General features: G+C 71.1%; 53 protein-coding genes (2 of these 53 running past the window's edge). 36 read left to right on the plus strand and 17 right to left on the minus strand.

Annotation, left to right across the window (positions count from 1 at the left end; genetic code table 11):
* Together ABD333_RS02120 and ABD333_RS02125 are read left to right on the plus strand one after the other, a co-directional pair.
* Window positions 1-208: the 3' portion of an ATP-binding cassette domain-containing protein gene (locus ABD333_RS02120; protein ID WP_344537137.1), read on the plus strand. It extends 551 nt beyond the left edge of the window; 208 of the gene's 759 nt are visible here — the last part of the coding sequence; the start codon falls outside the window, past its left edge; its stop codon occupies window positions 206-208.
* Window positions 208-1,437, plus strand: a complete 1,230-nt coding sequence (locus ABD333_RS02125) for an ROK family transcriptional regulator (RefSeq protein WP_344538803.1) — start codon at window positions 208-210, stop codon at window positions 1,435-1,437. Before ABD333_RS02120 ends, ABD333_RS02125 begins: the two co-directional genes overlap by 1 nt.
* A 204-nt stretch (window positions 1,438-1,641) precedes the next feature.
* Here ABD333_RS02125 and ABD333_RS02130 read toward each other — a convergent pair whose 3' ends face one another.
* Window positions 1,642-2,163 (minus strand): flavin reductase family protein, encoded by a 522-nt coding sequence (locus tag ABD333_RS02130; protein WP_344537139.1) that lies wholly within the window; start codon window positions 2,161-2,163, stop codon window positions 1,642-1,644.
* Between the two features lie 322 nt (window positions 2,164-2,485).
* Here ABD333_RS02130 and ABD333_RS02135 point away from each other — a divergent pair, with 322 nt between their 5' ends.
* Both ABD333_RS02135 and ABD333_RS02140 read left to right on the plus strand, forming a co-directional pair.
* Entirely contained in the window at window positions 2,486-3,658 is a 1,173-nt protein-coding gene (locus tag ABD333_RS02135; RefSeq protein ID WP_344537141.1) for a thiolase C-terminal domain-containing protein, read from the plus strand.
* Complete coding sequence (locus tag ABD333_RS02140; protein WP_344537143.1) at window positions 3,655-4,068, plus strand: Zn-ribbon domain-containing OB-fold protein; 414 nt, start codon at window positions 3,655-3,657, stop codon at window positions 4,066-4,068. Before ABD333_RS02135 ends, ABD333_RS02140 begins: the two co-directional genes overlap by 4 nt.
* Here ABD333_RS02140 and ABD333_RS02145 read toward each other — a convergent pair.
* From ABD333_RS02145 to ABD333_RS02170, 6 genes are all read right to left on the minus strand, one after another.
* On the minus strand, window positions 4,065-5,654 hold the full coding sequence (locus tag ABD333_RS02145; protein WP_344537144.1) for an AMP-binding protein: 1,590 nt from the start codon (window positions 5,652-5,654) through the stop codon (window positions 4,065-4,067). The genes ABD333_RS02140 and ABD333_RS02145 overlap by 4 nt on opposite strands.
* A gap of 18 nt (window positions 5,655-5,672) precedes the next feature.
* Entirely contained in the window at window positions 5,673-6,752 is a 1,080-nt protein-coding gene (locus tag ABD333_RS02150; protein WP_344537145.1) for a phenylacetate--CoA ligase family protein, read from the minus strand.
* The gene (locus tag ABD333_RS02155; protein WP_344537146.1) at window positions 6,749-7,816 is read right to left on the minus strand and encodes an LLM class flavin-dependent oxidoreductase; all 1,068 of its coding nucleotides are present in this window, start codon (window positions 7,814-7,816) and stop codon (window positions 6,749-6,751) included. The genes ABD333_RS02150 and ABD333_RS02155 overlap by 4 nt, the downstream gene beginning before the upstream one ends.
* A gap of 161 nt (window positions 7,817-7,977) precedes the next feature.
* Window positions 7,978-9,120, minus strand: coding sequence for a lysylphosphatidylglycerol synthase transmembrane domain-containing protein (locus ABD333_RS02160; RefSeq protein WP_344537147.1), 1,143 nt, complete (start codon window positions 9,118-9,120; stop codon window positions 7,978-7,980).
* Between the two features lie 96 nt (window positions 9,121-9,216).
* Window positions 9,217-9,477 carry a hypothetical protein gene (locus tag ABD333_RS02165; protein WP_344537149.1) on the minus strand — a complete coding sequence of 87 codons (261 nt, stop codon included), beginning with the start codon at window positions 9,475-9,477 and terminating at the stop codon, window positions 9,217-9,219.
* Between the two features lie 56 nt (window positions 9,478-9,533).
* Window positions 9,534-11,081 carry an NHL repeat-containing protein gene (locus ABD333_RS02170; protein WP_344537150.1) on the minus strand — a complete coding sequence of 516 codons (1,548 nt, stop codon included), beginning with the start codon at window positions 11,079-11,081 and terminating at the stop codon, window positions 9,534-9,536.
* Between the two features lie 44 nt (window positions 11,082-11,125).
* Between ABD333_RS02170 and ABD333_RS02175 the strand changes: the two genes are divergently transcribed.
* Entirely contained in the window at window positions 11,126-11,815 is a 690-nt protein-coding gene (locus ABD333_RS02175) for an HAD family hydrolase (RefSeq protein WP_344537151.1), read from the plus strand.
* A 78-nt stretch (window positions 11,816-11,893) separates the two neighbouring features.
* Here the strand turns inward: ABD333_RS02175 and ABD333_RS02180 are convergent, their stop codons facing one another.
* From ABD333_RS02180 to ABD333_RS02190, 3 genes are all read right to left on the minus strand, one after another.
* Window positions 11,894-12,124 carry a hypothetical protein gene (locus tag ABD333_RS02180; RefSeq protein WP_344537153.1) on the minus strand — a complete coding sequence of 77 codons (231 nt, stop codon included), beginning with the start codon at window positions 12,122-12,124 and terminating at the stop codon, window positions 11,894-11,896.
* 83 nt (window positions 12,125-12,207) lie between these two features.
* Window positions 12,208-13,089 (minus strand): SCO6745 family protein, encoded by an 882-nt coding sequence (locus ABD333_RS02185; RefSeq protein ID WP_344537155.1) that lies wholly within the window; start codon window positions 13,087-13,089, stop codon window positions 12,208-12,210.
* 111 nt (window positions 13,090-13,200) lie between these two features.
* Window positions 13,201-14,223, minus strand: a complete 1,023-nt coding sequence (locus ABD333_RS02190) for a ferritin-like domain-containing protein (RefSeq protein WP_344537157.1) — start codon at window positions 14,221-14,223, stop codon at window positions 13,201-13,203.
* Between the two features lie 216 nt (window positions 14,224-14,439).
* On the opposite strand from ABD333_RS02190, the gene rimP reads away from it, so the two are divergent.
* The 9 genes from rimP (at window position 14,440) to trhA (ending at window position 23,519) form a co-directional block, all read left to right on the plus strand.
* Entirely contained in the window at window positions 14,440-15,084 is a 645-nt protein-coding gene (gene rimP / locus ABD333_RS02195; RefSeq protein WP_344537159.1) for a ribosome maturation factor RimP, read from the plus strand.
* Between the two features lie 25 nt (window positions 15,085-15,109).
* Window positions 15,110-16,165 (plus strand): transcription termination factor NusA, encoded by a 1,056-nt coding sequence (gene nusA, locus ABD333_RS02200; protein WP_344538805.1) that lies wholly within the window; start codon window positions 15,110-15,112, stop codon window positions 16,163-16,165.
* Window positions 16,166-16,169: 4 nt separating this feature from the next.
* A complete protein-coding gene (locus ABD333_RS02205) occupies window positions 16,170-16,472 on the plus strand; it encodes a YlxR family protein (RefSeq protein WP_344537161.1) in 303 nt (100 codons plus the stop codon).
* Window positions 16,473-16,582: 110 nt separating this feature from the next.
* The gene (gene infB / locus ABD333_RS02210) at window positions 16,583-19,666 is read left to right on the plus strand and encodes a translation initiation factor IF-2 (protein WP_344537162.1); all 3,084 of its coding nucleotides are present in this window, start codon (window positions 16,583-16,585) and stop codon (window positions 19,664-19,666) included.
* A gap of 193 nt (window positions 19,667-19,859) precedes the next feature.
* The gene (locus ABD333_RS02215; protein ID WP_344537163.1) at window positions 19,860-20,156 is read left to right on the plus strand and encodes a DUF503 domain-containing protein; all 297 of its coding nucleotides are present in this window, start codon (window positions 19,860-19,862) and stop codon (window positions 20,154-20,156) included.
* 48 nt (window positions 20,157-20,204) lie between these two features.
* On the plus strand, window positions 20,205-20,711 hold the full coding sequence (rbfA, locus tag ABD333_RS02220; RefSeq protein ID WP_344537164.1) for a 30S ribosome-binding factor RbfA: 507 nt from the start codon (window positions 20,205-20,207) through the stop codon (window positions 20,709-20,711).
* A complete protein-coding gene (locus ABD333_RS02225) occupies window positions 20,708-21,832 on the plus strand; it encodes a DHH family phosphoesterase (protein ID WP_344537165.1) in 1,125 nt (374 codons plus the stop codon). The genes rbfA and ABD333_RS02225 overlap by 4 nt, the downstream gene beginning before the upstream one ends.
* Entirely contained in the window at window positions 21,829-22,716 is an 888-nt protein-coding gene (truB, locus tag ABD333_RS02230; RefSeq protein WP_344537167.1) for a tRNA pseudouridine(55) synthase TruB, read from the plus strand. The genes ABD333_RS02225 and truB overlap by 4 nt, the downstream gene beginning before the upstream one ends.
* Before the next feature lie 116 nt (window positions 22,717-22,832).
* Complete coding sequence (gene trhA / locus ABD333_RS02235; protein WP_344537168.1) at window positions 22,833-23,519, plus strand: PAQR family membrane homeostasis protein TrhA; 687 nt, start codon at window positions 22,833-22,835, stop codon at window positions 23,517-23,519.
* An 11-nt stretch (window positions 23,520-23,530) separates the two neighbouring features.
* Here trhA and ABD333_RS02240 read toward each other — a convergent pair whose 3' ends face one another.
* Window positions 23,531-24,475, minus strand: coding sequence for an endonuclease/exonuclease/phosphatase family protein (locus ABD333_RS02240; protein ID WP_344537170.1), 945 nt, complete (start codon window positions 24,473-24,475; stop codon window positions 23,531-23,533).
* Between the two features lie 206 nt (window positions 24,476-24,681).
* On the opposite strand from ABD333_RS02240, the gene ABD333_RS02245 reads away from it, so the two are divergent.
* The 10 genes from ABD333_RS02245 (at window position 24,682) to ABD333_RS02290 (ending at window position 36,851) form a co-directional block, all read left to right on the plus strand.
* Window positions 24,682-25,629: a bifunctional riboflavin kinase/FAD synthetase gene (locus ABD333_RS02245; RefSeq protein WP_344538807.1), complete on the plus strand. Its 948-nt coding sequence runs from the start codon at window positions 24,682-24,684 to the stop codon at window positions 25,627-25,629.
* A 185-nt stretch (window positions 25,630-25,814) separates the two neighbouring features.
* On the plus strand, window positions 25,815-26,084 hold the full coding sequence (gene rpsO, locus ABD333_RS02250; RefSeq protein WP_151564710.1) for a 30S ribosomal protein S15: 270 nt from the start codon (window positions 25,815-25,817) through the stop codon (window positions 26,082-26,084).
* Between the two features lie 355 nt (window positions 26,085-26,439).
* Complete coding sequence (locus ABD333_RS02255) at window positions 26,440-28,815, plus strand: polyribonucleotide nucleotidyltransferase (RefSeq protein ID WP_344537173.1); 2,376 nt, start codon at window positions 26,440-26,442, stop codon at window positions 28,813-28,815.
* 81 nt (window positions 28,816-28,896) lie between these two features.
* A complete protein-coding gene (locus ABD333_RS02260) occupies window positions 28,897-30,222 on the plus strand; it encodes a M16 family metallopeptidase (protein WP_344537175.1) in 1,326 nt (441 codons plus the stop codon).
* A gap of 58 nt (window positions 30,223-30,280) precedes the next feature.
* Entirely contained in the window at window positions 30,281-30,667 is a 387-nt protein-coding gene (locus ABD333_RS02265; RefSeq protein WP_344537177.1) for a phage holin family protein, read from the plus strand.
* 67 nt (window positions 30,668-30,734) lie between these two features.
* The gene (dapB, locus tag ABD333_RS02270; protein ID WP_344537179.1) at window positions 30,735-31,475 is read left to right on the plus strand and encodes a 4-hydroxy-tetrahydrodipicolinate reductase; all 741 of its coding nucleotides are present in this window, start codon (window positions 30,735-30,737) and stop codon (window positions 31,473-31,475) included.
* Window positions 31,476-31,581: 106 nt separating this feature from the next.
* Complete coding sequence (locus tag ABD333_RS02275; RefSeq protein WP_344537180.1) at window positions 31,582-34,725, plus strand: S41 family peptidase; 3,144 nt, start codon at window positions 31,582-31,584, stop codon at window positions 34,723-34,725.
* 113 nt (window positions 34,726-34,838) lie between these two features.
* Window positions 34,839-35,045: a hypothetical protein gene (locus tag ABD333_RS02280; RefSeq protein WP_344537182.1), complete on the plus strand. Its 207-nt coding sequence runs from the start codon at window positions 34,839-34,841 to the stop codon at window positions 35,043-35,045.
* Between the two features lie 119 nt (window positions 35,046-35,164).
* Complete coding sequence (mltG, locus tag ABD333_RS02285; protein ID WP_344537183.1) at window positions 35,165-36,226, plus strand: endolytic transglycosylase MltG; 1,062 nt, start codon at window positions 35,165-35,167, stop codon at window positions 36,224-36,226.
* A gap of 112 nt (window positions 36,227-36,338) precedes the next feature.
* Complete coding sequence (locus ABD333_RS02290; RefSeq protein WP_344537185.1) at window positions 36,339-36,851, plus strand: SRPBCC family protein; 513 nt, start codon at window positions 36,339-36,341, stop codon at window positions 36,849-36,851.
* Between the two features lies 1 nt (window position 36,852).
* On the opposite strand, the gene modA is transcribed toward ABD333_RS02290, so the two are convergent.
* The gene (gene modA, locus ABD333_RS02295) at window positions 36,853-37,653 is read right to left on the minus strand and encodes a molybdate ABC transporter substrate-binding protein (protein ID WP_344537187.1); all 801 of its coding nucleotides are present in this window, start codon (window positions 37,651-37,653) and stop codon (window positions 36,853-36,855) included.
* 115 nt (window positions 37,654-37,768) lie between these two features.
* Between modA and ABD333_RS02300 the strand changes: the two genes are divergently transcribed.
* Window positions 37,769-38,482, plus strand: a complete 714-nt coding sequence (locus ABD333_RS02300; RefSeq protein ID WP_344537189.1) for a uracil-DNA glycosylase — start codon at window positions 37,769-37,771, stop codon at window positions 38,480-38,482.
* Here ABD333_RS02300 and ABD333_RS02305 read toward each other — a convergent pair.
* The 4 genes from ABD333_RS02305 to ABD333_RS02320 form a co-directional block, all read right to left on the minus strand.
* A complete protein-coding gene (locus tag ABD333_RS02305) occupies window positions 38,446-39,312 on the minus strand; it encodes a 1,4-dihydroxy-2-naphthoate polyprenyltransferase (RefSeq protein ID WP_344538809.1) in 867 nt (288 codons plus the stop codon). The two genes, ABD333_RS02300 and ABD333_RS02305, sit on opposite strands and share 37 nt — an antisense overlap.
* Window positions 39,313-39,314: 2 nt before the next feature.
* Window positions 39,315-40,931 (minus strand): MFS transporter, encoded by a 1,617-nt coding sequence (locus tag ABD333_RS02310; RefSeq protein WP_410556653.1) that lies wholly within the window; start codon window positions 40,929-40,931, stop codon window positions 39,315-39,317.
* Between the two features lie 290 nt (window positions 40,932-41,221).
* Window positions 41,222-41,764: a GNAT family N-acetyltransferase gene (locus tag ABD333_RS02315; protein WP_344537192.1), complete on the minus strand. Its 543-nt coding sequence runs from the start codon at window positions 41,762-41,764 to the stop codon at window positions 41,222-41,224.
* A 27-nt stretch (window positions 41,765-41,791) separates the two neighbouring features.
* Window positions 41,792-42,340, minus strand: coding sequence for a CGNR zinc finger domain-containing protein (locus tag ABD333_RS02320; protein WP_344537194.1), 549 nt, complete (start codon window positions 42,338-42,340; stop codon window positions 41,792-41,794).
* Window positions 42,341-42,446: 106 nt separating this feature from the next.
* Here ABD333_RS02320 and ABD333_RS02325 point away from each other — a divergent pair, with 106 nt between their 5' ends.
* The gene (locus ABD333_RS02325; protein WP_344537195.1) at window positions 42,447-42,800 is read left to right on the plus strand and encodes a VOC family protein; all 354 of its coding nucleotides are present in this window, start codon (window positions 42,447-42,449) and stop codon (window positions 42,798-42,800) included.
* Here ABD333_RS02325 and ABD333_RS02330 read toward each other — a convergent pair.
* Window positions 42,787-44,178: an aminotransferase-like domain-containing protein gene (locus ABD333_RS02330; RefSeq protein ID WP_344537197.1), complete on the minus strand. Its 1,392-nt coding sequence runs from the start codon at window positions 44,176-44,178 to the stop codon at window positions 42,787-42,789. The two genes, ABD333_RS02325 and ABD333_RS02330, sit on opposite strands and share 14 nt — an antisense overlap.
* Between ABD333_RS02330 and ABD333_RS02335 the strand changes: the two genes are divergently transcribed.
* The 10 genes from ABD333_RS02335 to rimO all read left to right on the plus strand — a co-directional run.
* On the plus strand, window positions 44,177-45,145 hold the full coding sequence (locus ABD333_RS02335) for a DMT family transporter (protein ID WP_344537199.1): 969 nt from the start codon (window positions 44,177-44,179) through the stop codon (window positions 45,143-45,145). The genes ABD333_RS02330 and ABD333_RS02335 overlap by 2 nt on opposite strands.
* A gap of 25 nt (window positions 45,146-45,170) precedes the next feature.
* Window positions 45,171-46,196, plus strand: a complete 1,026-nt coding sequence (locus tag ABD333_RS02340) for a hypothetical protein (protein ID WP_344537201.1) — start codon at window positions 45,171-45,173, stop codon at window positions 46,194-46,196.
* 199 nt (window positions 46,197-46,395) lie between these two features.
* Window positions 46,396-47,433: a glycoside hydrolase family 18 protein gene (locus ABD333_RS02345; protein ID WP_344537203.1), complete on the plus strand. Its 1,038-nt coding sequence runs from the start codon at window positions 46,396-46,398 to the stop codon at window positions 47,431-47,433.
* A gap of 136 nt (window positions 47,434-47,569) precedes the next feature.
* Entirely contained in the window at window positions 47,570-47,767 is a 198-nt protein-coding gene (locus tag ABD333_RS02350) for a hypothetical protein (protein ID WP_344537204.1), read from the plus strand.
* Between the two features lie 462 nt (window positions 47,768-48,229).
* Window positions 48,230-49,111, plus strand: coding sequence for a 4-hydroxy-tetrahydrodipicolinate synthase (gene dapA / locus ABD333_RS02355; protein WP_344537205.1), 882 nt, complete (start codon window positions 48,230-48,232; stop codon window positions 49,109-49,111).
* Window positions 49,112-49,178: 67 nt separating this feature from the next.
* A complete protein-coding gene (locus tag ABD333_RS02360) occupies window positions 49,179-50,864 on the plus strand; it encodes a ribonuclease J (RefSeq protein WP_344537206.1) in 1,686 nt (561 codons plus the stop codon).
* 69 nt (window positions 50,865-50,933) lie between these two features.
* Entirely contained in the window at window positions 50,934-52,970 is a 2,037-nt protein-coding gene (locus ABD333_RS02365; protein WP_344537208.1) for a bifunctional protein-serine/threonine kinase/phosphatase, read from the plus strand.
* Window positions 52,971-53,039: 69 nt separating this feature from the next.
* Entirely contained in the window at window positions 53,040-55,619 is a 2,580-nt protein-coding gene (locus ABD333_RS02370) for an FtsK/SpoIIIE family DNA translocase (RefSeq protein ID WP_344537209.1), read from the plus strand.
* 257 nt (window positions 55,620-55,876) lie between these two features.
* Entirely contained in the window at window positions 55,877-56,638 is a 762-nt protein-coding gene (locus ABD333_RS02375; RefSeq protein ID WP_344537211.1) for a helix-turn-helix domain-containing protein, read from the plus strand.
* Window positions 56,639-56,697: 59 nt separating this feature from the next.
* Window positions 56,698-57,671, plus strand: partial view of a 30S ribosomal protein S12 methylthiotransferase RimO gene (gene rimO, locus ABD333_RS02380; RefSeq protein ID WP_344537212.1) — the 5' portion only. The gene runs 436 nt beyond the window's last position; 974 of the gene's 1,410 nt are visible here — the first part of the coding sequence; the start codon lies at window positions 56,698-56,700; its stop codon lies off the right edge, out of view.

The raw sequence follows: 57,671 nt of genomic DNA on the forward strand, positions 1-57,671 counted from the left end.
GGAGCTGGTGCGGCGGCTCGCCGACAAGGGCCTGGCCGTCGTGCTCATCTCGCACAACATGAACGACGTCTTCGCCGTCTCCGACCGCATCGCCGTGCTGTATCTCGGCCGCATGGTCGCCCAGATGCGGACCGCCGACGTCACCCACGCCCAGGTGGTCGAACTGATCACGACCGGGCGCAGCGGGGAGCTGGGGCTGGCGGGATGATGAGGGCAGGCCCGTCGCCGGAGGAGATCCGGCGGCACAACCTCGGCACGCTGCTGCGTTTCGTGCACCTGCGCGGTCCGTCCTCCCGCGCGACGCTGGCCGAGGCCATGGGGCTCAACCGCAGCACGATCATGGCGCTCACCGCCGACCTGACCGCGGCCGGGCTGGTCCGCGAGGAGCTGCCGCGCGGCCCCGGCCGCCGCGCCGGCCGCCCCTCCCTCGTGGTGCGGCCGGAGAGCACCCGCGTGTACGTGCTGGCGTTCGATCTCGGGGTGGACCGGCTCGCGGTCGCCCGGGTCGGCCTCGGCGGCACGATCCTCGACCGCCGTGAGGCTCCCCGCGTCCGCGGCGAGTTCGACCCGAACGAGACGATCGGCGCGCTCGCCGGGGCGGCCCGCGCGCTGACCCGCAAGGCCGGCCGTGACGCGGTCTGCGTCGGCGCGGCGATGGCCTTCCCCGGCACGGTGCGGCGGTCCGACGACGTCATCCGGTTCGCGCCCAACCTGGAGGTCGGCGACGTGTCGCTGGGCGACGCGCTCTCCCGCCGCCTCGGCCTCGGGCTGCCCGTCGCCGTCTGCAACGACGCCAACCTGGGCGCGCTGGCCGAGCACGAACGCGGCGTCGGCATCGGCTGCGACGACCTGATCTACCTGCACGGCGACGTCGGCTTCGGCGGCGGGATCGTCGTCGGCGGGCGGCTGCTCGGCGGCCAGGACGGCTACGGCGGCGAGATCGGCCACATGGTCGTCAACCCCGGCGGGCGGCTCTGCGGCTGCGGCGCGCGCGGCTGCCTGGAGGCCGAGGTGGGGGAGCGGACCCTGCTCGCGCACGCGGGCCGGGCCGAGTCGTCGGACCTGCTCGGCCGCGACGCGATCCGCGCGGTGGTCGACGCCGCCGACCGCGGCGACGTCCAGGCGCGCGACGCGCTGCACCGCGTGGGCGACTGGCTGGGCCGCGGCGTCGCCAACCTGGTCAACATCTTCAACCCGGGAATGGTCGTCTTCGGCGGCACGCTGCGCGACATCTACCTCGGCTCGGCGGCCCAGGTGCGCAGCGCACTCGCGACCAACGCGCTGAGCGCCGCGCGCGAGAACGTGAAGCTGCGCACCGCCGACCTAGGCGACGACGCCACCCTCGTAGGCGCCGCCGAATTCGCCTTCGCCGAAGTCCTAGCCGACCCGGTCGAAGTACTCACGCGCTTGCGTTCCCCCGAAGAATCACCTGTTTAGATTCTCGACTGCCCGCATCCGCACCGCGAGTGCGCTACCTGAGCCGGAGCGAGCGCCAGCGAAGCTTCGCGCGAAGATCGCGAAGCGATGTCGCACTCGCCGCTTTTGCGGTTCGGGTCCGAGCCGCTAGGCGAGGGCCCGAGGCCGCGAAAGCCAATAAACACAGCCGCTAGGCGAGGGCCCGAGGCCGCGAAAGCAATCAACTCAGCCGTCGAAACGTCCGTAGCCGCCTTTGTAGAAGAGCAGCGGGTCTCCGTCGTGGTGTTTGTCGAGGTGGTGCACGCGGGCCACGACGATGACGTGGTCGCCGGCGACGTACTCGCTCTCGACCGCGCATTCGATCCAGGCCAGGGCGCCCTCGATGACCGGGCTGCCGTTCGGTGACTCGGTCCAGTCGATGTTGGCGAACTTGTCGCCGCCCTTGATGGCCAGTTGCTTGCAGACTTCCAGCTGGGGCTCGCTGAGGATGTTGATGCACAGCCGGTCGGCGCCGCGCAGGAGCGGCCAGGTCGTGCTGGTGTGCGCGACGCAGAAGGCCACCAGGGGAGGCTCCAGCGAGACCGAGGTGAAGGAGTTGGCGGCCAGCCCGGTGGGACGGCCGGATTCGGTGTCGATCGCCGTGATGGCGACCACCCCGGTGGCGAACCGGCCCAGCACCGAGCGGAACCTGGCGCCGTCGATGTCGGTCACCGGGGCTCCGGTGGACCCGTTGGGGGATCCCTGCATGCGGCCTTCCACTCCCTGGCCCGAGGGGCGATGGGCGGAGTCACGCACGGCGGCTGCGGTCGCTCCGTCTGCCATGTGATCCGGCCCTTCTCTTAGCCAAGCGCTTGCTTGGACGATAGGGCGGCGCGGTTCCGGGTGTCAAGCCGGGCCGGGTCTCCCGTCGTCCACAGCCATTCAAAGGCACAGCTCGTCCGGTTGATTCCGATCGGGGGCGATATCGGTCCAAAGTCCTGCCGCGACCTAGGTCGCTGGACCGAGCTCGCCGCCGTTCAGTACACTCGGTGGCGAGCGGCCAAGCGCTTGCTCGGCTAGGGAGGGTGCGGTGAGCTTTCGTGACCGGGCGGCGATCGCCGGGGTCGGCTACACCCCGTTCAGCAAGGACTCCGGCGTCTCGACGCTGACGCTGGCGGTCGACGCGATCCTCGCGGCGCTGGACGACGCGGGCCTGACCGTGGACGACGTGGACGCGCTCGCCACGCACCGGGTCGGCGACTCGACGCCGCCATGGGTGGTGGCGCCCGCGCTCGGGGTGCCCGAGGTGTCGTGGTACCTCGACCAGTTCGGCGGCGGCAGCGTCTCGCACTCGGTCGTCGGGCAGGCGGCCATGGCGGTCGCGGCCGGGGTCGCCGAGACCGTGGTGTGCTACCGGGCCGTCAACGCGCGTTCGGAGTTCCGGATGGGCGGTACGGGACGGGCCCCGGCGCCGATCTTCGACGTGCAGTACCAGGCGCCGTACGGGTACTTCGCGCCGCCGCAGCAGTTCGCGATGTACACGCGGGCGCACATGAACGCCTACGGCACCACGCACGAGCAGCTCGGCCGGATCGCGGTCCAGCAGCGGGCCAGCGCGGTGAAGAACCCGCGGGCGCTCAAGCGCGACCCGATCACGCTCGACGACTACCTCGCCTCCCGCTGGATCGCCGAGCCGCTGCGGCTGCTCGACTGCTGCCTGGAGACCGACGGCTCCTGCGCCGTCGTCGTGACCTCGCGCGAACGCGCCCGCGACCTCAGGCACACGCCCGTGCTCGTCTCGGGCGCGGCGTGGGGCGGCGGAGACTCCTTCTTCTCCGGAGCCGGGAGCGCGCCCTACGGGACGGATTTCACGGTGACCGAGGCCGCCCGGATGGCCCCGCGTCTCTACAAGATGGCGGGCGTCGGCCCCGGCGACATCGACGTGGCGGAGCTCTACGACTGCTTCACCTATTCGGTGCTGGTGCAGCTTGAGGACTACGGCTTCTGCGAGAAGGGCGAAGGCGGGCCGTTCGTGGAGAGCGGCGCCACGGCCCCGGACGGCGCCCTTCCGGTCAACACGCACGGCGGCTTCCTTTCCGAGGGCTACGTGCACGGCATCAACCACATAGCCGAAGCCGTCGCGCAGCTTCGCGGCGACGCCGGCGACCGTCAGGTGGACGGAGCCGAGGTCGCCCTGTCGACCGCGCAGCCCGGCTATGTCCTCGCCGGTACGTCGGCCCTGATCCTGAGGAGCGACACGTGAGTCTGGTCCAGCGGCCTCGACCCGAAGTCGACCGTGACTCGACGCCCTGGTGGGATGCGGTGCGACGGCACGAGCTGACGGTGCAGCGCTGCGAGGAGTGCGGCGCGCTGCGCTTCCCCGCCCGCGCGATCTGCAACCGCTGCCGGTGCCGGGTGTACGAGTGGGTGCCCGTCCAGGGAACGGCGACCGTCTACAGCTGGATCGTCAACCACCAGGTCTTCATGCGGTCGATGGCCGACGAGGTGCCGTTCCCCGTGCTGCTCGTCCGGCTGGACGAGGGCGACGACCTGCTGATGTACGGCAACCTCGCCGAGGGGGAGACCGTGGAGCCCGCTCCCGGCCTCCCCGTCGAGGCGGTGTTCGTGGACGTGGACGACGAGACGACCGTGATCCACTGGCGGCCCCGCTAGGACGCGGCGGCCTCGGCCCGGGCGTGCAGGGCGAGCTTGTCGATCTTGCCGTTCACGTTCACCGGCAGGGCGTCCACGAGGATCACCTTCCGGGGCACCTTGTAGTTGGACATGTTGTCCTTGGCCCAGGCGATGACCGTGTCGGGGGCGAGGTCCGTGCCGGGCCGGGCGACGACGTACGCCCAGCCCACCTCGCCCAGCCGGTCGTCCGGCACGCCGATCACGGCGGCCTGGGCGACGCCGGGACAGCGCAGCAGGAGCCCCTCGATCTCGGCCGGGTAGGCGTTGAAGCCGGAGACGATGAACATCTCCTTCTTGCGGTCCACGATGGCGACGTTGCCCGCGTCGTCGAGCGTGCCGATGTCGCCGGTGTGCAGCCAGCCGTCGGCGTCCACCGCCTCGGCCGTCCGCTCCGGGTCCCGCCAGTAGCCGCGCATGACCCCGTACCCGCCGACGAGGATCTCGCCCGGCTCGCCGACAGGCAGGTCCTTGCCCTCCTCGTCCACGATCCGCACGGTGACGCCAGGCACGGCGCGGCCGGTCGAACCGGCGATGACCTCGACCGGATCCTCCGGACGGGTCATCGAGACGACGGTGCCCTCCATGAGGCCGTAGGCGTTGATCATCCGTTCGATGCCGACCCGGCCGACCAGCCGCCGGATCAGTTCGGGCGGCACGGCTGCCGCCCCGCAGATGAGCACGCGCAGGGACGAGACGTCCCGGCCCTCCAGCTCGTCCAGGATCTTGAAGAACATCGGCGGCGCTCCCGCCAGCACGCTGATCCGGTTGCGTTCGATGAGGTCCATCAGCTCACCGGGCTGGAACAACGCGACCGGCATCATCACGGCGCGGCGCAGCACGCAGGCCAGCAGCCCGGCGTTGATCCCGAACCCGTGGGAGAACGGCGCGATGATCGGATAGCGGTCGCCCTCCCGCAGGGTGACGAGCTCCGCCCAGTCCCAGTAGCCGCGCAGCAGCTGGACGTGGTGCAGCATCACGCCCTTCGGCGTGCCCGTGGTGCCCGACGTCGCCATGATCTCGGCGAGGTCGTCCGGGCCGACCGAGAGCGCCCGTTCCTCGGCCGCCTCGGGAGACACCGCTTCCCCGCCGGCGAGGAACTCCTGCCACGACAGCACGCCCGGACGGGTGCCGGACGGGCCGTTCTCCAGGACGACGGTGTGCCCGAGTTCGGGGAGGTCGGCGCCGTCCAGCATGGCGAGGTACGAGGTGTCCATGAAGCCCTCGGCGACCAGCAGCACCTTGGCGCCGACCTTGCGGAGCAGGTCGGCGGCCTCGATGCCCTTGAACCGCGTGGACAGCGGCGTGATGATCGCGCCCGCGTCCCAGATCCCGTACGCGGCGACCACCCAGCCGGGCGTGTTGGGCGCCCAGACCGCGACCCGGTCGCCCCGCGCGACGCCGAGCGCCATCAGGCCGCGCGCGACCTCGGACGCCGCGTGCGCCAGCCCGGCCAGCGTGAGCCGGGTGTCGCCCGCGACGACGACCTCGGCGTCCCCGTGGTTCGCCGCCTGGTCCCGCAACATCCGCGGGATCGTTCCCCAGCCGGGCACCGGCTGCAGATCCATCACGCCTCCCCGGGGTAGCTAGGCCAGATGCGCGCGGTCGCGGCCGAGGTGGTGGCCGCGCTCGTCGGTGACGGTGCCGGGCCGCCTCTCCTCGGCGACGTCCGGCTCGATGACGACGTCGATGGAGACGGGCGTGAGCGCGTAGAGGGCCTGGACGATCCGCGACTTCCACATCGGGTTCTTGACCAGGGAGTCCCGGCCGAACGTGACGTGCAGAGCGGCGGCGTCCAGCGTGCCCTCGCGCGTGACCCGCAGCTCCCAGTGGGTGACGCCGTCGATGCGGGTGAGCGCTGCCGCCACCTTCGGGATCGACAACCAGCGGCCCCTGACCAGGATGTGCTCGCCGGCGGTATGGGCCGGAGCGGGCACGCCCTGCTCGCCGCCGGAGAGCCGTACGACCTGACCGGTGCGCAGGGTGGCGTCACCCAGGGTGGAGTGCCAGGCCGGCGTGACGATGAGCTCGGCCGGTCCTTCGGCGTACGGGGCGTCCAGCGCGGCGTCCTTGTCCACCGGCGCGAGGCCGAGCAACCCCTCGCGGACCGGGGTGTACGTGGCGTCGGCGGCGGCGCGCTGCGCGATCGGCACCCCGAAGAACGGGTCGGCGTACAGTTCCCGCACCGACGCCTCGAACTCCGAGGCCAGCTGCGCATAGGTGCTGGGGGACGGGATCTCACCGACGAGCAGGATGTGCCGCAGTTCCAGATCGAGCGGGTCGAGCAGGAACTCCAGGTGCAGTCGCGCCAGGAAATCCATCGCCCCGGTCGGGGTGATGACCAGCGTGGTGGCGCGTACCTTCTCCAGGGCGGTGTGCAGGCGCATCCGCCCGCGCGCCCCGACCGACGCCGCGGCCTGGGCGACCTCGGCCGCAGCCTGCGCCATCAGCGACCCGGTGGGCTCGCCGTCGTTGTTCAGCGCGACGACGACGCGGTCGGACTCGCCGATCCCCGCCGCGCGCAACGTCGCAGCCGTCAGGTCGAGCGCGGCCGTGCGGTCTGCGGCGGCGAGCGGGGCGACCAGGTCGCCCTCAGGGGACACGTGCAGCAGGCCCGCGGAGGCGCGCCCGGCCGGGAAGGTGTCCCGCGTGATCCAGGAGGTCACTTCACGACCTCCCGCATGAAGAGCTTCATCGAGTCGCACACGTGCTCGTGGGAGAGCCCGCCGACCTGGGCCTGGAGGATGAGGTCGGTCGCCCCCGCGGCCTGGATGCGCTCGACGGCCTTGCGCGAGCCCTCCACGTCGTCGATCACGACCATGTGCTGGTCCCGCAGGATCGCCATGGCCTCGTCGGGCGGCATGCCGACGGCCTGCTGGCCGAGGACGCGGTGGGTGGCGTGCCGGGCGTCGGTGTAGTCCGGTGGGGCGACCAGGTTGATCTGGCGCCGCAGGTACCACAGCACCGCGTCGGCGGCGGTGTCGACCGCCTCCTGCTGGCTGGGCGCCACGTACCAGGGGATCATCAGCGCGATCCGCCGCGACTCGGGGTCGAAGCCGTTGTCGGCCAGGCACCGCTTGTACTTGGCGATGTCCTCGGCGACGTCGTCGAGCCCCTTGAGCATCGTCATACCGAGCAGGTTGTAGCCCTGCTTGGCCGCCGCCAGGTAACCCTCCAGCGAGGTGGAGGCCACCCACACCGGCGGGTGCGGCTCCTGGACCGGACGGGGATAGACCGCGACGTTCGGGATCTCGAAATGGTCGCTGGAACGGGTGATCGGCTCGCCGTCGGCGTTCCAGATCGCCAGCACCGCCTCCAGCGACTCCTCCCACAGCCGGCGCGACTGCTCGAAGGGCTTCTGGAAGGCCTGGTACTCCAGCGGGGAGGCGCCGCGCCCGGTGCCGAACTCGACCCGGCCATTGCTGATCACGTCCAGCGTGGCGACCCGTTCGGCGGTCCGGATCGGGGACTGGAACGGCAGCAGCACCACGCCGAGCCCGAGGTGGATCCGCTGGGTGCGCTGCGAGATGCCCGCCAGCACCAGGTCCGGCGCGGAGGAGTGCGAGAAGCCCCGGGTGAAGTGGTGTTCCACGAACCAGGCGGTGTCGAAGCCGAGTTCGTCGGCCAGGACGACCTGGTCCATGACGTTCTCGAACGCCCGCCGTTCGACGTCGCGGGACCGCCCGCGCACCTCGAGTTCGTAGCCAAGGCTGACCCGTAGGGACGTCATCGCGCCTCCGGTGATTGATGGTGCTGCACTGCCGAAATTGTGACCAAGCGCTCGCTTGGGAGATTAGCAGCAGGGGCCCACGGCAACAAGTCACCGGCAGGGGAGCGAACGGACGTCAGGAAGCCGCGCGTCAAAAACCGCGCGTTAGGAGCCGTGCGTCGTCAGGGGTTGCGCGGCTGGGCCCTGGGAGCGGGAGCCACGGTGTAGGGCGTGATGAACGCGACGGACGTGAGACCCGCCATCGCGGCGCGTCCGGCCGCGGCGAGCTGCAGCCGGGTGCGCTCGGACAGCCGCGGCCCCTCCTGCAAGGCGGCCCAGGCCAGCCAGCCGATCGTCACGACGGCCCAGTAGGAGGCCAGCCGGTAGAGACCGACCGCGGCGCCCGCGGGAGTCAGGGTCGCGCCGAACGCGACGAGCGACGCGGCCATGCTGCTCTCGATCGCGCCGATGCCGCCCGGGAGCAGTGGCAGCAGGCTGCCCGCCGCCTGCGCGGCGAAGTAGGCCAGCGTCACACCGTGCGGGGCGACGTCGATGCCGACGGCACGGGCCGCCGCGATCAGCGCCAGGATGTCGAACGCCCAGTTGAGCGTCGCCAGCATGACGAGCGCGGCCCAGTCCCGGCGGGACGGCCGCAGCACGTCCCGGCCCTCACGCAGCCGGTCGGCGTACGGCGCGACCCGTCGATGGGCCAGAATCATGCCGCCGATCCGGCGAAGCGACAGGACGAGCCTGGTGCGCGTCCCGCGATGGCGGCAGAGCGCCAGGAGTACGAGCGCCAGCGCGACCGGCACGGACAGCGCCATCAGCGCCGGGCCGCGGGCACGCGGATCGGCGAGCAGAGCGAGCAGTCCGATGACGGTGTACGCGCCGGTGGTGATGATCCCGCCGACGAGGATGACCGCCGTAGCGAGCTGGGACGAGGCGCCGGCACGCCGGAACTGGCGGAACGTGTAGACGACGCTCACCGCGGGCCCGGCCGGAAGGGTGGTCGACAAGGCGTTGCCCGCGTACGTCACGGCGAACGCCCGGCGCAGCGACATCCGCGTTCCGCCGATCCTGAGCAGGCGGCGCTGCAACCTCGCGAAGGCGGCCATAGAACCCGCCGAGGCGAGGACGACGAGCACCAGCCACACGGGATCGGCCGTTCGTGCCGCCGTCCACATGGCGCCGAGATCGGGAAGGCGGTCGCGGAGGGCGACCAGGAAGGCGACGGCGAGCGCGACCATCACGAGCTGGACAACGAGCCCCCGATGCCGCCTCAGCCAGGAGCCCGCCGCTGCGGGTGACGTGATGGTCTCGGCCATGATCCGGTCACCTCGCAAGCTCGCTCGCTCAGGGCAACCCCCGTACAGAGAAAGGCATTCCCTCTCTAAAGGATCAGAACCGAAAAGTGATGCCCGTCACGTCGTCCGGTCGTCCTCCTCGTGGAGGGCGGCCTCCTCCGCCGGCTCCTCGGGCGGCGGGAACGGCCCGGATCCGCGCCGGCTCGTCTCGCGCTCGTAGTCGGCGATGCCGATCTCACCGCCGTTCTCGTCCTCCGAGCTCCTGGGCGGCGGGCGGTCGGTGTACTCCTCGGCGAGCGCGATGTCGTCGACCTGCTCGTCATCGCCCATGTCGTCGCGGTTGTCGCGCGGGTCGCGCTCGGGCATGTAGTCGCTCATGGCCCCCTCCATGGTCGCCTCTGTCGTGGAAGGGGCCCTTCCCGGAGCGAACGGACTTACGCGCGATCCCGGACGGCGACCAGGCCGCCGACGACGCCGACGTAGGCGGTGCCGTCCGGGCCGAGCGTGATCGGCGCCCAGTTGTTGTCGAACCATTTCCCGGTGCCGGTCAGGACCTTGTAGACCGTCCGGCCCGTGTGCGCGTCGACCGCCGTGAAGTACCAGGCGTCGATGAGGTCCTTACGGGGCTCCTTCACGTACAGGTAGACCAGCCCGTTGGGCACCGAGGCCTTGGCGACGGTCGAGGGCGAGTGCTCCCTGCTCTCCCAGACGGTGCGGCAGCCCCTGCCTCCGGGCGCGACGTCCACGCGGCTCACCCCGCCGGCGTTCGAGCCGCCCGGCGGCAGTTCGAAGAAGTTGCGGTAGCCGTAGTTGTTCTCGACGAACAGGCTGTTCCCGTACCCGATCAGCGAGTTGTCGGTCGCGCTCGCCCCGCTGCGGAAGACCGGGATCTGGCAGACGAGCCCGCCGTCCACGCGGCGCCGCACGATGACGTGCATCCGGTCGTCGGCGTTGTCGGTGATCGCCACGTACTCGTCACCGAAGAAGGTCGGCGTGGTCCCCGAGCCCTGGTCGATCTGGCCGGGCTTGCGCCCGCTGCCCCGGTCATAGGCCCTGCGCCAGAGCACCCTGGGTGTGCCGTCCGCGGCGGCCCGCATCCGGTAGAGCGCGTGGTCGGAGACGATCGACACCCCGTCCTCGGCGGCGGCGAAGGAGTTCTGGATGCCCTCGCCTTCCAGCCGCACCTTCCTGACAACACCCGAGGCAGGGTTGATCGTCCCTATTCGCCCGTTGCGTGTGATCCACCAGATCAGGCCCGTCCAGTCCGGTCCAACGGCGGTGATCGGGTCGCATTCACCCCTCGGCCAGGGGTTGGTCCACGTCGCGCAGTCGTGCGGCAGGTGCCCGCGCAGATCCCAGTCGTCGGTCACCGTGAAGCGCCACCTGCCGTCCGGCCCCTTGCCATGGGCGAAGCGCCGCACATGGAAGGCCGAGTCGGCGAGCACCACCCGATCCTGTGGGTCGAGGTAGTAGTAGGCCCCGCCAGAGGTGTCGGTGAGCACCTTGTCCAGGTTCCCCGAGAAGACTGCCTGGACGGTGGACGGCCGCTGTGGCAGTTCGTACGTGGCCAGATCCTTCAGCGTCTTCGGATCGATCAGGCGCAGCGTGAACGTCTGGCCGCGCGTGCACTGCGCGACGATGAGACCGGTCCGCTTGGCGAACGTCACGGTCGAGCACAGGCCCGGCAGAAGCCCGCCGCCCTTGGCTTCCGAACGCACCCGCGGATCGCGCCCCAGCGGCCCCTTGAACGGATAGGTGTCGGACGCGTAGCTGTCGGCGTGCATCGACGACAGCCCCACCGGACCCTGATGGGGATTCGCCGGAATCGGACGTCCGGGCAGCGGCCTGGGCGTGGCGGGTGCGCCGACGTAGGCGGGGAGTAGCCCCTTCCCGGGTCCGTCCGGCACGGGCCCGGCGTTCGCGGGGAGGGCGGTCCCGAGGGCGAACGCGCCGAGCGCGCCCGCGATCAACCTGCGTCGCATACAGGGATCATCGGGGTGTCGCACTCGATGGTTACCATCCGGGCATGACCGTTGAGGCTGTGATCTTCGACTGGGGCGGCACGCTGACTCCCTGGCACGACGTCGAACTCCCCGACATCTGGCGGCGGATCTGTGCCGCGCACCTGGACGCCGACCAGGTCGAACGGGCCGCCACCGCGCTCGTCGAGGCCGAGCTCGAACTCTGGCGGCGCGGCAAGGACGAACACCGCAGCGCGACGATCGACGAGCTGTACGCGCTGGCGGGGGTCGAGGCGACGGAGGCCGTCCTCGCCACCCATTACGAGACGTGGACGCCGCACACCTTCATCGATCCCGCCGCGCCGCCGCTCCTGCGCGAGCTGCGCGGGCGCGGCATCAAGGTGGGCGTCCTGTCCAACACGATGTGGTCACGCGAGTGGCACGAGCGCATCTTCGAACGGGACGGAGTGCTCGGCCTCCTCGACGGCGCCGTCTACTCCAGTGAGATCCCCTGGACCAAGCCGCACGCCAAGGCCTTCCGGGCCGCCATGGACGTCGTCGGCGCCACCGACCCGTCCCGCTGCGTCTTCGTGGGCGACCGCCCGTACGACGACATCCACGGCGCGAAGTCCACGGGCATGCGAGCCGTCCTGATCCCCAACAGCACCGTCCCCGCCTGGGAGACCGCGGTCCCCGACGCCACGATCGAGCGCCTCGCCGATCTCCTAGCCCACGTCGACGCCTGGACCCGCTGAACGACCCGTGCCCTGAACGGTTCAGGGCCGGGACCCCACTGGAGTCCCGGCCCCGAACCCCGATCGATCTTCCCGGTGCTAGCTCCCGGCCTTGGCCTTGATGGCGTCGAGCTGGCTGGCGGCGGCTCCGAGCAACTGGCTCACGTCCGCCCGGAGGCTGGCCAGATCGGCCCGGGCGCTCGCGGCCTCGTCCTTGGCCCGCCGGGCCTGGCGGCGGGCCTCGTCGCGTTCGGCGGCGAGCTGGGCCAGTTGCGCCTGGTAGGCGGCGCGCAGCTCGGACAGGGTTCCGGCGTCGTGCATGACGGTCATGTGGTCTGGTTCCTCCCCCAAGTGGTTCCAGTGCCTACAAACCGGACTAACGTGCACCGTCAGGCACAGAGTTCCCTTTAGTCTCAGCGGGCGGGCCCTTGGACTTTGCCGATGCCGAGGGTGTTGCTGGCGGGCAGCAGGCCTGTTTCCAGGTTGGCGATGAGGATGGGCAGGGTGAGTTCGGCGAGGCGGTCGGCCTTGTCCTTGCCGAGGGCCTCCCACGGGGCGATGGCCAGGTCGTCGGTGCGGCGTTCGACGGAGTCGCGCAGCTCCCGGCCCTTGGCGGTGGCCTGCCCGGCGGCGTCGATCAAGCCGCGTGAGGCGAGCCGGTCCTGGGCGGCCTGCCATTCCTCGTCGGTCCACCCGCGGCTGGCGAACGTCTCGACGGGCGCCGCGCCGATCGCGGCGAACGAGACGAGGGCCTCGGCGGGGTCCAGCCCCTCGGTGAGCAGGGCCGCGACGTGGCCGTCCCCGCGGTGTTCGCGGAGGAGGTTGATCGCGTGCCAGAGCACGAGGTGCGGCTCGTCCGGCCAGGGCAGATCGGCGTTGGCGGCGGCGATCGGACGGCCCGCGGTGTTCGCCGCCTCGGCCGCCGCGCGGGCCAGCTCCGCGGCCTCGGCGATCTCCGGGCCGTCGAACCTGTCGCCCGGGAGGGCACGGTACATCCGGTCCACTGCGCGCAGCCGGGCGGCAAGGATCCGGTCGGGCGCGGCGACCGACCAGGCGGCGGGCACGTGCTCGGCGACCATGCGCGGGCTGAAACTGTAGAACGCGGCTGCGACCTGCTCGGGCCCGGCGGCGCCGAACGGTGCCGAACGCCACGCGAAATAGCTCGGCCACCGCACCTTGGTCTCGAAACCGAGCGCCTCGGCCTCGGCGAACACCTCCGGCGCGTACCAGAACAACGCGTGAACCGGCTCAAGCTGGTGCCACATGTGCCGCGCGAAACCCGGGTCCATGGTCATCGTCCGCTCCTTCGTCCGGTCGGAGTTCAATCCGGTTGGATCAAGCCAACCGCGCCCGATCTATTAGCACAAGTGCGACTTTGTGTGGGACACCTCGTAGTATCGCTTAAGTCATGCGCCGGGTCGCGGCTTGGGAGCGAGAGCCGAGGCGGGCAGGCCGGGGAAAGCGGCGTGGCTCACGGGCATGCCCGCCGTCGCCCGCCACCGGTCGGCGCGGATCATGGCCTCCTGCGCGGCGCGGGCGGCCTGATCGCGGAGCTCGGCGTCCTGGGCTCCGGAGAGGCCCACATAGGCCACGGTGAGATCGTCTTCGAGCCTGACGGCGAGCTGCGCGGCGCTGCGGGTGGACGTCACGCGCACGGGCAGCCTGTAGGCCGCCGCTGCGGCCACCGGCTTGGCCTGGCGGGCGGTGAGGAGCGCCATCAGGGCGTCACGCTGAACGCGATGGGCGTTCCAGTACGCCTGCGCCGTCTCGTGCGGGCCGCCGGTGATCCGTGAACCCAGGACGCCGTAGCCGTAGACGGCCGCATGCTCAGTGGCCAGCGCCGACTGCAGTGCCCGCAGGGTGAGTCCCCGGGCGGGCGGCAGGGCGGCGCCAGGAGGCGGAGCGGTCTTCTTTGCGGCGCCGGATGCACCGGAATGCCCTGCGGCGCAGGCGCCGATGGAGGCGAGCAGCTGGGCGAGCCCGGGAGCCGACTTGCCCGCGTCCGCTGCGTACCTGGCGGCGATCCGCGCCTCAGCGGTGCGCAGGCTCGCCAGAGCCTGGGACGGGCTGCCGGGCACCTGCTGCCGCCCTGCGGCAGGCGTGGTGGCCCCGCCGCTCACCTGCTCGCCGTTCGCCTGCTTGCCGGACCCTGGCACGTGGTGCCGTCGCAGCACCGCCAGGTGTTCACGGTGATGGGCGATGGCCGGATCGACCTGCTCGGCCAGGGAAGCGTGGGCGCCGCGAGCGGCCTCGTACCGCGCGATCAGATCCTGCTCGGCCGCGATGGCTGCCGACAGCACGGCGACGTCCGGGCCGGGCGCCGCGGCGCGCGGCGCGCCGCCGCCGGAGCATCCCCACAGGGCCGGGAGGGCGAGCAGGGCCGTGCCGCCCAGGACGGCCCGGCGTGACGGCCCGGGGCCTGCTGGCAAGGGTGTCTCCTCACCGAGGGTCGCGGGGCCCGTGGTCGCCCCCAGAAACATGGTGATCGCGGCCCGCGGCGAGTCATCCGTCCATCAGGCCAGCTCAAGCATTCCATACCCGGCGCGCCGGTGAGCTCTCCGAAAGACCGCTGAGGTGTCCGGCTGTCGATAGTCTTGAGGAGACAACGGACACGCGACGGTTTCAGAACTACATGAGGAGGTCCCATGAGCGTCGACTCAGGCGGTGGCAGCGCTCAGCGGAGCTCCGACGGCCGGCCGTCCCGCGATCAGGCCGTCAGCGCGCTCACCGCGCTGCTGGAGCCCGCGGTGGCACGGGCGGGCTTCGATCTGGAAGAGGTCGACGTACGCCCCGCCGGACGGCGCCGCCTGGTCAGGATCGTCGTGGACGCCGACGGCGGGGTGAGCCTCGACGACGTCGCCACGATCAGCCAGACGGCGTCCGGCCTCCTCGACGGCTCCGACCTCATGGGCACGTCGCCGTACGTGCTCGAAGTGACCTCGCCCGGCGTGGACCGGCCGCTCACCGAGCCACGGCACTGGCGCCGCGCCGTCGGCCGGCTGGTCGTGGCGCCCCTCACCGCGGGCGGCCAGATCGAGGGCCGCGTGGTGGAGGCCGACGAGACGGCGGTCGTCCTCGACGTCGCCGCCAAGGGCAAGGCCAAGGGCAAGGGCGGCCCCAACGGCCCGAAGACGACCAGACGCCGGTTCGGCCTCGACGAGCTGGGACGCGGCCGCGTGCAGGTGGAGTTCCGCCGCCACGGCGACGCGGCCGACGAGAGCGACACGGCCGATTCCGGCGAACCCGCCGACGAGGCCGGCGAAACGCGTTCTCCGGCTGAGCCGGACTAGAGGGGGGAACCTCGTGGACATCGACATGACCGCCCTGCGGAGCCTCGAAAGCGAGAAGGACATCTCGCTCGAGGTCGCCGTCAAGGCGATCGAAGACGCGCTGCTGATCGCCTACCACCGGACGGAGGGGGCCGCTCCCAAGGCGAGGGTCGAACTGGACCGCGCCACCGGGCACGTGACGGTGTGGGCGACCGAGACCGACGACGAGGGCACCGAGGTCCGGGAATACGACGACACCCCCGAAGGTTTCAGTCGTATCGCCGCGACCACGGCCAAGCAGGTCATCCTGCAGAAGCTGCGGGACGCCGAGGACGAACTCACGTTCGGCGAGTACGCCGGGCGCGAGGGCGACATCGTCTCGGGGATCATCCAGCAGGGCAAGGATCCGCGGAACGTGCTGGTCGACCTCGGCAAGATCGAGGCGATCCTGCCGCCGCAGGAGCAGGTGCCGGGCGAGTCCTACGAGCACGGCGAGCGCCTCCGGGCGTACGTGGTGCAGGTCCGCAAGGGCCACCGCGGCCCATCGGTGCAGCTTTCCCGGACCCACCCCAACCTCGTGCGCAAGCTGTTCGCGCTGGAGGTCCCGGAGATCGCCGACGGCACCGTGGAGATCGCGGCCATCGCGCGCGAGGCCGGCCACCGCACCAAGATCGCGGTCCGGTCGCGCAAGCAGGGCGTCAACGCCAAGGGCGCCTGCATCGGCCCGCTGGGCAGCCGCGTCCGCAACGTGATGCACGAACTGCACGGAGAGAAGATCGACATTGTGGACTGGTCGGACGAGCCGGCCGAGTTCGTCGGGAACGCGCTGTCCCCGGCCCGCGTCAGCAGCGTCGAGGTCGTCGACGCCGACGCCCGGGTGGCCCGGGTGATCGTGCCGGACTACCAGCTCTCGCTGGCGATCGGCAAGGAGGGCCAGAACGCCCGCCTCGCCGCCCGGCTGACCGGCTGGCGCATCGACATCCGGTCCGACACCGAGCAGCCGGCCACGCCTTCCACCTCGAAGGTTGCGGAGTCCGGCGAAACAGGATCAACTACATCAGGAGACCATGCGACAGGTCCTGCCGACGCCTCGGCGCGGTAGACTCATGTCATATGGCCGGGCGGTTCCACGACGCACGTGCGTGGGCTGCCGGGTTAGCACGGCCAAGTCCGACTTGCTGCGCCTCGTGGTGGTCGAGGGTGTCGTCACCCCTGACCCCCGCGGGCGGCTGCCGGGACGAGGTGCCTATGTGCACCACGACCTGGCGTGTCTTGAGCTCGCAGAGCGTCGTCGGGCGTTCCCCCGGGCCTTCCGCCTGACGGGGCCGCTCGACACTAGCGTGCTTCGGGACCGGCTTGCGGCACTCGCCGCACAGCAGCAGGATGGCCGAACGGTAAGCGACGTCTAGTCGGAGAGCAGGTCGAGATTGCGATGAGCGCTCGATGAGCACGCCGAAATGAGTACGGCAAGTTAGCTACGGTCCGGAGGCCCCACCCCCGGACCGAGACAGGGAGTGCAGTGGCCAAGGTCCGGGTTTACGAACTCGCCAAAGAGTTCGGTGTTGAGAGCAAGGTCGTCATGGCCAAGCTCCAAGAGATGGGCGAGTTCGTACGGTCGGCGTCCTCGACGATAGAGGCGCCGGTAGTTCGCAGACTCACCGAAGCTTTCCAGAATTCAGGGTCCGCCAAGCCGGCGGACAAGCGTGGCGCGTCCAAGAAGCCATCGGCTCCGCGTCCCGCCGCCCCCCGCCCGGCCCCCGCCAACAGCGGTGGCGCCGGTACGGCGGCGGCCCCCAAGCCGGCGGCCCCCCGCCCGCCCGCGCCCAAGCCGGGCCCGGCGGCACCCGCCGCGCCCGCCGCGCCGGCGGTCCCGTCCGTGCCCTCGACGGGTGGTCCCAAGCCGGGCCCGCGCCCCGCGCCGGGTCCCGTTCCGCCCGCCCCGAGCACGCCGGTGCAGCCGCCCGCCGCGGCCCAGGGCCCGAGTGCCCCGCCGGCCCGTGACACGGGCCAGCGTCAGGGCGGTCAAGGTGGGCAGGGTGGTCAAGGTGGCCAGGGCGGTCCCCGCGGTCCCAAGCCGGGCCCGCGGCCCGGTCCCCGCCAGGCCGGCGGTGGCGGCGGTGGCCGTCCCGGTGCGCCGCGCCCGGGCAACAACCCCTTCAGCTCGACCAACACCGGCATGGGCCAGGCGCCCAAGCCGGGTCCCCGTCCGGGCCCGCGTCCGGACGGTGAGCGCCCGCAGCGTGACGACCGTCCGCCGCGCGACGACCGTCCCCGTGGCGACCGTCCCGGTGGGCCGCGTCCCGCGGCGCCCGGCGGCCGTGGTCCCGGTGGTCCGGGTGGCCCCGGCGGCCCGCGTCCGGGCGGTGGCGGCCCCGGCGGTCCGCGTCCGGGCGGTCCGCGTCCGAGCCCGATGAGCATGCCGTCCTCGCGGCCGTCCAGCAGCCCCGGCGGTGGTCCGGGCGGTCGTGGCGGTCCCGGCGGCGGCGGCCGTGGCGGCCCCGGCGGCCGTCCCGGTGGCGGCGGCGGTGGCGGTCGTGGCGGCCCCGGCGGTCGTCCCGGTGGCGGTGGCGGCGGCTTCGGCGGCCCGCGCACCGGCACGGGCGGCGGTCCGGGTGGTCGTCCCGGTGGCGGTGGCTTCGGCCCCCGTCCGGGTGGCGGCGGCCGTGGCCGCGGCGGTACGCAGGGTGCCTTCGGGCGTCCGGGCGGCCGGCCGACCCGTGGCCGCAAGTCCAAGCGGGCGCGTCGTCAAGAGTTCGAGAACATGCAGGCTCCCGCCGCCGGTGGCATTTCCGCGCCGCGCGGCAACGGCAAGACCATCCGGCTGCCCCAGGGCGCCACGCTGACCGACTTCGCGGAGAAGGTCGGCGCCAACCCGGCGTCGCTCGTCGCGATCATGATGCACCTCGGCAAGATGGTCACCGCCACCCAGTCGGTCGACGCCGACGACCTGCAGCTGCTCGGTGCCGAGCTCGACTTCGACGTGCAGGTGGTCAGTCCCGAGGACGAGGACCGCGCGCTGCTGGAGTCGTTCGACATCGAGTACGGCGAGGACGAGGGCGGCGAGGAGAACCTCCAGGCCCGGCCGCCGGTCGTGACCGTCATGGGTCACGTCGACCACGGTAAGACCCGGCTGCTGGACGCCATCCGCAACGCCAACGTCGTGGCCGGCGAGGCCGGCGGCATCACCCAGCACATCGGCGCCTACCAGGTCCAGACCGTCGTCGACGGCGAGGACCGCAAGATCACCTTCATCGACACCCCGGGTCACGAGGCGTTCACCGCCATGCGTGCCCGCGGTGCCGACACCACCGACCTGGTGGTGCTGGTGGTCGCGGCCGACGACGGTGTCAAGCCGCAGACGACCGAGGCGATCGACCACGCCACGGCGGCCGGGGTGCCGATCGTGGTGGCGGTCAACAAGATCGACAAGGAGGGGGCCGACCCCAACCGGGTGCGCGCCCAGCTCACCGAGTACGGCCTGGTGGCCGAGGAGTTCGGTGGCACGACGCAGTTCGTCGACGTGTCCGCCCGCGAGGGCATCAACATCGACGGTCTGCTGGAGGCGGTCGTGCTGACCGCCGACGCCGAGCTCGACCTCAAGGCCAACCCCGACATGCCCGCCCAGGGGTCGGCCATCGAGGCCCACCTCGACAAGGGCCGGGGCGCCGTGGCGACCGTGCTGGTCCAGCGCGGCACGCTGCGGGTCGGCGACTCGATCGTCTGTGGTGTGGCCCACGGCCGCGTCCGGGCGATGCTCGACGAGAACCTCCAGCCGATCGATGAGGCTCCGCCGTCGCGTCCGGTCGAGGTGCTCGGCCTGACCGCGGTGCCCGGCGCCGGCGACAACTTCCTGGTCGTCGACGACGACCGGGTGGCCCGCCAGATCGCCGACAAGCGGACCGCGCGCAAGCGCAACGCCGAGCTGCTGCGCAGCCGCAAGAGCAGCTCCCTTGAGGAGCTGTTCAAGGACCTGGAGCGCGGCGAGCGGGACGAGCTGCTGCTCATCCTCAAGGGCGACGTGTCCGGCTCGGTGGAGGCGCTGGAGGACTCGCTGCTCAAGATCGACGTGGGCGAGGAGGTCAGCCTGCGCGTCATCCGCCGCGGCGTCGGCGCGATCACGCAGGACGACGTCAACCTGTCGCTGGCGTCCGAGGGCGCGGTCATCATCGGCTTCAACGTGCGTCCCGAGCGGAACGCGCAGGAGCTGGCCGACCGCGAGGGCGTCGACATCCGGTACTACTCGGTCATCTACCAGGCGATCGAGGAGATCGAGGCGGCCCTCAAGGGCATGCTCAAGCCGGAGTTCGAGGAGGCCCAGCTCGGCACCGCCGAGGTCCGCGAGCTGTTCAAGGTGCCCAAGATCGGCAACGTCGCCGGATCGATGGTCACCTCGGGCCTCATCCAGCGCAACGCCAAGGCGCGCCTCGTCCGCGACGGCGTCGTGGTCTCCGACAACCTCACGGTGTCGTCGCTGCGCCGCTTCAAGGATGACGCCACCGAGGTCCGCGAGGGCTTCGAGTGCGGTATCGGTGTCGGCTACAACGACATCAAGATCGGCGACGTCATCGAGTGCTTCGAGATGCGGGAGAAGCCCCGCGACTAGTCGCACCCTGGTCCGCGTGCGCGGATCCTGAGAAAAAGCACATGACATGACGCCAGGTGGAAGGCATAACCTGGCGTCATGTCATGTCGGGGGGCTGACGGCGGTTCGCTCTGCGCGCAAGACGCGGGCAGGGGAACACACGAGGCCGCCGTCTTCGTTCCATCATCGAGACCTACCTGAGGTGACCACCTAGGTGTACGTGGGTGCGCTGACACTCGACCTGCTGCTGGGCGACGTCCATTCGCTCAAGCAGAAACGCGCGGTCATCCGGCCGATCATCGCCGAGGTGCACAAGCGCTTCCCGGCGGTCGCGGTCGCCGAGACCGGGAACAACGAGCTGTACCGGCGGGCCGAGCTCGGGATCGCGGTCGTCGCCGCGACCCCGGCCAACGCCACCCGGGTGCTCGACCAGTGCGAGCGGCTGGTGGCCGGCCGCCCGGAGATCGAACTGCTGTCGGCGCGGCAGCGGCTGTTCAACGACGAAGACTGATCCGGCGAGGTCCGCACCTCGCGAGGACCATAGAAAAGGAGTGCGATCATGGTGGACGCAGCTCGGGCTCGTAAGCTCGCGGACCGCATCCAGCAGATCGTGGCCGAGATGCTGGAGCGGCGGATCAAGGACCCGCGGCTCGGCTTCGTGACCGTGACCGACACCCGGATCACCAACGACCTGCGCGACGCCACCGTCTACTACACGGTGTACGGCTCGGACGGCGAGCGCGCGGAGACCGCGGCGGCTTTGGAGAGCGCCAAGGGGATCATTCGCACCGAGGTCGGCAGGAAGACCGGGATCCGGCACACGCCGAGCATCACCTTCGTCCTGGACTCGCTCATGGAGAACGCCGCGCACATCGACGATCTCCTGGCCAAGGCGCGCGCCCGGGACGAGGAGGTCGCCAAGGCAGCCCAGGGCGCGGCCCCGGCTGGTGACGCCAACCCCTACCGCACCGACGAGGACGACGAGGACGACGAGCCCGGCGAGTCCGGCGAGGTTGACGAAACGGGCGGCGACCGGCGCGGCGAAGCGGGACACTCGTCACTGTGAGTGAGCCGGCGGGCCGTGGTGTCGCCTGGGTCGCGGAGCGGGACCTGGGCGACGAGGGAGGCCACGAGGCCGGTCCGGAGGCGAACGGGGGGACTGTGAGCGCTGGCGAGACCCTGGGGCGCGGGCTGGAGTGGGGCCGGGCGCTGCAGCTGATCGAGGCGGCCGACGAGATCTGCCTGGCCTGCCATGTGGCCCCGGACGGGGACGCGCTCGGCTCGATGCTGGCGCTCGCCCAGGCCCTGCGCGACCTGGGCAAGCGCTGTCACGCCTCGTTCGGCCAGCCGTTCGCGGTGCCGGCGAGCCTGCGTTTCCTGCCCGGCCAGGACCTGCTGGTCGAGCCCGGCGGCATGCCGCCGGCCCCGGCCTTGATGATCACGCTGGACGCGGCCGGCGCGGACCGCCTGGGCCCGCTGGCCGACAACGCCGCGCGGGCCGACGAGCTGATCGTCGTCGACCACCACGCGTCCAACACCGGTTTTGGCGGCGTGCGCCTGGTCGACCCGGACGCCGCCGCCACCTCGGTCCTCGTGGACGAGCTGATCCGGCGGCTGGGCGTGCGGCTCACCAGTGACATCGCGCTCGGCCTCTACGCCGGGCTGGCCAGCGACACCGGCTCGTTCAAGTACCCCTGCACGACCCCGCAGGTGCACGAGCTCGCCGCGCGGCTGATCGACGCCGGCGTGCGCCCCGACGCGGTCGGCCACGAGCTGTGGGACCGCGCGCCCTTCGGCTACCTGCAGGTGCTCGCGGGCGCGCTGGGCCGGGCCCGGCTCGAACGCGACGCGGCGGGCGGCCTCGGCCTGGTCTGGACGGTGATCACCCGTGCCGACCGGGAGGCCCAGGGCGTGCCGTACGACCAGCTCGAAGGCGTGATCGACCAGCTGCGCCGGGCCGACGAGGCCGAGGTCGCGGTGGTGCTCAAGGAGACCGACGAGGGCGACTGGTACGTCTCGACCCGTTCCAAGGGGCGGGTGGACGTGGGCCGGGCCTGCGTCGAACTGGGCGGCGGCGGGCACCGCCTCGCCGCGGCCTTCAGCACGGCGGACGAGCCCGCCGACACGATCGACCGGTTGCGCGCCGTGCTGCGCGGCCCCCTCACCGACGCGGAGATCAGCGCGTGACCACCACCCCCTCCCCTTCTTCAGGGCTGGTCATCGTCGACAAGCCCGCCGGCTGGACGTCGCACGACGTGGTCGGCAAGCTGCGCCGGCTGGCCGGGACCCGCCGGGTCGGCCACGCCGGGACCCTCGATCCGATGGCGACCGGGGTGCTGGTCGTCGGCGTCGACAAGGCGACCCGCCTTCTCGGCCACCTCGCGCTCACCGAGAAGGGCTACGACGGCACGATCCGGCTTGGCCAGTCCACCAACACCGACGACGCCGAGGGCGAGATCACCGCGACGGCGTCCGCGGCCGGGGTGGACGACGCCGCGCTGCGGTCGGGGATCGCCGCCCTGACCGGTGTGATACGGCAGGTGCCGCCCCAGGTCAGCGCCATCAAGGTGAACGGCGAGCGCGCGTACAAGATGGCTCGCAAGGGCGAGGAGGTCGAGCTCAAGGCGCGGCCCGTCACGATCCACGACTTCGGCGTGCTGGAGGTGCGGCGCCACGGCGACCTGATCGACGTGGACGTCTCCATCACCTGCTCGTCCGGCACCTACATCCGCGCCCTGGCCCGCGATCTCGGTGCCATGCTCGGCACCGGCGGCCACCTCACGGCACTGCGCCGCACCCGTGTCGGCCCGTACGATCTGGGCATGGCCCGTACGATCGAGCGGCTCGGCGAGGAGCTGACGATCCTCCCGATGGCCGAGGCGGTCGCCGCGGCCTTCCCCCGGCGTGAGGTCTCCGCCGACGACGCCCGCAAGGTCATGCACGGCGGCAAGCTCCCCGCCGCGGGACTGGGGCCGGGTCCGGTCGGCGTCTTCGGCCCCGACGGCACGCTGCTGGCACTGGTGGAGGAGCAGGGCAAGGCCGCCAAGCCCCTTGCCGTCTTCGTCCCGTAACCTCGCGAGAAGGCGGCCAATACGGCGTGGTAAGGCTCACGCGCTGAAATGGGTGCGTTCCAACCTACGCTTGCGTAACCTACGGGAACGTAGGTTTGATAGCGGAGGAGGTGTCCATGGCCACGGCGTCACACCAGACAGCGTCATCCCCGCCCCCGGAGGTCCCGTCGCCGACCAAGCCCCGGCTACGGGGCTGGCTGCACATCGGCGCTTTTCCCGCCGTGCTCGCCGCCGGTCTCGTGCTGGTCGCCCTGGGGCCGACGCTCCAGGCGCGGTTGTCCTCGGCGGTGTACGTCGCGATGTCGGGACTGCTGTTCGGGGTCTCCGGGACGTACCACCGGCAGAGCTCCAACCGGATGATCGAGGTACTGCGCCGGTTCGACCACGCCAACATCTATCTGATCATCGCCGGGACCTACACGCCCTTCGCGGTGCTCGCGCTGGACGGGACGGGCCGGATCGCGGTGCTGGCCGTGGTGTGGACCGGCGCGATCGCGGGAGTGGTCTTCCGGACCACCTGGGTCGGGGCGCCGCGCTGGCTGTACGTCTCGCTCTACATCGTGCTCGGCTGGGTGGCGGTGCTGTTCGTGCCGCAGTTCCTGTCAGGCGCCGGCGTCGCCGCTTGTGCGCTGGTGGCGCTCGGTGGCGTCGCCTACAGCGTGGGCGGCGTGGTCTACGGGTTGCGGCGGCCCAATCCCTCGCCGCGCTGGTTCGGCTTCCACGAGGTGTTCCACGCCTGCACGCTCGCCGCGTACGTCATGCAGTACATCGCGGTCTCTCTGGTCGTCTACCAGTCGGCCTAGACGACTGCGTGTCAAAGGCGGAAGTCGGCTTGGACGGCGTGATGGTCGCTGCCCGGAGTCGCCACGGTCGCGGCGTTCACGGCGTCCAAGCCCGCGTAGAGGATGTGGTCGGGCCTGGTGAGGGGGAATCCGCCTGGCCAGGTGAAGCCCATGCCGGAGCCTGCGGTCTCGTGGGCCTCGCGCAGCGGCGGCACGAGTTCGCCGAGCTTGCGGTCGGTCGTGGCCGTGTTGAGGTCGCCCAGCAGCAGGATTCGCTTGGAACGGTCGGCGCGGAGGGTGGAGGACAGCCGGTGCATCGTGGCGTCGCGCTTGCTCGTGTAGCCCGGCCGGGCCGAGGCCAGGTGCGCCACGTACGTGGTGATGTCGCCCTTGGGCGTCACCAGGGTCGCGCGCATCGCGCGGGTCCAGCCCATGTCCAGATCGACCGGCTCGGCGTCGCGGATGGGGAAACGGCTCCAGATGCCGACGGTGCCCTTCACCGCGTGGTGCGGGAAGGCCGTGTCCAGGCTCTCGGGGTAGGAGCCGCGCGAGAGCTCGACGAGCGCGAGCACGTCCGCGCGGGTCGACAGCAGCGCGGCGGCGGTGGCGGCCGGCGTGCGGTTGCCCGCGTACATGTTCTGGCCGATCACCCGCAGGTCGTACGGGCCTCCGGGTGCGGAACGCAGGAACGCGCCGCCGAACATCAGCGACCAGACGAGCGCGGGCAGGAGGACGGCGGCCAGCCCCGGCCACCAGGCTCGGCGCACGGCCGCGATCACGGCCAGGGGCAGGACCAGCAGGCCCAGCCAGGGGAGCGCGGTATCCAGAAGGGTGCCCGGGCCTCCCGGAACGGCGCGGTGACCGGTCAGCACGGCCGCCAGAACGCACGAGGCCAGCGAGACGAGGAGGCCACGCCGGGGTTCCCGTTCGGTGTGCTCCTCGTCACCACGCACGCCGATCTCGGTCTGCAGGGTCACCTCGCCGAAGCTACCCGCGCGGCCGAAGTGCCCAGAACGGCGCCGATTGCGAAGGGGAAGGCGCTACCGGCGAGTAGACTTGTGGGGCCGCTGCCGATGGTGCGCGCTCGGGGGACGGGCGTGCGAGGGCAACCCCCTCGGTCGTGACGTCACGCGGCGCATGGCAGTCTGTGAGGCGACAGAACGTCCAACGCAGGGAGATCATGGTGCGGCGCTGGCACGGCCTCGACGAGGTTCCCGCCGACTGGGGCAGATCGGTGATCACCATCGGCGTCTTCGACGGCGTTCACCGCGGCCACCAGCGCATCGTGGGCCGCGCCGCCGAGCTGGCCCGCCAGCGGGGCCTGCGGTCCGTTGTGATCACCTTCGACCCGCACCCCGACGAGGTCGTGCGGCCGGGGACGCATCCGCCCCTGCTGAGCTCCACCAAGCGCCGGATCGAGCTGCTGGAGGGCCTCGGCACCGACGCGGTGGTCGTCGTCCCGTTCACTCTGGAGCTGTCCAAGGTGGGGCCGGACGAGTTCGTCCAGTCGGTGCTCGTCGACCGGCTGCACGCGGCGCACGTCATCGTCGGCGAGGACTTCCGCTTCGGCCACAAGGCCAAGGGCGACGTCGCGCTGCTGACCGAGCTCGGTGAGAAGTACGACTTCACCGCCGAGGGCGTGCCCCTGGTGGCGAACGGCGACAAGATCTCCTCCACCGGCATCCGGGCGCTGCTGGAGAGCGGCGCGGTCGAGGAGGCCTGCCACGCGCTCGGGCGCCCCCACCGCGTCGAGGGCGTCGTGGTCCGCGGCCACCAGCGCGGACGGCAGCTCGGCTTCCCGACCGCCAACCTGGAGACGCTCCCGCACACCGCGATCCCCGCCGACGGCGTCTACGCCGGCTGGCTCGTCTGCGACTCCGACCGGTACCCGGCGTTCCGCTGGCCCGCGGCGATCTCCATCGGCACCAACCCGACGTTCGAAGGCGCGGGGGAGCGGACCGTCGAGGCCTACGCGCTGGACCGTGACGATCTCGACCTCTACGGCGAGCACATGGCGGTGGACTTCGAGGTCCGCATCCGCGACACGCTCAAGTTCGAGTCGATCGAGGCCCTGATCGAGGAGATGCACCGCGACGTGGACCGCGCCAGGGAGATCACTTCCGGCCGCTGATCACGGTCCGTTCCGCTCCGTCACGGGGCGCCTTTCGGACGTGGTACGGTGAATAGTCGCCGGGATCAGGCCCCGGCTCGGTCGGCTACACCCTCATGTGGCCGGCCACTTTCCATACGCACCATGCGGACCTGTGCGCCTGCGGGCCGGGGATCTGCGGGTGACGAGTTTTCAGAAGGAGCCTCGTGTCGCTCGACACCGCCACCAAGAACAAGATCATCGCTGAGTACGCGACCGCTGAGGGTGACACCGGATCCCCGGAAGTCCAGGTCGCGCTGCTGACCCGCCGGATCAACGATCTGACGGAGCACCTCAAGGAGCACAAGCACGACCACCACAGCCGCCGCGGGCTGCTGCTGCTGGTCGGCCGCCGCCGTCGGCTCCTCAAGTACCTGCAGAACAAGGACATCAACCGGTACCGGCAGCTGATCGAGCGTCTGGGTCTGCGCCGCTAGTACGGTGAAGGGGAGTGGCCGGTGGAGAACGGTTCCGCGCGCGGAGCCCGTTCACCACTGCCGAGGTGCCACCGGGAACATCCCGGCGGCCCCGGCGGCCACTCCCCTTTCTTCATAGGTGACCGTGGGCCGGATCCGGGAAGGATCCGATCAACGGTCCGAACAACTGAATGACCACAACACCCCGCGGACAGCGCCCTGGTGCGGCCGGTCCTCGGTAGTGGCTCTCGGAGCATGCTCCTCGCCCGATCGACGGCGGGGATAGAGGATCCGGGAGCTTCGATCGAAGACCGGCATTGCGTAACAAGCCACGGGAAGCAGCCGCGGGGACCGTCCGAAACCTAGGAGGTTTCCCGTGACAGAAGCTGTGCGCGTCGATGGGGCGCAGAGCACCGAGGCCGTGATCGACAACGGTTCCTTCGGCACTCGTACCATCCGTTTCGAGACGGGCCGGCTGGCCCGTCAGGCGGCCGGTTCGGCCGTCGCCTACCTCGACGACGAGACGATGGTGCTCTCGGCCACCACCGCCTCCAAGAAGCCCAAGGACAACCTGGACTTCTTCCCCCTGACGGTGGACGTCGAGGAGCGCATGTACGCGGCCGGGCGCATCCCCGGCTCGTTCTTCCGCCGTGAGGGCCGTCCCTCCGAGGACGCGATCCTCACCTGCCGCCTGATCGACCGGCCGCTGCGCCCCTCGTTCACCAAGGGCCTGCGCAACGAGATCCAGGTCGTTGAGACGATCATGGCGTTGCACCCCGACCACCTGTACGACGTCGTGGCGATCAACGCCGCCTCGATGTCCACCCAGCTGGCCGGCCTGCCGTTCTCCGGCCCGATCGGCGGCGTGCGCGTCGCGCTGATCGAGGGCCAGTGGGTCGGCTTCCCGACCCACCCCGAGCTGGAGAACGCCACGTTCGACATGGTGGTCGCCGGTCGCGTCCTGGAGGACGGCGACGTCGCGATCATGATGGTCGAGGCCGAGTCCACCCCGGGTACCCTGCGCCTGGTCGCCGACGGCGCCACCGCGCCGACCGAGGAGACCATCGCCGCGGGCCTGGACGCGGCCAAGCCGTTCATCAAGGTCCTGTGCAAGGCGCAGAGCGACCTGGCGGCCGTGGCCGCCAAGCCGACCGCCGAATACCCGATCTTCCTGGACTACCAGGACGACGTGCTCGAGGCCGTCACCGCCGCCGTCGCCACCGAGCTGGCCGAGGCGCTGACCATCGCGGGCAAGCAGGAGCGCGAGACCCGGCTCGACGAGCTCAAGGCCGGTGCGGCCGACAAGCTCGCCGCCGACTTCGAGGGCCGCGAGAAGGAGGTCTCCGCCGCTTTCAGGGCGCTGACCAAGAAGCTGGTCCGCGAGCGGGTCGTCCGCGACGGCCTGCGCATGGACGGCCGCGGCGTCAAGGACATCCGCCAGCTGAACGCCGAGGCCCACGTGATCCCGCGGGTGCACGGCTCGGCGCTGTTCGAGCGCGGCGAGACCCAGATCATGGGCGTGACCACGCTCAACATGCTCCGGATGGAGCAGATGATCGACACGCTCAACCCCGAGCGCACCAAGCGCTACATGCACAACTACAACTTCCCGCCGTACTCCACCGGTGAGACCGGCCGCGTGGGCTCGCCCAAGCGCCGCGAGATCGGCCACGGAGCGCTCGCCGAGCGGGCGCTGCTGCCGGTGCTGCCGACGCGCGAGGAGTTCCCCTACGCGATCCGCCAGGTGTCGGAGGCCCTCGGGTCCAACGGCTCCACCTCGATGGGCTCGGTCTGCGCCTCCACCATGTCGCTGCTCGACGCGGGCGTGCCGCTCAAGCAGATGGTGGCCGGCATCGCCATGGGCCTCATCCACGAGGGCGGCGAGTACGTCACGCTGACCGACATCCTCGGCGCCGAGGACGCGTTCGGCGACATGGACTTCAAGGTCGCCGGCACCCGCGACGTCATCACCGCCCTGCAGCTCGACACCAAGCTCGACGGCATCCCGGCGTCGGTGCTGAGCGCCGCGCTCAAGCAGGCCAAGGGCGCCCGGCTGGCGATCCTGGACGTCATGCAGGAGGCCATCGAGGCACCCGCCGAGATGAGCATCTACGCGCCGCGGATCATCACGATCAAGGTCCCGGTCGACAAGATCGGCGAGGTCATCGGCCCCAAGGGCAAGATGATCAACTCGATCCAGGACGACACCGGCGCCGACATCACGATCGAGGACGACGGCACCATCTACGTCGGCGCCACCGACGGCACGTCGGCCGAGGCCGCGCGGCAGGCGATCAACGCGATCGCCAACCCGCACATGCCCGAGGTCGGCGAGCGCTACCTCGGCACGGTCGTCAAGACCACCACGTTCGGCGCGTTCGTGTCGCTGCTGCCCGGCAAGGACGGCCTGCTGCACGTCTCGCAGATCCGCAAGCTGCACGGCGGTGCCCGGATCGAGAACGTCGAGGACGTCATCAACGTCGGCGAGAAGATCCAGGTCGAGGTCACCGAGATCGACCAGCGCGGCAAGCTGTCGCTGGTCCCGGTCGATGTCGTCGAGCGCGAGCGCGCCGAGAAGGCCGACGGCGGCGAGGCCCCCGCGGGCGCCGCCGACACCGGCGCGGCCGAGGCCGCGGACGACGGCGACCGCGATGGCGACCGCGGCGAGCGCCGGTCGGAGGGCGGCGACCGCGCCCCGCGCCGCCGCCGCACCCGGCGCGGCGGCGAGGGCGGCGGCGACCGCAACTCCTGACCGATCGAAGCACGCGTGCCGGCCGGCCTGCCCGTCGAGGGCGGGCCGGCCGGCACTTATCAGCGAGGGATCGTGAACCCCGTGACGATTCTGGCGAGTGCGCAGGAACCCGGCACCACCCACGTCGTGCACCCCGGCACGGACGGCGCCGGCGCCGTGCGGCGCTCGGTGCTGCCCGGCGGCCTGCGCGTCATCACCGAGACCATGCCGACCGTGCGCTCCGCCGCGTTCGGCATCTGGGCCGGTGTCGGCTCCCGCGACGAGGCCCCGGCCGACGCGGGCGCCAGCCACTACCTGGAGCACGTGCTGTTCAAGGGCACACGGCGGCGGTCGGCCCTGGAGATCTCCGCGGCCGTCGACGCGGTCGGCGGCGACCTCAACGCGTTCACCGCCAAGGAGTACACCTGCTACTACGCGCGGGTGCTGGACGCCGACCTGCCGCTGGCGGTCGACGTCGTCTCCGACATGGTGGCCGCGTCGCTCAACCGGCCCGAGGACGTCGAGTCCGAACGCGGTGTGATCCTCGAAGAGATCCACATGCGTGACGACGACCCCGGCGACCTCATCCACGACGAGTTCTCCACGGCGCTCTACGGGGACGCGCCGCTCGGCCGGCCGATCCTCGGCACGATCGAGTCGATCAACTCGCTGAGCCGCGACCGCATCCACGCGTACTACCGCGAGCACTACGTCCCGGACAACCTGGTCGTCGCCGTCGCCGGCAACATCGACCACGATGAGGTCGTACGGCTGGTCACGCGCGCCTTCGAGGGACACCTCGACGGCACCGCCCTGCCCCGCCCGCCCCGGCTGGACGGCACGCCGCAGCCCGTCGAGCCGACCGTGCGGATCGTCGACAAGGACACCGAGCAGGCCCATGTGGTGCTCGGCGGTGCCGGCGTCTCCCGCACCGACGACCGCCGTTTCGCGCTCGGCGTGCTCAACGCCGTGCTGGGCGGCGGCATGTCGTCGCGCCTCTTCCAGGAGGTACGCGAGAAGCGGGGCCTCGCCTACTCCGTCTACAGCTACACCTCGCAGTACGCCGACACCGGCATCTTCGGGGTCTACGCGGGCTGCCAGACCGCCAAGGTCGACGAGGTCCTGTCGATCTGCCGCGACGAGGTCGCCAAGGCCGCCGAGAAGGGCATCACCGACGAGGAGCTCGACCGCGGCAAGGGCCAGCTGCGCGGCGCGATGGTGCTCGGCCTGGAGGACACCGGCTCCCGGATGAGCCGCATCGGCAAGAGCGAGCTGGTGTACGAGTCGCTGCTCGCGGTCGACGAGATCCTCAGCCGGATCGACGCCGTCACCCCGGGCGACGTTCGCGAGGTGGCCGCCGACGTGCTCGCCGGCCCGCAGGCCCTCACCGTGATCGGCCCCTTCGGCGACCGCGACTTCAGCCTGTAGCGCGACCGGTTACGCACGGTCGTTGATCGGGTAGGCCTCCCAGGCAAGGGAGGTGCCCATGAAGTTCCTCATCCGGGTGCTCATCAACGCCGTCGCGCTGTGGGTCGCCACCGTGCTGGTCGACGGGATCAGCGTCAGCGGGGACACCACGGCCAAACGGTGGCTGACCCTGCTGGCGGTCGCGGTGATCTTCGGCGTCGTCAACGCGTTCATCAAACCAGTGATCAAGGTGCTCGGCTGCGCGTTCTATGTGCTGACGCTGGGACTGTTCGCCCTGGTGGTCAACGCGGCGCTGCTCATGCTGACGAGCTGGGCGGCCGGGAAACTGAGCCTGCCGTTCCACGTCGAGTGGTTCTGGCCCGCGTTCTGGGGCGCGATCATCGTCAGCGTCGTGAGCTGGCTGCTCAGCCTGCTCATCCCGGACGGCGCGGCCGACGACGACTGAGGGCCGTGGAGTCGCCGGCACCGTTCTGGACTAGGCTCGGGCGCGGAGCCGAGCCGGGAGGACGAACGTGATCAAGGTTGGGGTGCTGGGCGCGCGGGGCCGGATGGGCGCCGAGGTGTGCCGGGCCGTCGAGGGCGCGGACGACCTGGAACTGGTCGCCGCCGTCGACCAGGGCGACGAGCTGGAGTCCCTCGGCGCCGCCGAGGTCGTGGTCGACTTCACCCACCCCGGCGTGGTCATGGACAACCTCCGCTGGTGCGTCGAGCACGGCCTGCACGCCGTCGTCGGCACCAGCGGCTTCGACCCCGGCCGCCTCGACACCGTCCGTGGCTGGCAGGCCGCCAAGCCGGGCTCCAACGTCCTCATCGGCCCCAACTTCGGCATCGGCGCCGTGCTGATGATGCACTTCGCGCGGAAGGCCGCGCCGTTCTTCGAGTCCGTCGAGATCGTCGAGCTGCACCACCCCAACAAGGCCGACGCCCCGTCCGGCACCGCCTACCGCACCGCCGAGCTGGTGTCGGCCGCCCGCGCCGAGGCGGGCACGCCCCCGTCGCCGGACGCCACCACCGACGAGCTCCACGGCGCCCGCGGCACCGATGTCGAGGGCGTGCACGTGCACTCGATCCGCCTGTCGGGCCTCATCGCCCATCAGGAGGTCCTCCTCGGCGGCCACGGCGAGATCTTCACGATCCGGCACGACTCGATGAACCGCGAGTCGTTCATGCCAGGCGTGCTCCTCGGCGTGCGTTCCGTCCGCGAGCTTCCCGCGTCCCTCACGGTCGGCATCGAGTCGCTGCTCGGCCTGTGAGGGCCGAAGCTTTGCTTCGGGTTGTCGTTGGGTTGGCGCGTTTGGCGGCACGTTGATTGCGTAGCGGTGCTGCGACCCACCGAGGGCTCCCAAGATGCCGGGGTACGTGCGATTTCCCGATGTGCGCGACGATCTCGTGGTCTTCGTGGCCGACGACGATCTGTGGCTCGTGCCCACGGAGGGCGGGCGGGCCTGGCGGTTGACGGCGGGCGTGGCCGAGGTGGGCTTTCCGCGGATCTCTCCTGACGGAACGCAGGTGGCGTTCGTCGGGGAGGGGGAGGGGCCCAAGGAGGTCTACCTGCTGGCGCTGGACGGGGGCAGTGCGCGGCGGATCACCTACCAGGGCGCCAACTGCACCGTCAGCGCCTGGGACGCCGAAGGCAGGATCGTCTACGCGAGCGATGTGGGGCAGCCGTTCGCCGGGCAGCGATGGCTGCACCGGGTGGGGACGGGCGGCGGGCTGCCGGAGCGGCTGCCGTTCGGGCCCGCGAGCTCGGTCTCCTACGGGCCGGGCGGCGGGGTGGTGATCGGGCGCAACACGGCCGATCCGGCGCGGTGGAAACGGTACCGGGGCGGTACGGCGGGCAGCCTGTGGATCAAGGACGGCGGGCCGTTCCGGCGGCTGGTCGATCTCGACGGCAACCTCGCGGCACCGTGCTGGGTGGGGGAGCGCGTCTACTTCCTGTCGGATCACGAGGGCGTCGGCAACGTGTACTCGTGTACGGAACGGGGAGAGGATCTGCGCCGCCACACCGATCACGAGGACTTCTACGCCCGCAATCTCGCCACGGACGGGAGCCGGCTCGTCTACCACGCGGGAGCGGAGCTGTATCTGCTCGATCCCGGGGCGGGGTCGCGGCGGATCGAGGTTCATCTGGCGACGTCGCGTTCGCAGCGGGATCGCAAGTTCGTGGACGCGGCGCAGTATCTGGACGGCGCCACGCTGACTCCCGACGGCTCCGGGCTCGCGGTGACGGCGCGGGGCAAGGCGTTCACGTTCGACAACTGGACGGGCTCGGTGTGCCAGCGAGGGGAGCGCACCGGTGTGCGCTATCGGCTGCTGACCTGGCTGAACGACCAGCAGCGGCTGATCGCGGCGGCGAGCGGCCAGGGTGACCGCGAGCTGCTCGTGCTGATGGCCGGCGAGGGCGCGCCGGCTGCGTTCGAGGCCGCCGACACCGGGCGGATGACGGCGCTGGCGGTGTCTCCGGTGAACGACCAGGTGGCGATCACCAATCACCGCAACGAACTCCTGCTGGTGAACGCCGGTGACCCGCAGACCCCGGCGGTACGGCTCGATGCCAGCCCGTTCGGCGCCATCGAGGATCCGGCGTGGTCTCCCGACGGGCGCTGGCTGGCCTACGCCTGCCCGGGCAGCGCCCAGACCACGGCGATCAAGGTCTGCCGGCTGGACACGCGGGAGACCCGGGTCGTCGTCGAGCCGGTCCTCCGGGATCGGGCGCCGTCGTTCGACCCCGGCGGCCGATACCTCTACTTCATCGGCGCCCGCGTCTTCAATCCCATCGACGACTCGTTGCAGTTCGGCCTGGGCTTCCCGCTGGGGACGCTGCCGTACGCGATCGCGCTGCGGGCCGACGTCCCGCCGCCCGGTAAGGACGAGACGGAACCGGCGGAATCCGCCGACGCCGCCGACACCGCCGAACGTGTCGACATCGACTTCGACGGCATCGAACGACGGGTCGTCCCGCTGGAGGTGCACGAGGCCCGGTACGCGCGGGTGGAGGGCATCAGGGGCAAGGTGCTCCTCTCGTACGACCCCATCGAGGGCATCCGCGACACGCTGGTCAACAGCGCGCTGCTGCTGTACGACCTCGCCGAGGGCAGGCAGCGGCAGCTCGCGTCGAGGATCAGCGACTTCCTCGTGAGCCGTGACCGGAGCACGCTGCTGTATCGCGTCGGGCAGCGGCTGCGCGTGCTGCCCGCGGGCAAGGACGTGCCGGACGGTGACGGGCCGGGGCCCGCGACCGGGTGGATCGACCTGTCCAGGGTGAAGGTGTCGGTCTGGCCTGAGGGCGAATGGTGCCAGATGTTCCGGGAGGCCTGGCGGTTGCAGCTGGAGCACTTCTGGGCCGAGGACATGGCCGGGCTGGACTGGTACGGCGTCTACGACCGCTACAAGCCGCTGGTGGACCGGGTGAACACCCGCAGCGAGTTCTCCGACCTGCTCTGGGAGGTGCAGGGCGAGCTGGGCACGTCCCATGCGTACGAACGCGGCGGGGCCTACCGCGCGCAGCCGGCCTATCCGCTGGCCTACCTGGGCGTCGACTGGGCGCTGGAACCCGGCACCGGCCGCTATCTGATCGCCGGCATCGTGCACGGCGACCCGTGGGACCCGGAGGCGACGTCGCCGCTCAACAGGCCCGGGGTGGACGTACGGCCCGGCGACGTCCTGCTCGCGGTGAACGGGCAGCCGGTGGGGCCGGACTCCGGCGGCCCGCAGGAGCAGCTCGTCAACCAGGTCGGCCAGGACGTGCAGCTCACCGTGCGGCGGGGAGAGCAGGCGCCCACGACGATCGAGGTGCCGGCGCTGGAGGACGAGCGGCCCGGCCGCTATCGCGACTGGGTGCGGGCCAACCGGCGCCTCGTGCACGAACGGACCGCCGGCCGGGTCGGTTACGTGCACGTGCCCGACATGAGGGCGGGCGGTTTCGCCGAGTTCCACCGCGGGTTCCTCGCCGAGTACGACCGCGACGCGTTGATCGTCGACGTGCGGTTCAACGGCGGCGGGTGGGTGAGCGGCCTGCTGCTTCAGCGGCTCGCCCGGCCGCGGCTCGGTTTCGACTACCCGCGCTGGGGAGTGCCGGAGCCCTATCTGAAGGAGTCGCCGGCCGGACCTCTCGTCGGGCTCATCAACGAGCGGACCGGCTCCGACGGCGACGTCTTCGCGCACGCGTTCAAGGTGCTGCGGCTCGGGCCGCTGATCGGCAAGCGCACCTGGGGCGGCGTGATCGGCATCCAGCCCCGGCATCGGCTCGCCGACCGGACGATCACGACCCAGCCGGAGTTCTCGTTCGCCTTCGACGACGTCGGCTGGCAGCTGGAGAACTACGGCACCTCACCCCACATCGACGTGGACATCACGCCCGAGGACCACGCCGAGGGCCGCGACACCCAGCTTGAACGGGCCATTGCCGTGGCCCTCGACCAGCTGGAGGCCCGGCCGCCGCACCGGCCCGATCACACCGTCCGCCCCCGCTTCGAGGCCCCGAAACTCCCGCCGCGCCGGTGATCCCGCCACCGTCAACGGCACATCTCCATCCACTGGGCTCTTCGTTACGTATCTCCGGGTACGGCCCCATTTGGTGCAGGTCATGCACCACTGCGATAAGGGGGAAATGCCTTATGGGTATCTTCGACGACGCCAAGAACAAGGCCTCCAACGCCAAGGACAAGGCCAAGGAGAGGGCCGACCAGGCCGCCGACCGGACGCGCGAGTCCGACACCATGGACAACGTGCGCAAGCGGGGCGAGAACCTGCAGGACCAGGTCCGCGACAAGGGTGAGAACCTGCGGAACCGGGGTCGCGGCGCCGGGGATCAGCAGCACTGACGTCACCTGACTGAGGTCATGCGGGGCGCATGGGGAGACCTGTGCGCCCCGTTCATTACTCTAAGTAGTATAATGGCTACAAATTGTGGCATTGGTCGGTTTTGTTGGGAGATGGAGACGTGAGCTCCCGTCTGGACAAGAGAGACCTCAAATGGCCGCTCGCGGTGGGGGTGGTGCTCCTGGTCGTGCTGGCGGGCTGCGGGGTCACCTTCGGCGAATGGGTCAAGGCGACCCTGGCCCCGGACGATTTCAAGGGGCGCGGCGAGGGCGTGGCCATGGTCCGGATCAAACCGGGCCAGTCGGCGCGTGAGGTCGCGGCGTCCCTTGAGGCGGCGGGCGTCGTGGCGAGCGACGACGCGTTCATCAAGGCCATCAAGGGTTCGTCCAAGGCGGGCGCGCTCCGCCCCGGCGTTTACCGCCTGCGCAAAGAGATGAAGGCCACCGCGGCGGTCGGCCTGCTCTTCGACCCGGCGACCCGCGTCCAGCGGAAGATCGTCGTCCGTGAGGGGCTGCGCCTGGACGAGACGCTCGCGGCCCTCGCCAAGGGCTCGGGCATCCCGCAGGCCGAGTTCGCGAAGGCCGCCGCCGACCCGGCCGGGCTCGGCCTCCCCTCGTACGCGGGCGGCAGGCTGGAGGGTTTCCTCTTCCCGGCCACCTATCCCGTCGAGCCGGGAACCGGCGCCAGGTCACTGCTGCGCGCGATGGTCCAGCGCTTCCGCCAGGCCGCCGCCGATGTCGGCCTCGAACGCCGGGCGGGCGCCGTGGGGCTGACGCCCCTGCAGGCCGTCACCGTGGGCAGCATCGCCCAGGCCGAGGGCGGCGGTTCCGCCGACTACCCGAAGATCACGCGCGTGATCTACAACCGGTTGCGCGACGGCGGGCGCCTCCAGCTCGACACGACGGTGCTGTACGCGCAGAAGCGGCACGACCTGCGGGTCTCCGAGCAGGACACGCGCGTGCGGTCGCCCTACAACACCTACGTCAACGACGGCCTGCCGCCTGGGCCCATCTCCAGCCCCGGTGAGGCGGCGCTCAAGGCGGCCCTCGACCCGGCCAAGGGCGACTGGAAGTTCTTCGTGACCGTCGACCCGAAGAACCGCGTCACCAAGTTCACCGCGTCGGAATCGGAGTTCCTCCACCTCCGTGACCAGCTCAATCGTGCCCTGAGCGCCGGCGACTGAGAAAAAGGCCCGGCACCCCTTGCGTTGGCTAATACCCTTAGCTTAATCTCTAGCTAAGTAGGTTAGCCAAACGGAAGCAGACCTTAGCTTCCAGATCGCCAAGGAGCCCCCCATGAAGATCCGCCGCATCGCCCTCGCCACCGCCGCCCTCCCCGTCGTCGCCGTCGGCACGCTGTTCACCTGGAGCGAGCTGAAGCCGCACGAGATCCGCACCAGCGTCGAGATCGCGGCGCCCGCCGACCGGGTGTGGCAGGTGCTCACCGACTTCCAGCGCTACCCCGAGTGGAACCCGTTCATCGTCAGCGTCAAGGGCACCGCCGAGAAGGGGACGAAGCTCGACAACAAGCTCCGCGATGGCAACGGCGGGGTCATGACGTTCAAGCCCGAGATCCTCAAGGCCGACGCCGGCCGGGAGCTGCGCTGGATCGGCCGGATGTGGGTGCCCGGGATCGTGGACGGCGAGCACTACTTCCTCATCGAGCCCGCCGGCGACGGCAAGGTCCGCCTGACCCAGGGCGAGAAGTTCACCGGCGCGCTCGTTCCGGTGGCCACCGGTCAGCTGCGGATGAAGGACGAGTTCGCGGCGATGAACGCCGCGCTCAAGGCCCGCGCCGAGCGTGCCTGACTCACTCTCCCGACGGAGTGGGACGGGACGTGACGTGAACGGCGGGAGTGGCGAAACCGTGCTTGTTGAACAGCTTGCGGGCCGTGGGGGACGACAGCCAGGCGACGAAGGACAGAGCCCGTTCCTCGTTGTCGGTGTCCTTCACGGCCATCGCGTGGTACGTGGCCGTGACGTTCGCGTCCGCCGGGATGGGGACGCTGCTCGCGGCCGCGCCGGCGGACCGCAGATCGGTGATGTAGACCAGCCCCGCGTCCGCCTCGCCGCCCCGCACCCGGTTCAGCACGGACCGCGAGCTGATCTCCTCGGACGTCCAGCGCACGGTGAGCCCGGCCCGGGTGAAGATCTCCCGCGCGTACCGGCCCACCGGGACCGTCGCGGCGCCGACCGCGACCCGCAGCCCGCGGCGGCTGAGATCGCCCAGGCCACGGATGCGCCTGGGGTTGCCGGGCGCGACCGCGATGGTGAGCGAGCCCAGCGCGACGATCCGGCGGCGGCCCGTGAGGCGGCGTTCCACCACGGCCATGCTCGCCCCGTCGGCCGTCATCAGCACGTCACCGGGTTCGCGATCGGCGACCCGTTCGGCCACCTCCTGAGAGCCGCCGAAGACGAACCGCACCCGCACGTCACGGTGTTCCTGCCGGTACGCGGCGCCGAGCTCGCCCGCGACGTCGGTCAACGACGAACCCGCCAGCACGGTCAGCGTCGCAGGACCGTCGGACCCGCAGCCGGCGGCACCGGAGGCGAGGGTCGCGAGCAGGGCGGCGACGACGGTGACGCGCCGCCCGCGGGGGGAGTCGGGCATATGCCTTCATCCTAGAGTTGGTCGTGCTTGCCTCCGGTGATTCGGCACTGGCGTGTCAGACCTCGGCAATAGGCTCGTGCGTAGCTGGAGAACCCCTTCCCCGGAGAGGCCCGGAATGTCCTTCGACCTGATGGAACTGCTGTCCGACGACTGGCGGGAGCGGCTCGATCCGCTGCTCGACCCGATCGCGACGGCGGCGCTGAGCGCGTTCGTGGCGCAGGAGTACGCGACCCGGACGGTCTACCCGCCCCAGGAGGACCTGTTCGCCGCGTTCCGGCACTGCTCGTACGAGCGGGCACGGGTCCTCATCCTCGGTCAGGACCCCTACCACGGCCCCGGGCAGGCCCACGGGATGAGCTTCAGCGTGCGCGAGGGCGTGCGGCTGCCGCCGTCGTTGCGCAACATCTACAAGGAGCTGGCGTCCGACCTGGAGGTCCCGCTCGCCAAGACCGGTGACCTGACGCCCTGGGCCGACCAGGGCGTGCTGCTGCTCAACGCCGTGCTGACCGTGCGCGAGGGCGAGGCGGGCGCGCACGCGGGCAAGGGCTGGGAGGAGTTCACCGACGCCGCCATCCGGGCGCTCAACGACAAGCCCGAACGCGTCGTCTTCGTGTTGTGGGGCGCCTACGCCCGCAAGAAGGCCCGGCTCATCACGGGCGTGCACCACACCGTCATCGAGTCGGCTCACCCGAGTCCGCTCAGCGCCAAGAAGTTCTTCGGCACCCGGCCGTTCAGCGCGGTCAACAAGGCCCTCGCCGACGCCGGCTCACCGGAGATCGTCTGGGACCTGGGTCAGAGCGCGAGCCCCACGGCGAGCAGCACGCCATAGGCGATCTGGAGGCGGCCGGTCTCGCCCAGCACCGGGATCAGGGCGGGACCGCGCGCCCCGTTCAGCACCTTCTGGGTCGGCGGGATCGACAGCGGCGCGGCGAGCAGCGCCACCAGCACCCACGGGTGCGGCGCGGCCAGAGCCAGCACGAACATGAACGGCAACGCCGCGCACGCCGCGTACAGCACGCGGGTCCACCGGTCGCCGAGCACGACCGCGAGGGTGCGCTTGCCGGAGACCTCGTCGGTGGGGATGTCCCGCAGGTTGTTGGCCACCAGCAGCGCGCACGCGAGCAGCCCGATCGGCACGGCCGCCGCCCAGGCCTCCCACGGGATGCCCTCGACCTGCACGTACACCGTGCCGACCACGGCGACCAGGCCGAAGAAGACGAACACCGAGATCTCGCCGAGCGCGCGGTAGCCGTACGGGTTCTTGCCGCCGGTGTAGAACCACGCCGCCAGGATCGCGAACGCGCCCACCAGCAGCAGCCACCAGGTCGTCACGGCCGCCAGCACCAGCCCGGCGACCGCCGCCGCCGCGAAGCAGCCCAGCGCCGCCGCCAGCACTTGCCGGGGCTTGGCCACCTTGGCGCCGACGAGCCGGAGCGGACCGACCCGTTCCTCGTCGGTGCCGCGTACGCCGTCGCTGTAGTCGTTGGAGTAGTTGACGCCGATCTGCAGGATGAGCGCGACCAGCGCCGCCAGCGCCGCACGCCACCACACCGCCTGCCCCTCGCCGATCGCGACACCGGTGCCGACGACGACGGGCACGAGGGAGGTGGGGAGGGTACGGGGCCGGGAGCCGGCGACCCATTGCGAGAGCGTGGCCACAGTCACCGTTCGTTTTCGTGGGACGACAGGGTTTCCGATTGTCGCCCATTTTGATCACTGCTCGGGCGCAGCCGCCACGCCAGCCCCAGGCCCAGCGCCAGGATCAGGGCCGTGGCCAGGGCTCCCCGCCGGGCCGCTGTGGCGAGGCTCTCATCCGCGGCGGCCGCGAGCGCCGGGGTGGCGTGCAGCTCGCGGGCGTACGTGCCGGCGCTCTCACGCAGCTCTTCGGCGATCACCGCCCGCCGCTCCGCGGGCACGCCCGACCCCTCCAGGCGGTCGGCCATCGCGTGGCCGAGGCTGGTGGCGAACACGGTGCCGATCACCGCGATGCCCAGCGCGGCGCCGATCTGGCGGACCGTGGACTGCGTGCCCGACGCCTGGCCCGCCTGGGCGGGCGGCACGTCGGCGAGCGACACGTTGGTGAGCTGCGCCGACGTCAGCCCGAGCCCCAGCCCGTACAGCAACATCCACGGTGCCAGGCCCAGCCCCCCGGTGGACGCGGTGATCGTCAGGGCCAGCGCCACGACCGCGACGACCTCCAGCACCATGCCGATCCGCACGACCTGGTGGGCACCGCGCTTGCCCGCGAGCCGCCCCGCGTACCCGCCGGACACGAACGCGCCGATCGCGAGCGGCAGTATCGCCAGGCTGATCTGCCACGGCGAGGTGCCGTGCACCCCGAGCAGGAAGAGCGGCAGCACGAAGACCAGCCCGAGCTCGCCCACGTTGATCAGTGCGGCGGCCAGGTTGCCGCGGCGGAAGTTGGGAATCCGGAACAAGCTGAGATCCAGCATCACCGAACGCCCCGCCGCCGCCCGCGCCCGCTCGACGACCACCAGCACGGCGAGCAGCAGCACTCCCAGCGCCAGCACGACCGGCACCGGCGACAGTCCCGACGGCCAGCCGAACGGGCCGAGTTCGAACGGCCGGGTCGCCGTCCACCAGCCGTACGTCTGCCCCTCGATGAGACCGCAGACGAGCGCGCCGAGCCCCAGCGCCGACAGCGCGCCGCCGAGCCAGTCGATCCCGCGCGGACCGTTCCCCGGCTGCCGTGTCTCGGGTATCAGCAGGAACGCCCCAACGATCAGCAGCGCCCCGAGCGGCAGGTTGACGGCGAACGCCCAGCGCCAGCCGCCCCCGGTCGCCAGCGCCCCGCCGAGCAGCGGCCCCAGCGCGGCCATGCCGCTGATCAGCGAGCCCCAGATCCCGAACGCGACGGCCCGGTCCTTGCCGGTGAACATCGCGTTCACCGTGGCCAACGTCGCAGGCATGATCATCGAGGCGCCGACGCCCTGCAGGGCCCGCGCCCCGATCAGCTGCCCCCCGCTCTGAGCCACCGCCGCCAGCACGCTGGCCACCACGAACACCGCGACCCCGGCCACGAACATCCGCCGCCGCCCGGCCAGATCACCCGCCCGCCCGAACGGGATCAGCAGCGCCGCGAAGACCAGCGAGTAGACCGAGTTGACCCATTCGGCGTCGGACGTGGTCAGCCCCAGCCCGTCCACCATCTGCGGCAACACGACACCGACGATGGTCGCGTCCACCACGATCAGCGAAACGCCGAGACTGATGACGACCATCGACAACCAGCGACGCCGGCCGGACAACGTCCCCACCGCAGGCGTACGCGGCGGCGGTGTCACAGAGGTAGTCAATGGAAGTCCCGAAGCTGATCAATCAATCCCGAAGCACTCGGCTTCAAACATAATCCCGAGGCCACGATGCCTCTCACCCACCCTCTCTTTATGGCTTTCGCGGCCTCGGGTCCTCGCCTGGCGGCTCGGACCCGAACCGCAAAAGCGGCGACCGCGACATCGCTTCGCGATCTGAGCGGGGAGCTTCGCCTTCGGCTCGCTCCCCGCTCAGCGCCGCGCGCTCGCGTGACGGCGGAGGTCTGTGGGGTCGCTTAGACCTCGGTGATGTCGGTGTGGAGGCGGATTTGGCGGACGGGGGCGCCCATGTCGAGGGTGCGGGCGGTGCCGTCGGGGGCCCAGCCGGAGGAGCCGAGGAACGTCCGCAGGACCGTGTCGTCCTCGAAGACCCAGCTGATCAGGGTGCTGACGCCGTCCTCGCGGAGCAGGTCGACCGTGGCGGCCAGCAGGCGGCTGCCGTGCCCGGTCCGGCCGTGGAGGGGGTCGACCAGCAGGGTGAGGAGCTCGGCGGCGTGGGCCGGATCATGGTCGCGGTCCTCGGCCGGACCGTGGGCGGCGAAGCCCACGACCAGGTCGGACGCCACCGCGACGAGCAGCCGGTGCCGGGGGCTCGGCGGCGCGCTCACGGCTTGGGCCCAGCGTTCCCGCCAGGCCTTCTCGGCGTCGGCGCTGGTGACCTCTTCCAGTGCGGCGGACGGGAGCAGGTCCCGGTAACCCTGGCGCCACGTTCGCACCTGGATGTCGGCGACGGCGGCGGCGTCCGCGCGCCTGGCGGGCCGTACGCCCACATCAGCCATGATCGTCCTCTCGTTCGGAGCCCCAGCCTAGGGCTGCTGCGAGAGCTTTGAGCGCTGGCGGTAGGCGCGGGTCTTGGTGCGGTTGCCGCAGACCCGCATCGAGCACCAGTTGCGGGAGCGGTTCTTGGAGGTGTCGAGGAACGCCCAGCGGCAGGTGCGCTCCAGGCAGACCTTGAGGCGGGGCCAGCTTCCGTCGGCCGACGCCTCCATGACGGCTGCGGCCAGGCGGGCGAGCGCGGCTGGAGTGCCGGTGCCGACGGGCACCAGCGTGGGGCGCGGGCCGGTGAGGGTGACGCGGAGCGGGAGCCTGGCGAGCGCCGTCTCCAGTTCGGGTGGGAGGTCGTCGGTGGCCGGGGCGTGGTGGGCGTGCATGGCTTCGCGGAGGCCGTCGCGGAGGTCGGTCGCTGTGGTGAGGGTTTGCTCGTCCGGGACGGGGGAGCCGGGCGGGAGGAGCCCGTGGCTCGTCAGCCACTCGGCCAGCTTGGCGGGCGTGGCGAGTTCGTCGGCGTCGCACTCGACGTCGAGGGTGTTGACGAAGTCCCGCAGCAGCAGGGCCGAACGGGATGTCTCGGTCACGTGGTCACTCTACCAAGACGACACCGGTAATCGGTTATGACTGGTTGCGGACGGGCATGACACCGTCATAGCGTGATGGACGGTGTCTCAGTGAGGGGAGTTCCGCGTGGTTCCGAAGGTCGGCAACGTCGCGATCGACTGCAATGACCTGGACCTCATGGTGGCGTTCTGGGGCGGGCTGCTCGGCATGAAGGTCACGACCAGGGAGGAGGACTGGATCGACCTCGAACGGCTGGGGCAGGACGGGCCGCTCCTGTCGTTCCAGCTCGTGCCCGAGGGCAAGCGGGTCAAGAACCGTGTCCACCTCGATTTGGACGTGCCCGACATCCAGGTGGCGGGCGTTCATGCGCGTGAGCTCGGCGCGAGCCCGGTGAGCGAGCCCCAGGGCGACCCCAGGCGGCCCTTCCAGGTCTGGCAGGACCCTGAAGGGAACGAGTTCTGCCTGGTCACGGAGAAATGACCTGAGCGAGGCGGTGGACGCCCTCGGCCAGTTCGGCCTCCGACGTCGCCGAGCCGAAGCTGATCCGCAGGTACGGGCCCGGCGGCTCGGCGGGGAAGAACGGGCGGCCGGCGCTGACCAGCACCCCGGCGCGCAGCGCGGATTCGGCGAGCGCGACGTCGTCGATACCGTCCGGCAGCCGTGCCCACATGTGCGGCCCGCCGGCCGGGCGGTCGACGTGCACCTGCGGGAGCTCGAGGGCGAGGGCGGTCAGCAGCGCGTCCCGCCGGGAGCTCAGCGCGGCGCGCACCGCGCGCAGGTGACGCGGCCAGCCGGGGGAGCTCACCAGGTCGAGCAGCGCCTCCTGGAGGGGCCGGGCGGGGAAGAAGCCCTCGACCATCTGGATCGCCCGGATGCGCTCCGCCACCGGGCCGCGCGCGATCACCGCCGCGATCCGCATGCTGGCGGAGGTCGCCTTGGTCACGGGCGCGACGTGGACGACCCGTCCGTCGGTGTCGTGGCTGATGAGCGGGGCCGGCGGAGGCTCGATCGCCAGGTGGCGCGCGAAGTCGTCCTCGATCACGAAGGCGCCGGCCGCACGGGCGACGGCCAGGACCTGCGCGCGGCGCTCGGCGGTGAGGCGGGCGCCGCTCGGGTTGTTGAACGTCGGCTGGCAGTAGAAGACGCGTGCCCCTGTCATGGCGAACGCCTCGGCGAGCAGGTCGGGGCGCACGCCGTCCGCGTCCATGGGGACCGGCACCGGCTGCAGGCCGTTCGCGCGTGCGATGGCCAGGACGCCCAGATAGGTCGGGGACTCGACGAGCAGCGGGGCGCCCGGAGGCAGTAGCGCTCGCAACGTGGACGTGAGGGCCTGCTGCCCGCCCGCGGTGATGAGCACGTCGGCCGCGGTGAGCTCGCCCCCGACCGAACGGGCGAACCACGAGCGCAGCCCGGCGATCCCGTTCAGCGGCGGCGCCTCCCACGCGTCCGGTCGGCGTGCCGCCCGCGCGCCCGCGGCGGCCAGCTCCCGGAGCGGCTGCAGTGAGGGATGCAGATAGCCGCCGCTGAGCGCGATGGTCCCTTCGGGCGGCGGCATGAGCAGCCAGGACACTCCGTTCGCGTCGACCGAACGGTCGCCGAGCGCCACCGACTGCCAGCTGAGATCGGCCGGTCCGGCGGCGGGCGCGGGCCGGTCCGCGGCGAAGGTGCCGCTCCCGGGCCGGGTCACCACGAGGCCCTCGGCGGCCAGCATGCCGAGCGCCCGCGACACCGTGACGGGGCTGACCCTGTGCCGCTCGACGAGCGTCCGGCTGGACGGCAGCCGGTCGCCCGCGCGCATCCGGCCCACCTCGGTACGCAGCCGATCGGCCAGGGAGACCACACTGCTATCCTGTTTCATGAGAGACAACGATAGCGCTACTGACTCTTTGCCGATAGCGCTCGGCGGCCTGGGGCTGGCCGTCGTGGGCGTGGTGGTCTTCTCCTTCTCGTTTCCCGGCACCGCGTTCGCGCTCGACGGGCTCGACCCGTACGTCATCGGCATCGGCCGCGCCGCGGTCGCCGCCGCCCTCGCCGCCGTGGCACTGCTGGCCGCCCGCGCGCCCCTGCCGCGCGGCCGTCAGTGGGCGGGGCTGGCGGCGGTCGCGGGCGGGGTCGTCCTCGGGTTCCCGGTCCTCAGCTCGCTCGCGCTGGACCGCGGCGCCTCGTCCGCCCACTCCGCGGTGATCATCGGCCTGCTGCCCGCCGCGACCGCCGTGATGGCGGTGCTGCGGGCGGGGGAACGGCCGTCGCGCGGGTTCTGGCTGGCGAGCGGCGCCGGAGCCGCGTGGATCACGGGCTTCGCGTTCGTCCGCGGAGCCGGTCACTTCACGGTGGCCGACCTGCTGCTGTTCGCCGCGCTCGTCGTCTGCGCCATCGGGTACGCCGAGGGCGGCCGGCTGGCCCGCGAGATGCCGGGCTGGCGCGTCATCTCGTGGGCCCTCGTCCTCGTCGCGCCCCTCACCGTCCCGGTGACGTGCTGGCTGCTGGCCACGACCGGACCGCAGTGGACCGGACGCGCGGTCACGGGGTTCGTTTACGTGTCGGTGGGCTCGATGTACCTCGGTTTCTTCGCCTGGTACGCGGGCATGGCCAAGATCGGAATCGCCCCGGCGAGCCAGGTGCAGCTGGCGCAGCCGATTCTGACGCTGCTGTGGTCGGGCCTCGTCCTGGACGAGCTCATCGACGCGACCACCGGGCTCGCGGCGCTGGGAGTGCTGGTCTGCGTGGCCCTCACCCAGCGAACCCGGGTCCGCCGGGCACCCGCGGCGCTTGCGAGTTGTGACACTTTCCCGCACGATGGGAGAGTCAGCGTCACAAAGCCGTGACGCCGCCAGACCTCAGGAGCCGCGCATGGCCGACAAGCTGACCATTCCGGAGGGCGGGTTCTGGCCCGCCCCCGAGATCCCGCAGCCGAACATCTATCCGATGGAGTGGCGGGTCGAGACCGAGAAGCTCGCCGCCATCTACGAGAAGTCCAAGCGCATGGTCTGGAATCCCGCCGACCTGCCCTGGGACGGCCTGCGGCCCGAGGACTTCACGCCGGAACAGCGGCTCGGGATCATGTACTGGTTCGCGGTGCTGGCCAACTTCGACGCCTCCGGACCCGCGGTGTTCGCCCGGGCGACCATCCACGCGTTCGAGCAGCACGAGGAGGACCCGGTCCGCAAGTGCTTCTTCTCGATCACCCGCGACGAGATGAACCACGAGGAGTGCTGCCAGCGCACGATCGCCAAGCTGTGGCCGGGCGGCCCGCTCGACTGGACGCCCGAGACCGACCTGGAGAAGGCCGCGCACAACAACATCGGCTGGCTCTACCACAACGGCGGCCGGTACTGGCAGGGCTACAGCGGCGCCGTGGGCAAGTACTCGCTCGCCGTGCTGTTCACCAGCTTCATGATGGGTGAGATGGCGGCGTCCACGCTGTTCCGCGGCATGGCGTCGGGCACCTCGCACCCGGTCTTCGGCGAGATGTTCCAGCGCATCGGCCGTGACGAGTCCCGGCATCTGCAGATCTGCATGACGATCCTCGACAACGAGTGGCCCGGCCTCACCGATGACGTCAAGGGCCAGATCACCAAGCAGCTGCGCGCCGGGTTCGTCTTCCTCTCGATGATCCTCTGGGAGCCGCCGGACGGGTTCTGGGACCTGCCCCCGTACTTCCTCGACAACCACCGCGTGCTGATGAACCACGCCCGCGAGGCCGGTCTCGGCGTGCTGTCGTTCGAGGAGCAGGCGGAGAACTGGAAGCTCGCCATCGCCCGCGTCCGGGCCATCGTGGAGCGCTGGGGCATCGAGTTCCCCGCGATCCCCGAACTCGACATCGACGGCGTCACGGTCGACGTCATCGATCCCGAGGACATCATCCCCGTTTTTTGAGACCCGTCCTGGTCTCGGCCTCGGCTTTGGCGTGAGGCCGAGACCCGGACAGTCCGGTCAGGGCGGCGACCCCGGGCACCGTGGCCGCATCCGGCCAACCCGGATGCTGCCGTCCAGGCGGCGCCGACCGGGCGCGGTCTGCGGAACAGTCGTTCCACCTGCGTGAACTTGTACGGGTTCTGGAGCGTCTGTCCGTGTGATGAGCATGATGCGCGGTGTACTCAAGAGAATCGGCTGGCTGGCCGTTTACGTGTTGGGGCTGGTGGCCCTGGTGTTCGCGGGGGCCTGGGTGTGGTGGCAGCCGGAGCCGGAGGCGCGTGGCACGGAGGTGAACGCGCTGTGGGCGCGGCATCAGTGGGTGGGGGAGGAGCACACCGAGGACGAGTACCGGGCGTTCGCCAGGCTCCTCCGCGAGAACCGGATCACCGACGTCTACTTCCACGCCGGGCCGTTCGAGCCGAACGGGAGCGTGCCGCCGGCCAAGTACCGCAACGCCGGGAAACTGATCGCGGCCATGCGCAGGCACGCGCCGGACGTGCGCCCGCAGGCTTATCTGGGCCAGATCCGCAAGGTCGACGGGTACGGGCTGGTGGACCTGGACGATCGGGCCGTACGGGAGACCGTCCTCAAGACCGACATGATCTTCCTCGATCTGGGCTTCGCCGGGATCCACTACGACTTCGAGCCGATCTACCACGACGATCAGGGGTTCCTGACCCTGCTCGACGAGACCCGCGCGCTGACCCGGCCGCGCGGCCGGCTGCTGTCGGTCGCGATCGAGCAGCTCACCACCGTCGACGCGCTCCAGCCGGTGTACAAGGCGCTGCTGCCGCGCGGCTGGGGCCGGGCCCACTACCCGCCGAGGCCCACCCGCGACTTCCTCACGAAGATCGCGGACCGCGCGGACCAGGTCGCGATCATGACCTACGACGTGGGGCTGCCCACCCGTTCGCTGGCCGGTCTGCACTTCGCCTGGCACACCGAGCAGACGCTGCGGCTCATCGGCGACCGCACGACCGTCTTCATCGGCGTTCCCACGTACCGGCCCTCGATGGACTGGGCGGAGGACCTGCCCGGAGCGTTGCGCGGCGTCCGGCGGGGGCTGGACGCGCTGGACCGGCCACCCGCACGCCCCTACGGGGTGGGCGTGTACGCCGACTGGACGACCAGCCCGGCGGAGTGGGCCCGTTACCGGGCAACCTGGCTGCCGCGCGCGCCAGCAAACGTTGGCGGTTAGGCAAGCCTGCTTGTCACGTTCCCTTTCCCGCGTTTCCGCAGTTCAGAAGGCTTGTTGTGGAGGCCCGAACCGGGGTAGGGCTGGGTGGGTACCGACACCTCCTGGCGGACGACAAGGGAAGTGGGGAACGAGGCCGATGAGCATTGAGCAGACAGCGTGGCACGATGCCGACCGGCTGCTGGAGCTTTCAGTCGAGTTCGCCGGCTGGCGGCTCGGCCGCGGAGGCTCCGGGCACTGGTGGGCCGTACGAGGCAACGAACTCGTCCGCACCCTCAGCATCGAGGAGCTGCGCGCTCGTCTGCACGAAATCACCACCGTGAAGCAGAGCGCCTGACCGATCCCCGTACGGCGGCCCGAACCGCCGCACACCCGGCTCCCTGAGGAGGGACGTGCGCACGTTATCCAACCGAGTCCGGAAACTGGCAGGACTGACCCCGTAACGCGGCATTTGCGTGCCACGATGTGGATGTAGAAGCCGTCGCCGCGCGTACCCCCGAGCGTGTGGCGGCGGCTTCTTCCTTCTTTCCGGAACCTTCATACCCGTTCCGGCGACAATCCGTCACCACCGGCCCCTCACGCTCCGCCACCCCCCGGCCGCGCCCGCGGGCTGCGAATCCCGCGCCGCACGGCCCGCCACCGAACGGTGGTGACACACGGGAAGGGGGCCTGCGGGTCCACGCCGACCGGCTGGAACGTTACCCTTCGGTGCATGGCACCCAGCACAACGAGCGACGCTGTGTCCGATGGCGATCGGACATCGGCGGCTCACGGCGATCGGACACCGCCGTTCGGGCGGATGTTGACCGCCATGGTCACCCCGTTCACCGCCGACGGCGCCGTCGACTACGACGGGGCCGCGCGCCTGGCGACCTATCTGGTCGACGAGCAGCGCCACGACGGCCTGGTCGTCAGCGGGACGACGGGGGAGTCGCCGACGACGAGCGACGCCGAGAAGGACCGGCTCCTGCGCACGGTGGTCGAAGCGGTCGGCGACCGCGCCCGCGTCGTCGCCGGTGCCGGGACCAACGACACCGAGCACACGCTGCGGCTCGCCAGGGCGGCCGAGGCCGCCGGGGCCGACGCCCTGCTGGTCGTCACCCCGTACTACAACAAGCCCCCGCAGGAGGGGCTGCTGCGGCACTTCACCGCGGTGGCCGACGCCACCGGCCTGCCCAACATGCTGTACGACATCCCCGGCCGCACCGGGGTGCCGATCCACACCGAGACCCTGATCAGGCTCGCCGAGCACCCGCGGATCGTGGCGGTCAAGGACGCCAAGGGCGACCTGTTCGCCGGCTCCCAGGTGATGGCGGCGACCGATCTGTTCTTCTACTCGGGCGACGACGCGCTCAACCTGGCCTGGCTGTCGATGGGCGCCGCCGGGTTCGTCAGCGTGGTCGGCCACGTCGTGGGCGCCGATCTCCATGAGATGATCGACGCGTACCTGGCCGGTGACACGGGCCGGGCGCTGGCGATCCACCGCCGGCTGCTGCCCGTCGTCACCGCCATCATGACCCGAACGCAGGGCGCCATCGCCGTCAAGGCAGCGCTGAACCTGCGAGGCCTTCCGGGCGGCCCCCTGCGGCCACCGCTCTGCGAGGCCTCGCCCGAGTTCGCGGCGCGCCTGCGTGAAGACCTACTGCACGGGGGAGTCAAGATTTCGGAGGTTAATACGTGAGCGGAGCGAACGAGAGAGCGCGGCAGCCTATGGCTCACGCGGGGCCGAGCCGTCAGGTGAGGCGCCCGTGAGCCATCCCCACCCTGAACTGTCCGCCCCGCCCGCCCTGCCGGACAACGGCCTGCGCATCGTCGCACTGGGCGGGCTCGGGGAGATCGGCCGCAACATGACGGTCTTCGAGTACGGCGGCCGCCTGCTCATCGTCGACTGCGGCGTGCTGTTCCCCGAGACCGAGCAACCGGGCATCGACCTGATCCTGCCCGACTTCGAGTACATCCGTGATCGTCTCGACGACATCGAGGCGGTCATCCTGACCCACGGCCACGAGGACCACATCGGGGCCGTCCCGTACCTGCTGCGGGAACGCCGCGACATCCCGCTGGTCGGCTCGCGCCTGACGCTGGCGCTGCTGGAGGCCAAGCTCACCGAGCACCGGATCAAGCCGGTCACGATCCAGGTGGCCGAGGGCGGCCGGCAGAGCTTCGGGCCGTTCGACTGCGAGTTCCTGGCGGTCAACCACTCCATCCCCGACGCGCTGGCGGTGGCGATCCGGACCCCGGCGGGGCTGGTGCTGGCGACCGGCGACTTCAAGATGGACCAGCTGCCGCTCGACGGCCGGCTCACCGACCTCCCGGGGTTCGCCCGGCTCGGGGCCGAGGGCATCGACCTGCTGATGTCCGACTCGACCAACGCCGAGGTGCCCGGCTTCGTCACCAGCGAGCGCAACATCGGCCCGGTGGTCGACGAGGTGTTCCGCATCGCGCGGGAACGCATCATCGTCGCCTGCTTCGCCTCGCACATCCACCGGGTGCAGCAGGTGCTGGACGCCGCGGTCGCCAACAACCGCAAGGTGTGCTTCGTCGGCCGGTCGATGGTGCGCAACATGGGGGTCGCGCGCGAGCTCGGCTACCTCAGCGTGCCCGATGAGATCATGGTCGACCCCAAGGAGCTCGACGACATCCCGGGCGACCGGCTGGTGCTGGTGTGCACCGGCTCGCAGGGCGAGCCGATGTCGGCGCTGTCGCGGATGGCCAACCGCGACCACTCGATCCGCATCACCGACCGCGACACGGTCATGCTCGCGTCGTCGCTGATCCCGGGCAACGAGAACGCGGTCAACCGCGTGATCAACGGCCTGACCCGGTGGGGCGCCCGCATCGTGCACAAGGGCAACGCGCTCGTGCACGTCTCCGGGCACGCCTCCGCGGGCGAGCTGCTGTACGTGCTCAACGTGACCAAGCCGGGCAACTTCATGCCCATCCACGGCGAATGGCGGCACCTGCGGGCGCACGCCAAGCTGGCAGCGCTCACGGGCGTGCCCGAGGACAACATCGTCATCGCCGAGGACGGCGTCGTCGTCGACCTCGTGGCCGGCCAGGCCAAGATCGTCGGCGCGGTCCCGGCCGGCTACGTGTACGTGGACGGCCTGTCGGTCGGCGAGATCACCGAGACCTCGCTCAAGGACCGGCGCATCCTCGGCGAGGAGGGCTTCGTCTCCATCGTCGTCGGCATCGACTCCACGTCGGGCAAGCTCGTCGCCGGGCCGGAGATCCACGCCCGCGGCGCCGGCATCGTCAACCAGGACTTCGACGAGATCATCGCCCGGCTCGAAGCGGTGCTCCAGGACGCCGCCTCCGACGGGGTCAACGACACGCACCAGCTCAACCAGTTGATCCGCCGCAGCATGGGCAAGTGGGTGAGCGACAACTACCGCCGCCGCCCGATGATCATCCCGGTGGTCGTCGAAGTCTGATCGCCGCGTTCCCCCGGCCTTGCGCTAATTTGAGAGGGCCGGGGGAGTTCGTCCTTAGCAGGAGGCCGCGTGGCGGGGCGTCAGCAGATGATGGCGCTTCGGCATGCCGTTCGTTCGGACATCGGCGCGGTCGCGCCCGGCAACGCCGACTCCGCGTACGCGGGCCTCCATTTGTTCGCCGTCGCCGACGGCACCGGAGGCCGCCGGAAGAACGGCCGAGTCGAGAACGACGATCTCTGGGCCTATGGCCGTGACCCGCGGGCCGAACTCGCCGGCGCCATCGTGATCGACACCCTGCGCCGGTTCGACAAGGCGCCACCGCGCCCGGATCAGCTGCTGGACGTCCTCGAACGGGCGGCCGACGAGGCCGACCATGCCATCCGGCGCAGGGTGACGGCCGACCGTGACCTGCGCGGTATGGGCGCCACGCTCACGGCGCTGCTGTGGGCCAATGACCAGCTGGCGCTGGTGCACATCGGCGACACGCGCGGCTACCTGCTGCGCGACGGCGAGCTGTTCCTGATCACGCCTGACCATTCGCCTGTCCAGTCGCTGATAGACGAAGGCAAGCTCAGTGCCGAGGAGGCCGAGACGCATCCACAGCGGATGGTGGTGTCGCAAGCCTTGGACGGCGGCGGTGAGCCGGAGGTGTTCTCCAAACTGCGCAGGCCGGTGCTCGGCGATCGCTACCTGCTGAGCACGGACGGGCTGTGGAGGGTGGTCACCGCTCAATCGATCTACGATCTGGTGTCCGCGGAGGCGGACCCGGACAGGGCGGCCGCTCGACTCATCGAGCTGGCCGGGCAGGGCGGCGGCCCCGACAACATCACCTGTGCCGTGGTCGACGTCGTGGAGCCGCACGCCGACTGGCCCGAATCTCCCGTGAGAGCGGTGGGTGCGGCCGCGTACCTCGACATGTCCTCGCGGCTGCCGGACCTCGGTCAGCAGGCCGGTGTTCCCTTCGGTCGCCCCGGGGAGCCACCGCCGTCTGAGTCCGAGCCGACGTCCCCCCGAGCCGTGCCTGTCGAGAACGCGCCGTCCTCGCCACCCGAAGTCGCGCCGAGCGAGGCCATCCCGAGCCAAGCCGCGCCGCGTCGTGCCGCCCCGCCTCCGGCCGTGCGGCCTCTGCGCCTGCCGGAGGCCGTTCCGCTGCAGGCCGCGCCTCCCGGCGATGACCGGGCACAAGAGCCGCCTCCGGCCGTGCCGCCTCTGCGCCTGCCGCAGGAGGTCGTGCCGCCGCAGGCCGCGCCTCCTGGAGATGACCGGGCGCAAGAGCCGCCCACGCGGCGGGCGGACTTCTCGCTCGACGGATACATGCTCTTCGACGCGCTCGGGGAGGGCGGGAACGCCACGGTCTACAAGGCCCGGCGGATCGCGCTGGAGCGGGACGTGGCGATCAAGGTGGTGGACCGGCGGGTCCGCGGGGAGCGCGACCGGCGGCGGTTCCGGCGGGAGGTCGACGCGGCCGTCCGCCTCTCCGAACACCCCAACGTGGTGACCCTCTACGACGCCGACACGCTGCCCGACGGCCGTCCGTACATCGTCATGGAGCTCTGCTCGGGCGGCTCGCTCGCCGACCGGTTGCGGCGGGTGGGCCCGATGACCCCCGGGTTCGTGCGGGAGGTCGGGGTCCAGATCGCGGACGCGGTCGCGGCGGCGCACGAGCACGGCGTGCTGCACCGCGACATCAAACCCGCCAACCTGCTGGTGACGAGGTTCCGCCGGGTGGCGCTGGCCGATTTCGGCATCGCGGCGCTTCCCGTTCCGGGGCAGGAGCTCTCGGTCACGCTGGCCATGACGCCCGTGTACGCGGCGCCGGAAGTGTTCGACGAGTCCGACCCCGCCCCGGCCGCCGACATCTACTCGCTCGGCGCCACGCTCTACGCGTTGCTGGCCGGACGGGCGCCCCGGGCACCTGACCGGCCGCTGAGCCCGACCGCCCTCATCGGCCATCTGCTGCGCTCGAAGGACGATCCGATTCCGCCGGTCGAGGGCGTTCCGGACGAGTTCATGCGCGTCCTGCGGAAAACGCTGGAGTCCGAGCCGGACGCCCGGTACGCGACGGCCACCGCCCTCCGGGACGCGCTCGCGGCGCTGCGCCTCTGACACGGCGCGGTGGCAACACGCCGCGCCGGGTCTCGGGAACCCGCCCGGCGTTTGGTTAGTCTCATCAGCATGGCCACACGTGCGTCCGGAGGTACGAAGAACTCCTCACGTACCCGGGCCAGTGCGGCCCGCGGGAAGTCGTCCGGTTCGTCTCCTCGCAAACGTGCGAGCGGCGGCACCAAGGGGACCAAGGGCAAGGGAGCGTCCCGGGGAGGTCCTCCCCGCAAGAACGACGACCCGTTCCTGCAGATCATCCGCGGCGCGTTCCAGCTGGTCGCCAAGCTCTACAGCCTGGCCGCGGTCGCCGTCGGATCGGTCTTCCGGGCGTACGGTCAGGGCGCGCGCGACCTCGACGAGGAACACCGCCGTGACGGGCTCGGCCTGGCGCTGCTCGGTTCCTCCATCGTGCTGGCCTCGGTCACCTGGTGGCGGCCGGAGGGCGTCGTGACGATCGCGCTGGAACGCGTCGTCCGCGGCGGCATCGGCGTGTTCGCCATGGCGCTGCCCGTTCTGCTGGCCGTGCTGGCGTGGCGCACGTTGCGCCACCCCGAGCACAACGACGAGACCGGCCGCATCATCATCGGCATGACGGCGCTCGGCATCGGTGTGCTGGGCGTTCTGCACATCGCCGCGGGCCTGCCCGCGCCCGCCGACGACATGTCCGGCGTACGCCACGCGGGCGGCGTCATCGGCTGGGCGGCGTCGGCGCCGCTGGAGGCGGCCCTGAGCGGCTGGGTGGCGGTGCCGCTGCTGCTCCTGCTCTCGGCGTTCGGCCTCCTGGTCGTCACCGCGACCCCGATCAACCGGGTGCCCGAGCGCATGAGCGAGCTGTGGTCGGTGGCCACGCTGCAGGGACGCCCCGTACGCCCGGAGACCGGCAAGACCCCCGGTGAGACCGCGGCCAAGCCGAAGCGCCGCCGCAAGGGCAAGGGCAAGGGCGACGGCGACGACTCCGAGCTGGAGGTCGGCGAGCACTCCAAGCCGTACGACACCCCCGTCCTGGACGACAAGCCGAAGAAGCCCGACAAGCAGCGCGACCTCGCCGACGAGCTCTTCGAACCCGAGCCGTTCGAGGCCGAAGTGCCGCCGCCCGCCGCGCCGGTCGACGACGTCCCGCCGGACGTGCCGGATCCGAGCCCCGCACCGCGCCGCACCGAGCAGCTGCCGCTGTCGTCGTCCGGTGAGATCTACGAGCTGCCCGACCCCGGCATGCTGCGGCCCGGCAGCGTCACCAAGCCGCGGACCAAGGCCAACGACACCGTGGTCAACGCGCTCACCGGCGTGCTGGAGCAGTTCGACATCGACGCGCAGGTCACCGGGTTCACCCGGGGGCCGACGATCACGCGGTACGAGATCGAGCTGGGCCCGGCGGTCAAGGTCGAGAAGGTCATCGCGCTGACCAAGAACATCGCCTACGCGGTGAAGAGCGCCGAGGTACGGATCATCTCCCCGATCCCCGGCAAGTCGGCGATCGGCGTGGAGATCCCCAACGTCGACAAGGACATCGTCAGCCTCGGCGACGTGCTGCGGTCGCCCGCCGCGACCAATGAGCACCATCCGATGATCGTCGGCCTGGGCAAGGACGTCGAGGGCCGCACGGTGGTGGCCAACCTGGCCAAGATGCCGCACATCCTCATCGCGGGCGCGACCGGCGCCGGCAAGTCGACCTGCATCAACGGCCTCATCACCTCGGTCCTGATGCGGGCGACGCCGGACGAGGTGCGGATGATCCTGGTCGACCCCAAGCGGGTCGAGCTGACCATGTACCAGGGCATCCCGCACCTGATCACGCCGATCATCACCAACCCCAAGAAGGCCGCCGAGGCGCTGGAGTGGGTCGTCGGCGAGATGGACCGGCGGTACGACGACCTGGCCGCCTCCGGGTTCCGGCACATCGACGACTTCAACAAGGCGGTGACGGCGGGCAAGCTCGTCCCGCCGCCCGGCAGCGAGCGCGTCTACACGACCTACCCGTACATGCTGGTGATCGTCGACGAGCTGGCGGACCTGATGATGGTCGCGCCGCGCGACGTCGAGGACTCGGTCGTGCGGATCACCCAGCTGGCCCGCGCCGCCGGCATCCACCTGGTGCTCGCCACCCAGCGGCCGTCGGTCGACGTCGTGACCGGTCTCATCAAGGCGAACGTGCCGTCCCGGCTGGCGTTCGCCACCTCCTCGCTGTCCGACAGCCGCGTCATCCTCGACCAGCCCGGCGCCGAGAAGCTCGTCGGCCAGGGTGACGCGCTGTTCCTGCCGATGGGCGCCAGCAAGCCCATGCGCATCCAGAACGCCTACGTCGCCGAAAAAGAGATCCACGGCATCGTCGAGCACTGCAAGGGCCAGATGGAGGCGGTCTACCGCGAGGACGTCGCCGGGCAGGCCGGGCCGAAGAAGGAGATCGACGAGGACATCGGCGACGACATGGACCTGCTGGTGCAGGCGATCGAACTGGTCGTCAGCACGCAGTTCGGCTCCACGTCGATGTTGCAGCGCAAGCTGCGCGTCGGCTTCGCCAAGGCGGGCCGGCTGATGGACCTCATGGAGAGCCGCGGCATCGTGGGCCCGAGCGAGGGCTCCAAGGCGCGCGACGTCCTCACCAAGCCCGACGAGATGCCAGGCGTCCTGGCCGAGCTCCGCGGCGGGTCCTAAGGCTCGCTCCAGGTTCAGGTGAGTCTCGCTCCAGATTCAGGTGGCGCGTTCACGGCCGGCGCGTGACGCGGGTGCGAAAGACTGACGATCTCATGGTGGACGAGAGCGATCTTGGGGGCGGGCGTCCGCGAATGATGCGAAATCTTGCCCTGTTTCGAACGTGTTGCCTGTCGCTCAATGGGCATGGCCGTTCCTAGGATGGAGATTGCTGGAGTGTGTGTGGGGTTGGCCGTGGTGCGCTCTAAGGGAGGCTCGGCGTGAGCATCGGTGAGACCTTGACTCAAGAGCGTCAGCAGGCTGGTCTCACGGTGACCCAGGTGAGTCTGCAGACCCGGATCAGAGAGACCGTGATCCGCGCCATCGAGCGCGACGACTTCACGGCGTGCGGGGGCAACTTCTACGCCCGCGGTCACATCCGCAGCATCTCGCGCGTGATCGGCATCGATCCGGAACCGCTCGTCCGGGAGTACGACGAGATGCACGGCGGCGCGCCGCAGCCGGTCTCGGCGGCCACCGCGTTCGAGCCCGAGACGCCGGTCGCCTTCCGGGAACGCCGCGCGCCCAACTGGAGCGCCGCCATGGCGCTGGCGCTGGTGCTCGTGGTGATCTACGGCATCGTCCAGGTCGTCGGCAACGACTCCGGCACGGAGAAGCGCCAGGCCCGCCAGGTGGCGGGCGGCCCCGGTGCCGGGGCGCCCGCGGCGACGGCGACGCCCTCGCCCACGCAGACCCGCAAGGACCCGGTCGCGATGGCCCCCCGCAAGAACGTCGAGCTGCGGGTCAAGGCACGCCGCAACACCTGGATCAACGTCCGGGGCGACAAGGGCAGGACGCTGTTCAGCGGCATGCTCCACACCGGTGACGTGCGGGAGTGGACGGCCAAGAAGAAGATCAGCATCGTGATAGGGAACGGCGACGGCGTCCGGCTCACCGTCAACGGCAAGGATCTCGGCGCGCCCGACAACGACGGCGGCGTCGTCCGGCTGAGCTTCACGCCGCGCGATCCCGACGGCGCCTGACGCCGCGAATCGGGCGGCGCTGGTCGGTGTAGGCACCCGCGCCCATTACCGTTAGGGGCATGTCCACACGCCGTACGGTCTCACTCGTCACGCTCGGATGCGCCCGCAACGAGGTCGACTCCGAGGAGCTCGCCGCCCGGATGGAGGACGCGGGCTGGGACCTGACCGAGTCGGCCGACGGGGCCGACGTCGTGGTGGTCAACACCTGCGGCTTCATCGACGCGGCGAAGAAGGACTCGATCGACACCCTGCTGGCCGCGCACGACTCCGGCGCCAAGGTGATCGCGGCGGGCTGCATGGCCGAGCGGTACGGGGCGGAGCTGGCCGAGGCGCTGCCCGAGGCCGACGCGGTGATCAGCTTTGACGACTACGCCACGATCGGGGAGCGGCTGGACGACGTCGTCGAGGGCCGGCGGCGCGAGACGCACGTGCCCCGCGACCGGCGCACGCTGCTCCCGATCAGCCCGGTGGAGCGCACCGCCGCGGCGCCCCAGATCTCCATCCCCGGTCACGGCGACCTGCCCGAGGGCGTCGCCCCGGCGACCGGCCCGCGGATCCTCCGGCGCCGTCTGGGCGGCGGGCCGGTGGCGCCGCTGAAGCTGGCCTCCGGTTGTGACCGGCGCTGCACGTTCTGCGCCATCCCCGCGTTCCGCGGCGCCTACGTCAGCCGTCCGCCGGCGGAGGTGCTGGAAGAGGCGCGCTGGCTCGCCGGCCACGACGTCCGCGAGCTGGTCCTGGTCAGCGAGAACTCCACCTCCTACGGCAAGGATCTCGGTGACCTGCGGGCCCTGGAGAAGCTGCTGCCCCGGCTGGCGGCCGTGGAGGGCGTCGAGCGGGTCCGTGTCAGCTACCTGCAGCCCGCCGAGACCCGGCCCGGCCTGATCGAGGTGATCGCCTCGACCCCCGGCGTCGCGCCGTACTTCGACCTGTCGTTCCAGCACGCCAGCGGCCCGGTGCTGCGCTCCATGCGGCGGTTCGGAGATCGTGAGCGCTTTCTGGAGCTGCTCGACACGATCCGTGCCCAGGCGCCCGA

Source organism: Actinomadura fulvescens, from assembly GCF_039533225.1.
In the GTDB taxonomy this organism is placed as follows: Bacteria; Actinomycetota; Actinomycetes; order Streptosporangiales; family Streptosporangiaceae; genus Spirillospora; species Spirillospora fulvescens.

Excerpts from the sequence above, each read along its gene's own strand:
- ABD333_RS02125 (WP_344538803.1), top strand. The coding sequence starts at position 208 with ATGAGGGCAGGCCCGTCGCCGGAGGAGATCCGGCGGCACAACCTCGGC.
- ABD333_RS02130 (WP_344537139.1), bottom strand. The coding sequence starts at position 2,163 with ATGCAGGGATCCCCCAACGGGTCCACCGGAGCCCCGGTGACCGACATC.
- ABD333_RS02145 (WP_344537144.1), bottom strand. The coding sequence starts at position 5,654 with ATGGATCTGCAGCCGGTGCCCGGCTGGGGAACGATCCCGCGGATGTTG.
- ABD333_RS02155 (WP_344537146.1), bottom strand. The coding sequence starts at position 7,816 with ATGACGTCCCTACGGGTCAGCCTTGGCTACGAACTCGAGGTGCGCGGG.
- ABD333_RS02160 (WP_344537147.1), bottom strand. The coding sequence starts at position 9,120 with ATGGCCGAGACCATCACGTCACCCGCAGCGGCGGGCTCCTGGCTGAGG.
- ABD333_RS02165 (WP_344537149.1), bottom strand. The coding sequence starts at position 9,477 with ATGAGCGACTACATGCCCGAGCGCGACCCGCGCGACAACCGCGACGAC.
- ABD333_RS02170 (WP_344537150.1), bottom strand. The coding sequence starts at position 11,081 with ATGCGACGCAGGTTGATCGCGGGCGCGCTCGGCGCGTTCGCCCTCGGG.
- ABD333_RS02175 (WP_344537151.1), top strand. The coding sequence starts at position 11,126 with ATGACCGTTGAGGCTGTGATCTTCGACTGGGGCGGCACGCTGACTCCC.
- ABD333_RS02180 (WP_344537153.1), bottom strand. The coding sequence starts at position 12,124 with ATGACCGTCATGCACGACGCCGGAACCCTGTCCGAGCTGCGCGCCGCC.
- ABD333_RS02185 (WP_344537155.1), bottom strand. The coding sequence starts at position 13,089 with ATGACCATGGACCCGGGTTTCGCGCGGCACATGTGGCACCAGCTTGAG.
- rimP (WP_344537159.1), top strand. The coding sequence starts at position 14,440 with ATGAGCGTCGACTCAGGCGGTGGCAGCGCTCAGCGGAGCTCCGACGGC.
- nusA (WP_344538805.1), top strand. The coding sequence starts at position 15,110 with ATGACCGCCCTGCGGAGCCTCGAAAGCGAGAAGGACATCTCGCTCGAG.
- ABD333_RS02205 (WP_344537161.1), top strand. The coding sequence starts at position 16,170 with ATGTCATATGGCCGGGCGGTTCCACGACGCACGTGCGTGGGCTGCCGG.
- rbfA (WP_344537164.1), top strand. The coding sequence starts at position 20,205 with ATGGTGGACGCAGCTCGGGCTCGTAAGCTCGCGGACCGCATCCAGCAG.
- trhA (WP_344537168.1), top strand. The coding sequence starts at position 22,833 with ATGGCCACGGCGTCACACCAGACAGCGTCATCCCCGCCCCCGGAGGTC.
- ABD333_RS02265 (WP_344537177.1), top strand. The coding sequence starts at position 30,281 with ATGAAGTTCCTCATCCGGGTGCTCATCAACGCCGTCGCGCTGTGGGTC.
- ABD333_RS02280 (WP_344537182.1), top strand. The coding sequence starts at position 34,839 with ATGGGTATCTTCGACGACGCCAAGAACAAGGCCTCCAACGCCAAGGAC.
- ABD333_RS02290 (WP_344537185.1), top strand. The coding sequence starts at position 36,339 with ATGAAGATCCGCCGCATCGCCCTCGCCACCGCCGCCCTCCCCGTCGTC.
- modA (WP_344537187.1), bottom strand. The coding sequence starts at position 37,653 with ATGCCCGACTCCCCCCGCGGGCGGCGCGTCACCGTCGTCGCCGCCCTG.
- ABD333_RS02300 (WP_344537189.1), top strand. The coding sequence starts at position 37,769 with ATGTCCTTCGACCTGATGGAACTGCTGTCCGACGACTGGCGGGAGCGG.
- ABD333_RS02315 (WP_344537192.1), bottom strand. The coding sequence starts at position 41,764 with ATGGCTGATGTGGGCGTACGGCCCGCCAGGCGCGCGGACGCCGCCGCC.
- ABD333_RS02335 (WP_344537199.1), top strand. The coding sequence starts at position 44,177 with ATGAGAGACAACGATAGCGCTACTGACTCTTTGCCGATAGCGCTCGGC.
- ABD333_RS02330 (WP_344537197.1), bottom strand. The coding sequence starts at position 44,178 with ATGAAACAGGATAGCAGTGTGGTCTCCCTGGCCGATCGGCTGCGTACC.
- ABD333_RS02340 (WP_344537201.1), top strand. The coding sequence starts at position 45,171 with ATGGCCGACAAGCTGACCATTCCGGAGGGCGGGTTCTGGCCCGCCCCC.
- ABD333_RS02345 (WP_344537203.1), top strand. The coding sequence starts at position 46,396 with ATGAGCATGATGCGCGGTGTACTCAAGAGAATCGGCTGGCTGGCCGTT.
- ABD333_RS02350 (WP_344537204.1), top strand. The coding sequence starts at position 47,570 with ATGAGCATTGAGCAGACAGCGTGGCACGATGCCGACCGGCTGCTGGAG.
- dapA (WP_344537205.1), top strand. The coding sequence starts at position 48,230 with ATGTTGACCGCCATGGTCACCCCGTTCACCGCCGACGGCGCCGTCGAC.
- ABD333_RS02370 (WP_344537209.1), top strand. The coding sequence starts at position 53,040 with ATGGCCACACGTGCGTCCGGAGGTACGAAGAACTCCTCACGTACCCGG.